This is a genomic window from Pseudomonas sp. 008 (genome assembly GCF_016861935.1).
Lineage (GTDB): Bacteria > Pseudomonadota > Gammaproteobacteria > Pseudomonadales > Pseudomonadaceae > Aquipseudomonas.
This window is the reverse complement of sequence record NZ_BOMA01000003.1, coordinates 400,953-457,810: the sequence shown is the minus strand read 5'-3', so window position 1 is coordinate 457,810 and position 56,858 is coordinate 400,953. Positions and strand designations below refer to the sequence as shown.

The 56,858-nt window shown below is 61.1% G+C and carries 48 protein-coding genes and 3 pseudogenes (1 of these 51 only partly in view); 31 read left to right on the top strand and 20 right to left on the bottom strand.

Translation table 11 applies throughout. From position 1 onward, the window contains the following. Window positions 1–52: 52 nt before the first annotated feature. Genes JUI81_RS09340 through JUI81_RS09330 form a run of 3 tightly spaced genes read right to left on the bottom strand, consistent with a single transcriptional unit; the run spans window position 53 to window position 4,601 of the window. Entirely contained in the window at window positions 53–1,447 is a 1,395-nt protein-coding gene (locus tag JUI81_RS09340) for an efflux transporter outer membrane subunit (protein ID WP_019579942.1), read from the bottom strand. 7 nt (window positions 1,448–1,454) lie between these two features. Continuing rightward, window positions 1,455–3,428 (bottom strand): MacB family efflux pump subunit, encoded by a 1,974-nt coding sequence (locus tag JUI81_RS09335; RefSeq protein ID WP_204124144.1) that lies wholly within the window; start codon window positions 3,426–3,428, stop codon window positions 1,455–1,457. After that, the gene (locus tag JUI81_RS09330) at window positions 3,429–4,601 is read right to left on the bottom strand and encodes an efflux RND transporter periplasmic adaptor subunit (protein WP_028941184.1); all 1,173 of its coding nucleotides are present in this window, start codon (window positions 4,599–4,601) and stop codon (window positions 3,429–3,431) included. Window positions 4,602–4,926: 325 nt separating this feature from the next. Here JUI81_RS09330 and JUI81_RS09325 point away from each other — a divergent pair, with 325 nt between their 5' ends. The 6 genes from JUI81_RS09325 to JUI81_RS09300 all read left to right on the top strand — a co-directional run bounded on the left by JUI81_RS09325 (window position 4,927) and on the right by JUI81_RS09300 (window position 14,646). Next, window positions 4,927–5,409: a sigma-70 family RNA polymerase sigma factor gene (locus JUI81_RS09325; protein WP_019579945.1), complete on the top strand. Its 483-nt coding sequence runs from the start codon at window positions 4,927–4,929 to the stop codon at window positions 5,407–5,409. Between the two features lie 131 nt (window positions 5,410–5,540). Next, a complete protein-coding gene (locus tag JUI81_RS09320) occupies window positions 5,541–6,878 on the top strand; it encodes a lysine N(6)-hydroxylase/L-ornithine N(5)-oxygenase family protein (RefSeq protein WP_019579946.1) in 1,338 nt (445 codons plus the stop codon). A gap of 539 nt (window positions 6,879–7,417) precedes the next feature. Further along, complete coding sequence (gene mgtA / locus JUI81_RS09315; RefSeq protein WP_204124143.1) at window positions 7,418–10,135, top strand: magnesium-translocating P-type ATPase; 2,718 nt, start codon at window positions 7,418–7,420, stop codon at window positions 10,133–10,135. A 141-nt stretch (window positions 10,136–10,276) separates the two neighbouring features. Continuing rightward, the gene (locus JUI81_RS09310; protein ID WP_019579948.1) at window positions 10,277–10,684 is read left to right on the top strand and encodes a hypothetical protein; all 408 of its coding nucleotides are present in this window, start codon (window positions 10,277–10,279) and stop codon (window positions 10,682–10,684) included. Between the two features lie 98 nt (window positions 10,685–10,782). Then, complete coding sequence (locus JUI81_RS09305) at window positions 10,783–11,403, top strand: response regulator transcription factor (protein ID WP_019579949.1); 621 nt, start codon at window positions 10,783–10,785, stop codon at window positions 11,401–11,403. Next, complete coding sequence (locus JUI81_RS09300; protein ID WP_204124142.1) at window positions 11,404–14,646, top strand: transporter substrate-binding domain-containing protein; 3,243 nt, start codon at window positions 11,404–11,406, stop codon at window positions 14,644–14,646. Between the two features lie 3 nt (window positions 14,647–14,649). On the opposite strand, the gene dkgB is transcribed toward JUI81_RS09300, so the two are convergent. Further along, entirely contained in the window at window positions 14,650–15,453 is an 804-nt protein-coding gene (dkgB, locus tag JUI81_RS09295) for a 2,5-didehydrogluconate reductase DkgB (RefSeq protein WP_111454134.1), read from the bottom strand. 243 nt (window positions 15,454–15,696) lie between these two features. Between dkgB and JUI81_RS09290 the strand changes: the two genes are divergently transcribed. From JUI81_RS09290 to JUI81_RS09280, 3 genes are all read left to right on the top strand, one after another. Beyond that, window positions 15,697–16,563: a pirin family protein gene (locus tag JUI81_RS09290; protein WP_086945093.1), complete on the top strand. Its 867-nt coding sequence runs from the start codon at window positions 15,697–15,699 to the stop codon at window positions 16,561–16,563. Between the two features lie 136 nt (window positions 16,564–16,699). Then, window positions 16,700–18,148: a mechanosensitive ion channel family protein gene (locus tag JUI81_RS09285; RefSeq protein ID WP_028941187.1), complete on the top strand. Its 1,449-nt coding sequence runs from the start codon at window positions 16,700–16,702 to the stop codon at window positions 18,146–18,148. A 159-nt stretch (window positions 18,149–18,307) separates the two neighbouring features. Beyond that, the gene (locus JUI81_RS09280; protein WP_019579954.1) at window positions 18,308–18,748 is read left to right on the top strand and encodes a carboxymuconolactone decarboxylase family protein; all 441 of its coding nucleotides are present in this window, start codon (window positions 18,308–18,310) and stop codon (window positions 18,746–18,748) included. A 21-nt stretch (window positions 18,749–18,769) separates the two neighbouring features. Here the strand turns inward: JUI81_RS09280 and JUI81_RS09275 are convergent, their stop codons facing one another. Both JUI81_RS09275 and JUI81_RS09270 read right to left on the bottom strand, forming a co-directional pair. After that, window positions 18,770–20,362 (bottom strand): DHA2 family efflux MFS transporter permease subunit, encoded by a 1,593-nt coding sequence (locus JUI81_RS09275; protein ID WP_028941188.1) that lies wholly within the window; start codon window positions 20,360–20,362, stop codon window positions 18,770–18,772. Continuing rightward, window positions 20,359–21,486 (bottom strand): HlyD family secretion protein, encoded by a 1,128-nt coding sequence (locus JUI81_RS09270; protein ID WP_204124141.1) that lies wholly within the window; start codon window positions 21,484–21,486, stop codon window positions 20,359–20,361. The genes JUI81_RS09275 and JUI81_RS09270 overlap by 4 nt, the downstream gene beginning before the upstream one ends. A 171-nt stretch (window positions 21,487–21,657) precedes the next feature. On the opposite strand from JUI81_RS09270, the gene JUI81_RS09265 reads away from it, so the two are divergent. The 3 genes from JUI81_RS09265 to JUI81_RS09255 all read left to right on the top strand — a co-directional run bounded on the left by JUI81_RS09265 (window position 21,658) and on the right by JUI81_RS09255 (window position 25,712). Continuing rightward, a complete protein-coding gene (locus tag JUI81_RS09265; protein ID WP_019579957.1) occupies window positions 21,658–22,158 on the top strand; it encodes a sigma-70 family RNA polymerase sigma factor in 501 nt (166 codons plus the stop codon). 58 nt (window positions 22,159–22,216) lie between these two features. After that, window positions 22,217–23,191 carry a FecR family protein gene (locus JUI81_RS09260; protein ID WP_026331768.1) on the top strand — a complete coding sequence of 325 codons (975 nt, stop codon included), beginning with the start codon at window positions 22,217–22,219 and terminating at the stop codon, window positions 23,189–23,191. A 97-nt stretch (window positions 23,192–23,288) separates the two neighbouring features. After that, window positions 23,289–25,712, top strand: a complete 2,424-nt coding sequence (locus tag JUI81_RS09255) for a TonB-dependent receptor (protein WP_204124140.1) — start codon at window positions 23,289–23,291, stop codon at window positions 25,710–25,712. A gap of 41 nt (window positions 25,713–25,753) precedes the next feature. Here the strand turns inward: JUI81_RS09255 and JUI81_RS09250 are convergent, their stop codons facing one another. Further along, window positions 25,754–26,905 (bottom strand): MFS transporter, encoded by a 1,152-nt coding sequence (locus tag JUI81_RS09250; RefSeq protein WP_096479848.1) that lies wholly within the window; start codon window positions 26,903–26,905, stop codon window positions 25,754–25,756. Window positions 26,906–27,073: 168 nt separating this feature from the next. Here JUI81_RS09250 and JUI81_RS09245 point away from each other — a divergent pair, with 168 nt between their 5' ends. Beyond that, window positions 27,074–28,066 carry a diaminopimelate epimerase gene (locus tag JUI81_RS09245; protein ID WP_019579961.1) on the top strand — a complete coding sequence of 331 codons (993 nt, stop codon included), beginning with the start codon at window positions 27,074–27,076 and terminating at the stop codon, window positions 28,064–28,066. A 57-nt stretch (window positions 28,067–28,123) separates the two neighbouring features. Here the strand turns inward: JUI81_RS09245 and codA are convergent, their stop codons facing one another. From codA to JUI81_RS09220, 5 genes are all read right to left on the bottom strand, one after another. After that, the gene (gene codA, locus JUI81_RS09240) at window positions 28,124–29,368 is read right to left on the bottom strand and encodes a cytosine deaminase (RefSeq protein ID WP_204124139.1); all 1,245 of its coding nucleotides are present in this window, start codon (window positions 29,366–29,368) and stop codon (window positions 28,124–28,126) included. Between the two features lie 13 nt (window positions 29,369–29,381). Further along, window positions 29,382–30,653: a cytosine permease gene (gene codB / locus JUI81_RS09235; RefSeq protein WP_019579963.1), complete on the bottom strand. Its 1,272-nt coding sequence runs from the start codon at window positions 30,651–30,653 to the stop codon at window positions 29,382–29,384. 310 nt (window positions 30,654–30,963) lie between these two features. Beyond that, window positions 30,964–31,794, bottom strand: coding sequence for an alpha/beta fold hydrolase (locus JUI81_RS09230; protein WP_096479850.1), 831 nt, complete (start codon window positions 31,792–31,794; stop codon window positions 30,964–30,966). 163 nt (window positions 31,795–31,957) lie between these two features. Continuing rightward, window positions 31,958–32,314 (bottom strand): 6-carboxytetrahydropterin synthase QueD, encoded by a 357-nt coding sequence (queD, locus tag JUI81_RS09225; protein WP_007933061.1) that lies wholly within the window; start codon window positions 32,312–32,314, stop codon window positions 31,958–31,960. 85 nt (window positions 32,315–32,399) lie between these two features. Then, entirely contained in the window at window positions 32,400–33,479 is a 1,080-nt protein-coding gene (locus JUI81_RS09220) for a patatin-like phospholipase family protein (RefSeq protein WP_204124138.1), read from the bottom strand. A 275-nt stretch (window positions 33,480–33,754) separates the two neighbouring features. Here JUI81_RS09220 and JUI81_RS09215 point away from each other — a divergent pair, with 275 nt between their 5' ends. From JUI81_RS09215 to JUI81_RS09200, 4 genes are read left to right on the top strand one after another with little or no spacing between them, the layout of a single operon-like run. Then, complete coding sequence (locus tag JUI81_RS09215) at window positions 33,755–34,063, top strand: PepSY domain-containing protein (protein WP_096479852.1); 309 nt, start codon at window positions 33,755–33,757, stop codon at window positions 34,061–34,063. Then, window positions 34,063–34,368 carry a PepSY domain-containing protein gene (locus JUI81_RS09210; protein WP_018925373.1) on the top strand — a complete coding sequence of 102 codons (306 nt, stop codon included), beginning with the start codon at window positions 34,063–34,065 and terminating at the stop codon, window positions 34,366–34,368. Before JUI81_RS09215 ends, JUI81_RS09210 begins: the two co-directional genes overlap by 1 nt. Window positions 34,369–34,371: 3 nt before the next feature. Further along, complete coding sequence (locus JUI81_RS09205; protein WP_018925374.1) at window positions 34,372–35,040, top strand: response regulator transcription factor; 669 nt, start codon at window positions 34,372–34,374, stop codon at window positions 35,038–35,040. After that, complete coding sequence (locus JUI81_RS09200) at window positions 35,037–36,350, top strand: sensor histidine kinase (RefSeq protein WP_019579967.1); 1,314 nt, start codon at window positions 35,037–35,039, stop codon at window positions 36,348–36,350. The genes JUI81_RS09205 and JUI81_RS09200 overlap by 4 nt, the downstream gene beginning before the upstream one ends. Window positions 36,351–36,415: 65 nt before the next feature. On the opposite strand, the pseudogene JUI81_RS32195 reads toward JUI81_RS09200, so the two are convergent. Together JUI81_RS32195 and JUI81_RS32190 are read right to left on the bottom strand one after the other, a co-directional pair. Continuing rightward, window positions 36,416–37,006, bottom strand: a pseudogene (locus JUI81_RS32195) (methyl-accepting chemotaxis protein); the annotation flags it as partial. 267 nt (window positions 37,007–37,273) lie between these two features. Beyond that, window positions 37,274–38,344: pseudogene (locus tag JUI81_RS32190) on the bottom strand (HAMP domain-containing protein); the annotation flags it as partial. A gap of 597 nt (window positions 38,345–38,941) precedes the next feature. On the opposite strand from JUI81_RS32190, the gene JUI81_RS09190 reads away from it, so the two are divergent. The 4 genes and pseudogenes from JUI81_RS09190 to JUI81_RS09180 all read left to right on the top strand — a co-directional run bounded on the left by JUI81_RS09190 (window position 38,942) and on the right by JUI81_RS09180 (window position 42,399). Continuing rightward, window positions 38,942–40,258, top strand: coding sequence for a Na+/H+ antiporter family protein (locus tag JUI81_RS09190; RefSeq protein WP_167331173.1), 1,317 nt, complete (start codon window positions 38,942–38,944; stop codon window positions 40,256–40,258). 91 nt (window positions 40,259–40,349) lie between these two features. Further along, a pseudogene (locus JUI81_RS32185) lies at window positions 40,350–41,174 on the top strand (cache domain-containing protein); the annotation flags it as partial. 36 nt (window positions 41,175–41,210) lie between these two features. Further along, a complete protein-coding gene (locus JUI81_RS32180; protein WP_370695268.1) occupies window positions 41,211–42,032 on the top strand; it encodes a methyl-accepting chemotaxis protein in 822 nt (273 codons plus the stop codon). Between the two features lie 208 nt (window positions 42,033–42,240). Continuing rightward, window positions 42,241–42,399, top strand: a complete 159-nt coding sequence (locus tag JUI81_RS09180) for a metallothionein (RefSeq protein ID WP_018925378.1) — start codon at window positions 42,241–42,243, stop codon at window positions 42,397–42,399. 71 nt (window positions 42,400–42,470) lie between these two features. Here JUI81_RS09180 and JUI81_RS09175 read toward each other — a convergent pair whose 3' ends face one another. Continuing rightward, the gene (locus tag JUI81_RS09175) at window positions 42,471–42,698 is read right to left on the bottom strand and encodes a DUF6555 family protein (protein WP_018925379.1); all 228 of its coding nucleotides are present in this window, start codon (window positions 42,696–42,698) and stop codon (window positions 42,471–42,473) included. 145 nt (window positions 42,699–42,843) lie between these two features. Between JUI81_RS09175 and JUI81_RS09170 the strand changes: the two genes are divergently transcribed. The 3 genes from JUI81_RS09170 to JUI81_RS09160 all read left to right on the top strand — a co-directional run bounded on the left by JUI81_RS09170 (window position 42,844) and on the right by JUI81_RS09160 (window position 44,889). After that, a complete protein-coding gene (locus JUI81_RS09170; protein WP_204124137.1) occupies window positions 42,844–43,632 on the top strand; it encodes a helix-turn-helix domain-containing protein in 789 nt (262 codons plus the stop codon). 97 nt (window positions 43,633–43,729) lie between these two features. After that, on the top strand, window positions 43,730–43,903 hold the full coding sequence (locus tag JUI81_RS09165) for a DUF1427 family protein (protein ID WP_007933035.1): 174 nt from the start codon (window positions 43,730–43,732) through the stop codon (window positions 43,901–43,903). 29 nt (window positions 43,904–43,932) lie between these two features. Next, on the top strand, window positions 43,933–44,889 hold the full coding sequence (locus tag JUI81_RS09160; RefSeq protein ID WP_028941198.1) for a zinc-binding alcohol dehydrogenase family protein: 957 nt from the start codon (window positions 43,933–43,935) through the stop codon (window positions 44,887–44,889). 69 nt (window positions 44,890–44,958) lie between these two features. Here the strand turns inward: JUI81_RS09160 and JUI81_RS09155 are convergent, their stop codons facing one another. Together JUI81_RS09155 and JUI81_RS09150 are read right to left on the bottom strand one after the other, a co-directional pair. Continuing rightward, window positions 44,959–45,993 (bottom strand): purine nucleoside permease, encoded by a 1,035-nt coding sequence (locus JUI81_RS09155; protein ID WP_204124136.1) that lies wholly within the window; start codon window positions 45,991–45,993, stop codon window positions 44,959–44,961. Between the two features lie 24 nt (window positions 45,994–46,017). Continuing rightward, window positions 46,018–46,974, bottom strand: coding sequence for a nucleoside-specific channel-forming protein Tsx (locus JUI81_RS09150; protein WP_204124135.1), 957 nt, complete (start codon window positions 46,972–46,974; stop codon window positions 46,018–46,020). A 308-nt stretch (window positions 46,975–47,282) separates the two neighbouring features. On the opposite strand from JUI81_RS09150, the gene selD reads away from it, so the two are divergent. Together selD and mnmH are read left to right on the top strand one after the other, a co-directional pair. Next, the gene (selD, locus tag JUI81_RS09145; RefSeq protein ID WP_204124134.1) at window positions 47,283–48,317 is read left to right on the top strand and encodes a selenide, water dikinase SelD; all 1,035 of its coding nucleotides are present in this window, start codon (window positions 47,283–47,285) and stop codon (window positions 48,315–48,317) included. After that, the gene (gene mnmH, locus JUI81_RS09140; RefSeq protein WP_204124133.1) at window positions 48,317–49,420 is read left to right on the top strand and encodes a tRNA 2-selenouridine(34) synthase MnmH; all 1,104 of its coding nucleotides are present in this window, start codon (window positions 48,317–48,319) and stop codon (window positions 49,418–49,420) included. The genes selD and mnmH overlap by 1 nt, the downstream gene beginning before the upstream one ends. Window positions 49,421–49,483: 63 nt before the next feature. Here mnmH and JUI81_RS09135 read toward each other — a convergent pair whose 3' ends face one another. Next, the gene (locus tag JUI81_RS09135; protein WP_204124132.1) at window positions 49,484–50,158 is read right to left on the bottom strand and encodes a histidine phosphatase family protein; all 675 of its coding nucleotides are present in this window, start codon (window positions 50,156–50,158) and stop codon (window positions 49,484–49,486) included. Window positions 50,159–50,466: 308 nt separating this feature from the next. Between JUI81_RS09135 and JUI81_RS09130 the strand changes: the two genes are divergently transcribed. The 3 genes from JUI81_RS09130 (at window position 50,467) to hemB (ending at window position 53,165) form a co-directional block, all read left to right on the top strand. After that, window positions 50,467–51,174 (top strand): glutathione binding-like protein, encoded by a 708-nt coding sequence (locus JUI81_RS09130; protein WP_018925387.1) that lies wholly within the window; start codon window positions 50,467–50,469, stop codon window positions 51,172–51,174. A gap of 23 nt (window positions 51,175–51,197) precedes the next feature. Next, window positions 51,198–52,040, top strand: coding sequence for a PhzF family phenazine biosynthesis protein (locus JUI81_RS09125; protein ID WP_096479862.1), 843 nt, complete (start codon window positions 51,198–51,200; stop codon window positions 52,038–52,040). Between the two features lie 150 nt (window positions 52,041–52,190). Continuing rightward, window positions 52,191–53,165 carry a porphobilinogen synthase gene (gene hemB / locus JUI81_RS09120; protein ID WP_019579978.1) on the top strand — a complete coding sequence of 325 codons (975 nt, stop codon included), beginning with the start codon at window positions 52,191–52,193 and terminating at the stop codon, window positions 53,163–53,165. A 15-nt stretch (window positions 53,166–53,180) separates the two neighbouring features. Here hemB and JUI81_RS09115 read toward each other — a convergent pair whose 3' ends face one another. Next, complete coding sequence (locus tag JUI81_RS09115; protein WP_028941204.1) at window positions 53,181–54,710, bottom strand: FAD-dependent monooxygenase; 1,530 nt, start codon at window positions 54,708–54,710, stop codon at window positions 53,181–53,183. Window positions 54,711–54,870: 160 nt separating this feature from the next. Between JUI81_RS09115 and JUI81_RS09110 the strand changes: the two genes are divergently transcribed. Together JUI81_RS09110 and JUI81_RS09105 are read left to right on the top strand one after the other, a co-directional pair. After that, window positions 54,871–55,965, top strand: coding sequence for a DUF1615 domain-containing protein (locus JUI81_RS09110; RefSeq protein WP_204124131.1), 1,095 nt, complete (start codon window positions 54,871–54,873; stop codon window positions 55,963–55,965). Window positions 55,966–56,046: 81 nt separating this feature from the next. Beyond that, window positions 56,047–56,667, top strand: coding sequence for a glutathione S-transferase N-terminal domain-containing protein (locus tag JUI81_RS09105; protein WP_019579981.1), 621 nt, complete (start codon window positions 56,047–56,049; stop codon window positions 56,665–56,667). 175 nt (window positions 56,668–56,842) lie between these two features. On the opposite strand, the gene JUI81_RS09100 is transcribed toward JUI81_RS09105, so the two are convergent. Next, a protein-coding gene (locus tag JUI81_RS09100; protein ID WP_007939416.1) for a CBS domain-containing protein crosses the window boundary here: on the bottom strand, window positions 56,843–56,858 show its 3' end. It continues 425 nt past the right edge of the window; only the last 16 of its 441 coding nucleotides appear in the window; the start codon falls outside the window, past its right edge — the gene reads right to left on this strand; it ends in the stop codon at window positions 56,843–56,845.

Genomic DNA, 56,858 nt, shown 5'->3' with positions numbered 1-56,858 from the left:
GCAAGGGAGCAAGCTCCCTCGCCACACAGTTTTTGGTGACGGATAACCTCGATCAAAGCACCTGCCACCCCCCACCCAACGCCTTGTACAACGCAATGCTCGCCTGCAACCGCGACAACCGCAGTTGCACATTCGAGTCCTGCGCCGCATACAGCGTGCGCTGCGTTTCCAGCACCGTCAGCCAATCCTCGGCGCCAGCCTGATAGCGGCTTTGCGCAATGTTGAACGCGGCCTGGGCCTGGTTCAGTTCTTCGCGTTGCCACTGCCGCTGTTCATCCAGGCCGCGAATGCTGTTGAGGGCTTTTTCGACGTCGGCAAACGCATTGATGATCGCGCCTCGGTAGGCTTCCAGCAGTTCTTGTTGGCGGGCCGTGGCCTTGTCGCGCTCGGCACCGAGGCGGCCGTTGTTGAAGATCGGTGCGACCAGCCCGGCGGTGAGGTTGTAGAACGGGCTGCGCAGAATGTCGCTGGCCGTGTTGGCGCCCGAGCCGATGTCGGCGCTGAGGGTCACGGCGGGCAACATGGCTGCGCGCGCGACCGTGACGTTGGCCTGGGCGGCGGCCAGTTGCGCTTCGGCGCGGGCGATGTCCGGGCGGCGGCTGAGCAGTTCGCTGGGCACCCCGGAGTCGATTGAAGGCCATTGCAGTTGCTCGAAGGATTCGTGGCTGGGCGGAAGTTGCTGAACCGGTCGGCCCAGCAGGGCGGCGAGGCTGATCCGGGCGTCCTCGGCTTGCTGGCGAATCAGCGGCAATTGCCGTTGTTGCGCCGCCACCAGGCTTTTTTGTTGGGCCAGTTCCAGCGCGGTGGCCGAGCCTGAGTCGAAACGGGTCTGCACCAGTTTCAAAACGTTCTGTGCATTGGCCAGGTTCAGCTCGGCAATGCGACTTTGTTCATCCAGCGACAAGGCTTGCGCGTAGCTGTTGGCCACGCCGCTGAGCAAGGTCAATTCAACCGTGGCCTGATCGAACTCGCTGGCGCGCAGCCCGAATTGCGCACTGTCCCGGGACGCGCGTTTGCCGCCCCAGAAGTCGATCTCGTAACTGGCGCTGAGGTTGGCGTCAAAGTAGTCCACGGCCTTGTTGCTGCTGTCGGCATCGAGTTGACTATAGCCGTTGCCGCGCAGCAATTTCTGGCGGTTGGCGTTCATGCCGGCCTTGATCTCCGGCAGCTGCGAGCCGCCGGCAATCACTGTGTCGGCCCGGGCCTGATGCACCCGAGCGATGGCGGCGGCCAGGTCATAACTGCCGACGCGGGCCTGTTCGATCAAGCGATCAAGCTGCGGGCTGCCGAACTGCGTCCACCATTGCCGGTTTGTCCGGGAAGCATTTTCATCGTGTGGCGATTGCCAGGCCGGCGGTGGTTGAATGCCGCTGTCCGGGCGCGCAGCCGGGTGGCTGCACGCGCCGAGTATCAGGCAAAGGGTCAACAGGCTCAGTTGCGGTTTCATAGATCGATCATTCACTGGTAAGGGCCGTGACCGGGTCGAGCCGGGCAGCTTTGCGGGCCGGCATGAAGCCGAAGACAACGCCGGTGATCAGTGCGCAGGCGAAGGCGCCGATGACCGCCGCCAGGGAGAAGGCCACCGCCACTTTGCTGAGCACCAATACGCCACCGACGATTAGCGCCAGGGCGATGCCGGCAATCCCGCCGACCACCGAGAGCATCAGCGCTTCGGTGAGGAACTGGCGCAAAATGTCGCGCTGACGGGCGCCGGTGGCCATGCGGATTCCGATCTCGCGGGTCCGTTCGCGCACGGTCATGAGCATGATGTTCATCACGCCGATGCCGCCCACCAGCAGCGAGATCGCCGCAATCGAACCGAGCATCAGCGACAGCGTATTTTGCGTGCGCGCCTCGGCCTGAATCATCGCGGCATTGTTGGTCAGTTCGAAATCGTGTTTGCCGTCGTGCAGGCGCAGCATCAACTGCTCGATGGCCTTTTCGGTCTCTTTGACCTTGCGCGCATCGGCTGCGGCAATGGCCACGTATTCGGGGTTGTGGGTGCCGAACAGCCGGACACTGGCCGCCGAGTAGGGCACGGCAATCCGGTTGTCACTGTCGGAGTCGCCGGAACTGGCGCCTTTTTCAGCGAGCACACCGACGACCTGAAAGGGCACGTTTTCGATCAAGATATATTGGCCGATGGGGTTGGCGACATCCTTGAGCAACTTGCTGCGCACCTTGTGGCCGATCACCGCGACCGCTGCGGCGTTGCGCTCATCGGCCTCGGTGAAGTAACTGCCCTCGACCACCGGCCAGTTGAAGATCGCCGGAAAGTTGGTGTCATTGCCGCCGACGTAGCTCAGGTGATCGAGATTGCCGAAGCGCACCCCGGCTTCGGCGCCGTTGACCGGCATGATTCGCATGACTTGCGGCAAACTGGCCAGCGCCGCGACGTCATCCAGGGTCACGATGCCGGGCGGCGTGCGCGGGTTGGGAGCGGAGCCACTGAGGTAAATGATGTTCGAGCCGAACGCGCCCATCTGCGCCATGACCTGACGCTTGCTGCCTTCGCCGACCGCCAGCATCACCACCACCGAGGCGACGCCGATGATGATCCCCAACAGCGTCAGGGCGGTGCGGAAGCGGTTGATCCACATCACCCGCCAGGCTGCGTGTACGGCATCCACCAATTCACCTTTCCAGGCTCCGGTGGCCTCGCTGCCTTCGCTCAGCCGCTTGCGCAAATCCACCGCTTGCAACGCACCGGGATTGGCCGAGGCCTGCACGGCGGGGTTGTCGCGGGCGCTGTCGCTGATGATCAGGCCATCACGGATTTCGATCACGCGTTTGGCCCGCGCCGCCACGTCGCGGTCGTGGGTGATGAGGATCACCACATGGCCCTGGCTCGCCAGTTCGTCGAGCAGTGTCATGACCTCGGCGCCGCTGTGGCTGTCGAGGGCGCCGGTGGGTTCGTCGGCGAGGATGATGTGGCCGCCATTCATTAATGCGCGGGCGATGGACACCCGTTGCTGCTGGCCGCCGGAGAGCTGGTGCGGACGGTTGCCGGTGCGCTCGGCCAAGCCCAGACGGTCGAGCAGGGCGGCGGCGCGGGCGTGGCGTTCGGCCGCTGGGGTGCCGGCGTAGATCGCCGGCATCTCGACGTTTTCCTGGGCCGAACCGGACGGAATCAGGTGGTAACCCTGAAACACGAAACCGAAGGCCTCGCGACGTAGCCAGGCCAGTTCATCGCTGTCGAGTGCCGCGACATTTTCGCCGGCGAACAGATACTCGCCGGACGTTGGTCGGTCGAGGCAGCCGAGGATGTTCATCAGCGTCGATTTGCCGGAGCCGGAAGCGCCGACGATCGCTACGAACTCCCCGGCGTGGATCGACAGGTCGATGCCGCGCAACACATGAACTTCAGGCGCGTCGCCGCCACCGTAGGATTTACGAATGTCCTGCAGGTCGATCAGAGGCGTTTGCATTCAACCTCCGCTGCCGTCGGCGGGGCCGATCAACAGGTGATCGCCTTCGGCCAGTCCGTCAAGGATCTGCACCTTCAAACGATCGCTGATGCCGGTGCGCACAGACCGTTGTTCGATCTCACCGTTTTGAGCGACCACCCGAGCCGTTTGACTGTCGGTCTGCGGGCCGCCCTGCAAGGCGGCGACCGGAGCGGTAAGGACGTTTTTTGCCTGATTGGAAACGAAGAACACTTGGGCGGTCATTTCCGCCATCAGCGCGTTGTCGGCGTTGTCGACGTCCAGCAGCACCGTGTACAGCACCACGCGGGCCGTCCCGCTTTTACTGGAACTGGCCGGACTGCCGCCGCCCTGGCTGGTCTGATCCAGCGGTTTGGGCGGTATCGGCAAAATCTGCCGCACCGTGCTGCTCCAGCGCCGGTTACCGCCGCTGAGCGTGGTGAACCAGGCGCTCATGCCGGGTTTGACGTGGCCGATGTCAGCCTCCGAGACCTCGGCCCAGACCGTCATCGGCGACAGTTTGGCGATGCGCAGGATCAGCGGCGTTTGTTGCTGGGCGTTGAGGGTCTGGCCTTCGCGAGCATCGAGGGCCACGACCGTTCCGCTCATCGGCGCGTAAATGCGCGTATAGCCGAGTTCGGCCTGATCGCTGCGCAGGTTGGCCTGGGCCTGGCGGATCTGCGCCTCGAACATGTCGATGCGCGCCTGGGTGGTGCGCAGTTCGGCTTGGGCCGTTTGCACGTCTTCGTCCCGTGTCGCGCCGCCGGCGGCGAGGTGCTGTTGACGCTGATATTTCTGCCGGGCCAGGTCGTGTTGTGCCCGTTGCTCCTGCAGCTGCGCCTTGAGGTTGTCGATGGAAAAACGCCCGGCGTCGAGTTTGGCCTGTTGGGTGGAAGGGTCGATTTCCACCAGCAACTGGCCTTCCTTGACCACGTCACCGACTTCCACATGGATCTTGTGGATCTGCCCGGAGGCCTGGGCGCCGACATCGACATACCGTCTCGGTTGCAGGGTTCCCAATGCCGTGACGCTGCTTTCAATGTCGCCGCGCGCGACCTGGACCGTGGCGAAGCGGTCACGACCCGCTGGCAAAACCTGCCAGGCCGCGATGGCGATAACGGGGATCAGACAAAGGGCAACAAGCAGGGCGCGTCGGGTGTGACGGGGACGTTTCATGCAGGGTTCCGGCCAATAGGATTCGGCCCGTCATTCAACTTGCGCGCAAAATCTGGCGGCAGCTGAACGCTGTCGGAGGACCGACAGCCACGGGGAGCTGTCCTGTAAACGAGGGAAGGGGCGGGGAATTTAAGCGTTGAGGCTTTGAGTGACAGACAGGTATAGAACAGCACTATTTAGCAGGCAAATGGAAACAGCACTTTAAATCTATATGAGAATTACTATAAATTACACACTCGAAATCGCCATCATCGTGCCATTGCCTATTTGGGCGGTAGCGGATCTGGTTCAAGGATAGAAACCGCACCCCGTGCGGCCGGGAGTCATGTTGGAAAACTACTATCGCGAGCTGGTGTGTTTCCTGAACGCCAAGCTAGGCAACCGCCAGGTGGCCGAAGATGTGGTGCATGACGCGTATCTGCGGGTACTGGAGCGTTCCAGCGACACGCCGATCGAACAACCCCGGGCGTTCCTTTATCGCACCGCGCTCAACCTGGTGATCGACGACCACCGACGCAATGCCCTGCGTCAGGTCGAGTCGCTGGACGTGCTCGACAGCGAAGAACGCTACTTCATCCCTTCGCCCCACAACAGCCTCGATCACGGTCAGCGCCTGGACATGCTCCAGCGCGCACTGGCGGAATTGCCACGGCTGTGTCGCGAGAGCTTCCTGCTGCGCAAGATCGAAGGCCTGTCACACCCGCAAATCGCCGAGCACCTGGGTATTTCCAAAGCGCTGGTGGAAAAGCACATCGTCAATGCCATGAAGCATTGCCGGGTGCGCATGCGCCAGTGGGATGTCGCTTAAATCAGGCCTCGTTAAATTTTTTTTCATTGTCCTCGTTCCTATTCAACAGACGATCTGCCGCCGCCAAAGGCCGGTCAGGTCACCCAGGCTTTATCCCCGCAGCTGCGGGGTTTATCCAGAGGACACTGGAAATGACACAGGCAATTGCATCGCCCATCGTTCACGACCTGATCGGCGTTGGTTTCGGCCCTTCGAATCTGGCCCTGGCCATCGCCCTGCAAGAGCGCGGGCCGAGCCAGGGCGAGCTGGATGTGCTGTTTCTCGACAAGCAGGCGGACTACCGCTGGCACGGCAACACCCTGGTCACCCAGAGCGAACTGCAGATATCGTTTCTCAAGGACCTGGTGACGCTGCGCAACCCGACCAGCCCGTATTCCTTCGTCAATTACCTCAAGCACCACGGTCGTCTGGTGGACTTCATCAACCTCGGCACCTTCTATCCGTGTCGCATGGAGTACAACGACTACCTGCGCTGGGTCGCCGGGCAATTTACCGGGCAGAGCCGCTACGGCGAGGAAGTGCTGACCATCGAGCCGGTGCTGCATAACCAGCAGGTCGAGGCGCTGCGGGTGATCTCGCGTGATACTCAGGGTTTGCAGCATGTGCGCACCACCCGTTCGGTGGTGGTCAGCGCCGGCGGTACACCGCGCATTCCCGAAGCGTTCAAGGCATTGAAGGATGACGGTCGGGTGTTCCACCATTCCCAGTATCTGGAGCGCATGGCTACACAACCGTGTGTGAACAACCAACCGATGAGCATCGCAATCATCGGCGGCGGGCAGAGCGCGGCGGAGGCCTTCATCGACCTCAACGACAGCTTCCCGTCGGTGCAGGTGGACATGATCCTGCGCGGTTCGGCCCTCAAACCGGCCGATGACAGCCCCTTCGTCAACGAAGTGTTCTCGCCGGAATTCACCGACCTGGTGTTCCAGCAGGCCAGCAGCGAACGCGAGCGTCTGGTCAATGAGTACCACAACACCAACTATTCGGTGGTGGACATCGACCTGATCGAGCGCATCTACGGAATCTTCTACCGGCAGAAAGTCTCGGGCATTGCGCGGCATGCGTTCCGTACCCTGACCACCGTCGAAAAAGCCATCGCCACCGAACGCGGTATTGAACTGACTGTGCGCAATAATGCCACCGGAGAAGTCTCGGTTCGTCGTTACGACGCGGTGGTGCTGGCCACGGGTTACGAGCGTCAGATGCACCGCAAACTGTTGGCGCCGCTGGAGCAATACCTCGGCGATTTTGAGGTCGATCGCAACTACAGGCTGATCACCGACGAGCGCTGCAAGGCCGGGATCTACATGCAGGGCTTCTGCCAGGCCAGCCACGGTTTGAGCGACACCTTGCTGTCGATCCTGCCGATCCGCGCCGATGAAATCGCCGGCTCGTTGTATGACCATGGCAAATCCCGCGGGCATGGCCGCTCGGTGAGGGACTTGTTGTTGGCCACTGCCAGCTAAGATTTTGTGGCGAGGGGGCTTGCCCCCGTTCGGCTGCGAAGCAGCCGTAAATCCAGCATCGCGGTCTGTCTGACAAATTGCGATTGCAGGTTTGGGGGCGCTTCGCACCCCAACGGGGCGGTGCGGCGTTCCGACAAGCCCCCTCGCCACAGGTTTGCGATCAACCTGAACCCTTCCTGAAGAACCCCGCGATTCCCCCCGCAACACCCCTGCGCAGCGTTTACTCTCTAGATATCGCGGCGTAAGCTTCGCGCGTTTTCATCAATTAGCGGAGACCCACAGTGGGTACTTGTTCGAGTGACAGTTGTCGGCCGGTCTCGGTAACCGGCATTTTCCCGGCAAGATAACGCGCAGCCTTTTTGTGCCGTTGTCTCGCCGTAAAGCGAGCAGCGGCATCCCGATCGTGGCCGGTTTTGGCCCGACTCCCGACGTCCTCTCATCGACGCTGAACAGCGTGTGATGTTCGACCCCGTGTCGTCATCGCAGCGCCTCGACACGCCTGCTCGACGGTTTCCCGGCTGACCCTGGGGGGCACTGCCATGAACCTGACCTGGCTGAAAGAATTCTTCGCCGGATTCCTGCGTAACCGTCACATCGCCCGGCACTTCCGTCGACTGGCGCTGCTGGAAAGCTTCACCGACACCACGGTCAGCCGTGAGGTCCCGCCGACGCTCGCGCAAACCCTGGTCGCCGCTGCCAACAGCGACACCGGCCAATTGCTGGATAACCTCGGCAGCCACCCTGACGGCCTGACTGAACCCGAGGCCGATGCGCTGCGCGAACAATACGGCCTCAATGAAGTCGAGCACGAGCAACCGCTGCCGTGGTGGACGCACCTGTGGCACTGCTACAAAAACCCGTTCAACCTGCTGCTGACCTTGCTGGCGGTGATCTCCTGGCTGACCGAAGACATGAAAGCCGCCATCGTGATTTTCTCGATGGTGGTGCTCTCGACCTTGCTGCGTTTCTGGCAGGAAACCAAATCCAACCAGGCCGCCGACGCGCTCAAGGCGATGGTCAGCAACACCGCCACGGTGATGCGTCGGGAGGTGGCGAACAACGGTGCGCGACGCCTCGAATTGCCGATCAAGCAACTGGTGCCGGGTGACCTGATCGTGCTCTCGGCCGGTGACATGATTCCTGCCGATTGCCGGGTGCTCAACGCCAAGGACCTGTTCGTCAGCCAGGCCGCGATGACCGGTGAATCGATGCCGGTGGAAAAATTCCCTCGTCAGCAGGACAACCACACCCACAACCCGCTGGACCTCGACAACATCCTGTTCATGGGCACCAACGTGGTGTCCGGCACGGCCATGGCGCTGATTCTCACCACTGGCAACAACACCTATTTCGGCGCACTGGCGCAGCGGGTCGGTGCCACCGATCGTGCGCCGACTTCGTTTCAGACCGGGGTCAACAAAGTCAGCTGGTTGCTGATCCGCTTCATGTTCGTCATGGCGCCGCTGGTGTTGTTCATCAACGGTTTCACCAAGGGTGACTGGACCGAAGCGTTGCTGTTCGCGCTGTCGATCGCCGTGGGTCTGACCCCGGAAATGTTGCCGATGATTGTTACCTCGACCCTGGCAAAGGGCGCGGTGTTCCTGTCGCGCAAAAAAGTCATCGTCAAACGCCTCGACGCGATCCAGAACTTCGGCGCCATGGACGTGCTCTGCACCGACAAGACCGGCACGCTGACCCAGGACAAAATCTTCCTCGCGCGCAACGTCGATGTCTGGGGTAACGATTCCGATGACGTGCTGGAAATGGCCTACCTCAACAGCTACTACCAGACCGGCTTGAAAAACCTGCTGGACGTGGCCGTGCTGGAGCACGTGGAAATCCATCGTGAACTGAAAGTCGGCACGGCGTTTCGCAAGGTCGACGAGATTCCATTCGACTTCACCCGGCGGCGCATGTCGGTGGTGGTGGCCGAGCGTGATCAGCCGCATCTGCTGATCTGCAAAGGCGCGGTGGAAGAAGTGCTGGCGGTGTGCACCCGGGTGCGCCACGGCGATGCCGACGAGGCGCTGAGCGATGAATTGCTGGCGCGGATTCGCCAGGTCACCGCCGCCTTCAATGCCGAAGGCCTGCGGGTAGTGGCGGTGGCGGCGCGGCCGATGATCGAGGGGCGCGACACTTACAGCCTGGCCGATGAACAGGCGCTGACGCTGATCGGTTATGTGGCTTTCCTCGATCCACCGAAAGAAAGCACCGCGCCGGCGCTCAAAGCCCTGGCCGCACACGGTGTGGCGGTGAAAGTGCTGACTGGCGACAACGAACTGGTGACCGCGAAAATCTGCCGCGAAGTCGGGCTGGAGCAGCAAGGCCTGCTGATGGGCAACGACATCGAACGCATGAGCGACGCCGAGCTGGCGGTGGCGGTGGAGACCACCAACGTCTTCGCCAAACTCACGCCGTCGCACAAGGAACGCATCGTCCGCCTGCTCAAGGGCAACGGTCACGTGGTCGGCTTCATGGGCGACGGCATCAACGATGCGCCAGCCCTGCGCACTGCCGACATCGGCATTTCGGTGGACAGCGCGGTGGACATCGCCAAGGAAGCGGCGGACATCATTCTTCTGGAAAAAAGCCTGATGGTGCTGGAGGAGGGCGTGCTGGAAGGGCGGCGGACCTTCGCCAACATGCTCAAGTACATCAAAATGACCGCCAGCTCGAACTTCGGCAACGTGTTCTCGGTGTTGGTGGCCAGTGCGTTCATTCCGTTCCTGCCCATGCTGCCGATGCACCTGCTGGTGCAGAACCTGCTCTACGACATTTCGCAGATCGCCATCCCGTTCGATAACGTCGATGAAGACATGCTGAAACAGCCCCAACGCTGGCAGCCAGCGGACGTCGGACGCTTCATGCTGTTTTTCGGCCCGATCAGTTCGATCTTCGACATCAGCACTTTTGCCTTGATGTGGTATGTGTTCGATGCCAACACCCCGGACCACCAGACCCTGTTCCAGTCTGGCTGGTTCGTGGTCGGGCTGCTGACCCAGACGCTGATCGTGCACATGATCCGCACGCCGAAGCTCCCGTTCCTGCAAAGCCGCGCCGCCATGCCACTGCTGGTGATGACCGGCATCATCATGGCCGTGGGAATTTTCCTGCCGATGGGGCCGCTGGCGCATTACTTCAAACTGCAGGCGCTGCCGTCGCTGTATTTTGTGTTCCTGCCGGTGATTCTGCTGGCGTACATGGCACTGACCCAGGCGGTGAAAGGTTTCTATATTCGGCGGTTTGGCTGGCAGTAATGCTGCCAGATGCAGGAGCTGGCGAAGGCTGCGATCTTTTGATCTTTAAGCACGTATCTTTAGGAAAAATCCTACAGAAAGCACGACAGGTCTTCCGTAGCCTTGCTCCCCCACGAATCTGTCACCTTCAAGGGACCTGTTTTGCCAAATAAAGCCTTGCGCATCCTGATCGCCGACGAGCAGCATTTTCACCGGCTGAAAACCGAGCGGTTGTTCAACCAGCTCGGTTATTACCGAGTGGCACCGGTGCAAAGCCTTGCCGAGATGCTGAACCTGGTCGAGTACGGTTGCGAGCCGTTTGATCTGGTGGTCATCAATGCCTCATTGGCGGATGGGGCGTTGGACCTGCCTGGGTTCTTCCTCGATAACGGCCAGGTTCATCATGCCTTGATCTACGACGGCCACGCGCAGCTGCCGGATCTTGCGTCCGTTCAACGGCTGATGGCGCTGATCGATCTGCATGGGTGTGAAGCTGAACAATCCCTGGATCACCAGCCATTCGTTGATGCTGGGCTACCGCTCGTCGAAACTATCATTTCTGACAGGTAGTTTCTTCCTTCTACCTATGCAAAAGTTTTCGCACAGCCGCTGCGTCTGCTCCGGGGTTTTCCGGGGACAAACGTTGAGTTTGTGCATAAGGAATTACCATGAAAAAAGTGCTGATTGTGGACGATCATCCGGTGATACGCGCCGCAGTCAGACTTGTACTTGAGGGGGAAGGTTTCAAACTCATCTTTGAGGCGTCCAGTGTTCGCGAGGCATTGTCGATACTTCGTGAGCATGAAATCGATCTGATGGTACTGGATCTGAGTCTGTCCGATGGCGATGGCTTGACCCTGATGGAGCGAATCGCAGCCAGTGATCGGTCATGTCGGGTAGTGGTTTTCACCGCCTCGGATCCATCGTTATTTCAACAGCGTTGCATGCACGCCGGGGCCATGGCGTATGTCGCCAAGACCACCGACTTGAGTCAACTGCAAAAAGCCGTGCATGCGGTCAAGGCCGGTTACACCTTTTTCAAGCAGCTGTCTTCGGGTCCGCAGGACCTTGGGCAACGCAGCGAAAAACAGAGGATCGACGAGCTCTCCACCCGCGAACTGGCGGTCCTGCGGTATTTGGCCCAAGGCATGACCAACAAGGCAATCGCCGAGCGTATGAATTTGAGTGTAAAGACCACCAGCACCTACACCAGCCGCCTGGTCGAAAAACTCGGAGTGAAGTCGAAGGTGTTCCTGCCGGAATTCGTCACGCGCAATGGTCTGTTCTGAGTGAACCCGACCGTGCGCACTTTACTGTTAGCGTGTGCACTGTGCCTTGTACAACTCATTCAAACAGCGCTGGCCGACGAACCGCAGCCGTTGCATTTGCTGGGGCGCTCCACGGTGCAGGGCTATCAGGTAAAACTGGACGAAACGGACTGGCAATGGCTACGCGATAAACGGACCCTGCGCCTGGGGGTGACGGGCCCCGACTACCCGCCATTCGAGGTGACACGTCACAGCGATGAGTTGGAGGGCATCACGGCCGATTACGCCGAACTGTTGGGGCAACTGCTGCACGTCAGGATCGAGGTGCTGCGTTATGCCACCCGTGAAGCCGCCATGGATGCCCTCAAGCGCCATGAACTGGATCTGCTCGGGACATCGAACAACTTCGAGGCGGCCGATCCGTCGCTGACCAGATCCCGGGCCTATGCCGAAGATCAGCCGATGCTGGCCACTCGGCTGGACGAGCGGATGCCTGTCGATCTTGCCGGCAAATGTATTGCCATGGTTGAAGACTATTTGCAGGCGCAGGCTGTTGAAGATTTTTATCCCGACGCACGTTTGCAGCGTTACCCCTCGACCCTCGACGCGCTCGGGGCGGTGGCGTTCGGTCAGTGCGATGTGTACCTGGGTGACTTCATCAGCGCCAATTACCTGATCAACAACAACTACCTCAATAACGTTCAGCTGGCGGGGCCTTCCGGTCTGGATGCCAATCCGTTCGGCTTCGCTTTGGCGGCGGACAACCCGCGTCTCAAAGGCATCGTCGACAAGGCGCTGGCAGCGATTCCCATGGAGCAGCGCTTGGCCATTGAGGTGCGCTGGAGTGCCGGCAGGGCCAGTACGGCGGGTCAACAGCAGGTGCGTTTGAGCGTCAGCGAGCAACGCTGGCTGGATCGGCATCCGACGGTCACCGTCGGTGCGATCGACAACTTTGCCCCGCTGACATTCTATGATGCCCAAGGTCGGCTGAGCGGGTTGACGGCACAGTTGCTGACGCTGATCAGCCAGCGCAGCGGTTTGACCTTTGAGGTGCAACGCGGCCACTCGCTGGACCGGCAAATCGAGCAACTTCAGGGCGGCGAGATCGACCTGCTGCCGGTAGTCACGCCCAGTACCGAGCGTGAAGACGCGTTGCTCTTTACCCGCGCTTACCTTAGTAACCCTTTCGTGCTGGTCAGTAAAACGAAAGTGGACAGCCCCAGGACGCTGGACGATCTGGCCGGTAAGCGCCTGGCCATTTATCGCGGTCATCCGTTGTTCGGCTTCATCCAGGCCCGGGCGCCGCAGGTGCGCCTGGTCGAGGTGCAAAGTCCGGCGGAGGGAATGGAATGGGTGATCGGGGGGCGGGCTGACGCGACGCTCAGTTCATTGATCGTCGCCCGTTACCTGATCGCCCGGCAGTATCACGAGCAGCTGCGTGTCAGCAGCACCGTGGGCGATCAGCCCGCCCGCATCGCCCTGGCCACTGCCCGTGGCGCGCTGGAGTTGCACTCGATTCTGAACAAGGCATTGCTGAGCATCTCGCCCCAGGAGATGGACGATCTGGTGGCGCGCTGGAGCCATGATGTGGTGGTGGATGACAGCTATTGGCTGCGTCATCGCCAAGGCATTGTTCAAGCGTTTACCGTGGCTGGCGCCTTGCTGTTGCTCGCCCTGGTCTGGATTGCCTGGCAGCGCCGGCAGATCCGCCAGCGCCAGCAATGGTTGCAGCAATTGCAGGACGCCAAGGACGTGGCGGACGACGCCAATCGCGCCAAAACCACCTTTCTGGCGACCATGAGTCATGAGATCCGCACGCCGATGAACGCGCTGATCGGCATGCTCGAACTGGCCCTGATGCGCGCAGATGAAGGCGTCATCGACCGTTCTGCGATTGAGGTGGCGTCCAGTGCCGGCCAACAATTGCTGGCGCTGATTGGCGACATTCTGGATATCGCGCGGATCGAGTCAGGGCATTTATCCCTGACCCCTGAGCGCGCCAATCTGCGGGGGCTGGTGGCATCGGTGTGTCGGGTTTTCGAGGGCCTTGCACGGCAGAAATCGCTCGTGTGGCGAATCGATCTGGACGAACACAGCGACTGCGATGTGTTGATCGACCCCATCCGTTTCAAGCAGGTGCTGTCCAATCTGCTGAGCAACGCCATCAAGTTCACCCGTGAGGGTGAAGTGAGCCTGACGCTACGAGTGGCGCCCGTCATGTCGGGGCATCTGGCGGTCAGCGTGCAAATTGAAGACACCGGCATAGGCATCAGCACCGTCGACCGACAACGGTTGTTCAGCCCGTTCATCCAGGCCGATAACGGCCGACAGTCAGCCCGAAGCGGCTCTGGCCTGGGTTTGGTGATCAGCCGCACGCTGTGCGAAATGATGGGCGGGCGGTTGCAACTCGACAGCGTCCTCGGACAGGGCACGCGAGTGGACATTGACCTTGAGCTGACCGCCTTGTCACCGTTGCCTTCCAGTGGCGGGGTGGATAGCGGGTTGCAGGCGCCGACACGGCCACTGACTATTCTGGTGGTCGATGATCACCCGGCCAACCGCTTGTTGCTTTCGCGACAACTGAGCCACCTGGGGCATCAGGTTCTGGAGGTCGAGGATGGCGCGCGGGGGGTTGAGCTGTGGCGTGAGCATGACTTCGATCTGGTCGTTACCGACTGCAATATGCCAATGCTCAGTGGTTATGAACTGGCGGGAGCCATACGCGATGAAGAGCGCGCCAAGGGATTGCCGCCGACGCTGATTCTGGGGTTTACCGCCAATGCGCAGCCCGAGGAGAAGGCCCGCTGCCTGGAGGCAGGCATGGACGACTGCCTGTTCAAACCGATCCTGCTGGCGGATTTGCACGCTTGGCTGGCGTCCAGGTTTTTGAACCAGGCGCCAGAACCTGACGCAGAACCCTCAACGCCGGAGATGGACCTCAGTGGCCTGGAACAATACGTCGGTGCGGACCGCACGTTGATTGATAGTCTGGTGCGCGAGCTGACGGTGACCAACCGGGTGGATCGGGATGATCTGCTCCAGGCGCACGCCAATGGCAATCACCGTGTGCTGCGCGACCTGGCGCACCGCATCAAGGGCGGTGCGCGCATGGTCCGGGCGGTGCGTTTGATCGAGCATTGCGAGCAACTGGAGCGTGTCATCGATGTGGGGGATTCGGCGCTGCTCGACGATGCCGTCGATCAATTGCAGCACGCGATGTCATCGCTGGATGAACGCTTGAGCCAAGATTTAAGTCAGGGCTGAAACTCAATCCCACTGCGGCGCAATGCCTTTGGGGCTGGTCAGCCGCTGGCCGCGATCCAGGCCCGCGATCAGCGCCATGTCGGCGTCGCTCAGGGTCAGGGTGCAGGCGTGCAAATTGCTTTGCAGGTTGGTGCGTTTGGTGGAAGAGGGGATCACCGCGTACCCCAGTTGCATGGCCCAGGCCAGGGTGACTTGGGCCGGTGTCGCCTGCAGGCGATCGGCGATCTGCTGGATGAGCGGATCTTTCAGCACTTCGCCATAGGCCAGGGTCATATAAGAGGTGATCTGGATGCCCTGGCTTTGCGCAAATTCGACGACCTTGCGGTTTTGCAGGTACGGGTGCAGTTCGATCTGGTTGGTGGCGATGTTCTCGGCGCCGACCGCAGCAATGGCTTGCTTCATCAGGTCGACCGTGAAGTTGGACACGCCGATCCGACGGGTCAGGCCCAGTCGTTTGGCCTCGAGCAGCGCCCCCATGAACTCTTCGACCGGCACCTGATCTTCCGGTGACGGCCAGTGGATCAGGGTCAGGTCCAGATAGTCGGTTTGCAGCTTATCCAGGCTTTCTTTGAGGCTGTCGATCAACCGGTCTTTGGCAAAGTTGGCGACCCAGATTTTGCTGGTGATGAACAACTCTTCACGGGCAATGCCGCTGGCGGCGATGGCCTGGCCGACTTCGGCTTCGTTTTCGTAGATTTGCGCGGTGTCGATGACCCGGTAGCCCAGTTCAAGACCGGTGCTCACCGAATCGATGACCACTTGGCCTTGCAGGCGAAACGTACCAAGACCGAATGCGGGGATAGACATCAAAGACTCCAGGGGTTGCAGTGGGAATGGGCGGGAGTATCCCCGGCTGCACCCTTGAGAAAAACCGCTGGTTTGGCAAAGCACTGTTTACCGCAAGTCATGAATGGGTTGTTGGAAGATCAAAAAATCTTCCTCCATCGTTCTCCAGATAGAACGATGAGGCTGATTTTTGCAGTCTAGTGCGCCAAAGGTCATGGTTTTAAGCTTTATCCATCGCGTCACACAACAGATTCAGAGGCCAAGATGAAAAACATCATCGGTATCTACACCAGTCCACGACCTCATTGGGTCGGCGACGGTTTTCCGGTTCGCACGTTGTTTTCCTACGACAACCTGGGCAAACACATCAGCCCGTTCCTGCTGCTGGATCACGCAGGTCCCGCCGAATTCACTCCGACCACCGAGCGTCGTGGCGTGGGTCAGCATCCGCACCGCGGGTTCGAGACCGTGACGATCGTCTACAAGGGCGAACTGGAGCACCGTGACTCCACCGGCAGCGGCGGCAAGATCGGCCCCGGCGATGTGCAATGGATGACCGCGGCCTCGGGGATCATTCATGAGGAGTTTCACTCCGAAGGTTTCGCCAAAACCGGCGGCACCCTGGAAATGGTGCAGCTGTGGGTCAACTTGCCGGCCAGGGACAAGATGGCCGAGCCCGGTTACCAGACGATTCTCGACGGAGATATCGCGCGTATCCCGCTGAAAGACAATGCCGGCAGCCTGCGCTTGATCGCCGGTGAGTTCGACGGCCACAAAGGCCCGGCGCGGACCTTCACGCCGATCGACGTGTGGGATGTGCGCTTGAACGCCGGCAAGTTGCTGACCCTGGATCTGCATGAAGGACGCAACACCGCACTGGTGGTGCTGCGCGGTACGGTTCAGGTCAATGGTCAGGAACTGGTGCGTGACGGGCAGTTGGCGTTGTTCGAACGCAACGGTGATCAGCTCAGCCTCGAAGCCGACAACGATGCAGTCGTGCTGCTGCTCAGCGGCGAGCCGATCGACGAGCCCATCGTCGGCCACGGCCCGTTTGTAATGAACACCGAGCAGGAAATCCATCAGGCCTTCAGCGACTTCCAGTCGGGCCGGTTCGGCCGGATGAGCGGTTGAACACGACGCAGTAGTGGGTTGCTCTGCAACCTGGTATCTCCCACATTGGTTTTGTGGCGTTTTGCAGATCGCAGGCTTCGCCAGCTCCTACAATCTGTGAGATCTTCATGCCATTGGCCTTTGTTGGAGTTGCTTGATGCTGTCACTGCTCACCAATCACCCGTTGCTTAGCGCGCTGATCCTGATCCTGATCGATCTGGTGTTGTGGCGTTTGATCACGGCCAGTAGCAGCAACTGGAAACTGGCCGCGCGAGTGGTGATTTTCGCGTTGTTCAGCGTGCTGCTGTTCAACGAAGGCTTGAACCCCATGGCGCCGGCGCCCTGGGCCGACAATGTGCCGTTGCACCTGGCGGCAACCGGTTTGCAGATTGGCTGGTGGCTATACGCAGCGCGCACCCTGACGGTATTGCTCGGCGCGGTGATGATGCAACGGGTCGGGCACACCGGGCGCTTGTTGCAGGACTTGCTCGGCGCGGTGATTTTCCTGATCGCGGTCATTGCTGCCCTGGCGTACGTGCTCGAATTGCCGGTCAAGGGCGTGCTGGCGACATCCGGCGCGTTGGCGATCGTCGTCGGCCTGGCCTTGCAAAGTACCCTCAGCGACGTGTTTTCCGGGATCGTCCTGAACACCACCAAACCCTATCAACTGGGGGACTGGATCTCCATCGATGGCACCGAAGGTCGGGTCACCGACATCGATTGGCGCGCCACACGCCTGCAAACCTCCCAAGGCAGCATGGCGGTGATCCCCAACTCCCTGGCGGCCAAGGCCAAGATCATCAATTTCAGCCGGCCCAGCGATATTTTCGGCGTCTCGATCAGTTTGCAAGTGAGCCCCCACGCGCGTCCGCAAACGGTGATCGATGCCCTGGAGCGGGCCATGCAGGGGTGCCGCTTTCTGTTGGACAAACCGGCACCGTGCGTGGCGTTGAAAAGCTCCGGCAGCACCGGCGTGGAATATGAAATCAGCGGCTTCGTGGTCTCCATGGATCAGAAACGCATGGTGCGCAATCTGCTGTTCGACCTGGCGTTCCGGCACTTGCAGGCGTCCGGCGTCATCCTGTTGTCGAACGTCGAGCCCAACGCTCCTGCTGCCTTGTCACGGCAGCGGGCGTTGCTGGACAGCTCGAACATCTTCTCGACCCTGCGTCAGGAAGAGAAAGAAACCTTCAGCCAGAACATGAAGCTGCAAACCTTCCGCGCCGGAGAAATGATCCTGCCAGCGGGGGAGGTCAGCGATCATTTGTTCATCATTGAATCCGGCGTCGTGTCGGTGGAGCTGAGCCGCGGCGGGGTCAAGATCGAAAGCGGGCGCATGGGGCCGGGAGAGGTGATCGGCGAGGGCGGGATTTTGTCCGATATGGCGATGCCGGCGGATTTTAAAGCCAAGACGAACTGCAGCTTGTACCGGATCGAAAGGGAATACCTCCAACCGTGCCTGGATGCGCGGCATGACATCGGTGAAGCGATGAAGACGTTGCTGGATTTCCGCTTGAACAAGGCTCAGACGCTGATTCAGGAAACACCCAAGGTGGTGGAGAAAAAAGGGTTTTTGCAGTGGTTGCGCAATCGTAGTCACTCATAGGTTGGTTGCCTGTTCCGGCGCCTTCGCGAGCAGGCGTCGGCACCCTCTCTGAAATTCTTCTGGTCTATTGGCATCCTCAACTTCCCAATAATTGGCTATTTGTTCAACCTCAGGTCCGCATTAACGTAGCGCCAACACCCATTGTGATTGGAGCTCGCCATGCAAACCCGTATCGATTTCTACACTGCCTCCCCAGACGCCTTCAAAGCCATGATGGCCCTGGAAACCGCTGTCTCGAAACTGCCCCTGGAAAAGTCGCTGATCGAACTGGTCAAGCTGCGCGCCTCGCAGATCAACGGCTGCGCCTTCTGCATTGACATGCACACTGCCGATGCCATGAAGGATGGGGAAACGCCACGCCGGCTGTTCGCCGTGACCGCCTGGCGCGAGGCACCGTTTTTCACCAATCGCGAGCGCGCCGCACTGGCCTGGACCGAGTCCATGACCCAAGTGAGCCTGACCCACGCGCCGGACGAAGACTATGCGCTGCTCAGCGCCGAGTTCAGCCCCAAGGAAATGGTCGACCTGACTGTGGCGATTTCCACCATCAACAGCTGGAACCGCCTGGCCGTGGGCTTCCGCAAGATGCCTCAGGCCTGACTTTTTGAAGTGCCGCCGGGCTCAATGAGCATCGGCACTCGGCGCGGCCGGTGGTTGCACCTTGCGCATCAGGGGCACCATCGCCGTGGCGAGAATGAAGCAGACCATGATCATCAGGAACGCGTCGCCGTAGGTTTGCGTCTGCGCTTCGCGGTACGTCAGCAACCACAGCTGACGCAGGCTGGCGGTGACGCCGATGTCACCGCTCTGGCCGAGGGCGGCGAAGTTATGGCCGACCTGGGACAGCCACTGATTGAGTGCCTCGTTGGTGCTGTTGAGGTTCTCCGCCAACCGGGTGAAGTGCAGGTTGGTGCGGTCATTGAGAATCGTCGCGCACGCAGCGATCCCCATCGCGCCGCCAAGGTTACGCATCAGGTTAAATAACCCCGAAGCATGTTTAAGCCGCGCTGGCGCTAATCCGCCAAGGGTCAGGGTCACCGCTGGCGGCACCGCCAGTTGTTGCGCGATCCCGCGCAAGGCTTGCGGCAGCATCAATTCTCTAGCCCCCCAGTCATGGGTGATCGGGCTGAAATCCCACATCGACAGGGCGAACAGCCCAAGGCCGGTCATCATGATCCAGCGCAGGTCGATGCGATTGGCCAGAAAGGCGTACAGCGGAATCGCCATAATCTGGAACACCCCGGTGGAAAACACCGCCAGGCCAATGTCCAGCGCGCTGTAGCCACGCACCCGGCCGAGAAACAGCGGCGTCAGGTAAATCGTCGCGAACAGGCCGATCCCGGTGACGAACGAAAAGAAGCAGCCGAGGGCGAAGTTGCGGTCCTTCAAGGCGCGCAGATCGACGATCGGATTGGCCACGTACAAGGTTCGACCGATGAAGGCCAATCCGGCCAGGCCGCTGATCCACGCAGTGGTCAGAATCGTGCTGTCGCTGAACCAGTTCCAGCGCGGGCCTTCTTCGAGGGTGTATTCCAGGCAACCGAGAAACACCGCCATGAACAGCATGCTCAGGTAGTCGGCGCCTTTGAGCAGCGACAATTCCGGCTGGTCGATTTTCACCAGCATCGGCACTGCCACCGCGACGAAAATCCCCGGCACCAGGTTGATGTAGAACAGCCAGTGCCAGGACGAAATGTCAGTGATCCAGCCACCGATGACCGGCCCCAGCGTCGGCGCCAGCGAGGCCACTGCGCCGATGGTTGCGGCGGCGATCACCCGTTGCTTGCCGGTGAAGAAAAAGAAGGCGGTGGTGAACACCAGCGGAATCATCGAGCCACCGAGAAACCCTTGCAGGGCGCGGAAGGCGATCATGCTCTGGATGTTCCAGGCCACGCCGCAGAGCAGGCTGGCCAGGGTGAAGCCAATCGCCGAGGCGCAGAACAACCAACGGGTCGAGAACACCCGGGACAACCAGCCCGACAGCGGAATCACGATGATTTCGGCGATCAGGTAACTGGTCTGTACCCAGGCAGTTTCGTCGGTGCCGGCCGAGAGCCCGCCACCGATGTCACGCAGCGACGCCGAGACGATCTGGATATCCAGCAGCGCAATGAACATGCCGATGCACATCGTGGCGAAGGCGAACACCTTGGTCGCCGTCGCCATGTTGGCGGCGTTGAACGGTTGCGCGGGGGCGGCGAGGGCACGGCTCATGGCGCGCTGGCCACGGTTGGGGTTTGCGCTTCAGGCTCGGCGCGGGTGTCCACTTCGGCCGTCACCGACAGGCCTGGACGCAGATGACCGAGCACGCCATCCGCCGGGTCGAGCAGGATCCGCACCGGCACCCGCTGGACGATTTTGGTGAAGTTACCAGTGGCGTTTTCCGGTGGCAGCACGCTGAACTGCGAACCGCTGGCCGGCGCCAGGCTGTCCAGATGCCCGTGGAATTCACGCCCCTTGAGCACGTCGGCATGCACGATCACACGTTGGCCCGGCGTCATCCGCGCTAGCTGATCTTCCTTGAAATTGGCATCGACCCACAGCCCGCTGGCCGGCACCACCGACAACAGTTGCGAACCGGCCTGGGCATAAGCGCCGACCCGCGCCCGGCGATTGCCGATCACGCCATCGACGGGGGCTTTCAACTCGGTATAGCCGACGTTCAACTGCGCCAGATCACGCTCGGCCCGCGCCTGTACCAATGCGGCACGGGCTTGTTGTTTCTGGGTTTCGATCACGTTCAACTGGCGTTGCGCGGCCAGCAATTCGGCCTGGGCCCGGGCACTCTGCGCCTGGGCCGTCTTGAAGGTGGCGTCGGCCCGTTGTGCGCTTTCCACCGAGACGGCATTGCTGCCCACCAGGCGTTTGTAGCGGGCATTGTCGTCCCGCGAGCGTGCGGTTTCGGCGCCCGCGGCATCGATACCGGCGCGGGCCTGGCCGATCACCGCGTGTTGCAGTTGTTCGGTGGCGTCGAGGTTGGCGAGCAACGCTTCTTCAGCGGCCACCGCGCCTTCAGCCTTGGCCAGGTTGGCGCGATAGTCACGGGCGTCGATCCGGATCAGCACATCGCCGGCCTTGACCCTCTGGTTGTCGGTCACCAGCACTTCTTCGATATAGCCAGCAACCTTCGGGCCGATCACCGTGACGTCGCCACCAATGTAGGCATCGTCGGTTTCTTCAATGAAGCGTCCGGCGGTCCACCAATGGGTTGCGTACAGCCCGATGAACACCAGGGCCGCGATAGCCGCCGTCAGCAGCACCAGCCGTTTCAGCAGGGGAGGCTTGGGTGGGGTCACTGCGACAGCAAGGTCGGGTTCAAGGCTGGGCATGCTGGTCATGGAGAAATACCTGTGGAAAACGAGGCTTTATTATGGATGTAATATGACGTAGGTAATATTCAGTGGCAATGGGTTTTTGCTACCGGTCGTCTGGTGCTCCCAAGTGGAATCCATTGCTTCCAGTTAATAGGAGGCATTACTATTCGCACCTCATCCCTACAGCACGCCGCAATGACCCCCAAGCTGCCCCGCAGACCCGGCTTTTTCGAGCATTACGAAGAGTTGATCGGCACCTGGACCCGTCGCCTGAGAAATCGTCAGCAGGCCGAGGACCTGGCCCATGACACCTTCGTGCGGGTGCTCGAGTCCGATTCGGCGGCGGTGCAGCAACCTCGGGCGTATTTGCACCAGACCGCGCGCAACATCGCGGTGGACGGTTATCGGCGTGAGGATCGGCGGGGCGCCATGGAGTCGGAGGCGATCGATCACAGTGTGTCGTCGTCCGGCGACCCGGAGCATTTCATGCACGCGATCCAGTTGGCGGATTCCATTGAACGGGCGCTCACCGAGTTGCCGCTCAACTGCCGCAAGGTGTTCGTCTGGCAGAAGATCGAAGGCCTGACCCAGGCCGAAATCGCCGAGCGCCTGGGGCTGTCCAGGAACATGGTGGAAAAGTATATGATCCGCACCCTGCGGCATCTGCGTGATCGTCTGGACGGGTCACAACCATGATGTTGCGTCGTCCCGAACAGATCGCCGGCTTCTCATCCCCAGCCAGGCAGGATTTTCCATGATGGATACTCGTGATTGTGCGTGCGGGCAAACAACGGTTCGCGACGACGCGGCGCGGTGGTTTGTGCGTTTGCAGGAACCTGCCGTCAGTGCCGAAGAGCAGAGCCGCTTCGAGATCTGGCTGGACGAACACCCTCAGCATCGCAACGAATATCAGATACTCCAGAACCTGTGGGTGGCGGTCGATCGATTGCCGGCCAAGCGTCTGCACGCACTGTGTGAAACTCCGGTGGCGCGCAGTAAACGTCGTCCGCTTGTGCGTTACGCAGTGGCCGCCAGTGTGTTGGCGGTGGCGCTCGGCCTGGGGCTATTCAGTGGCTTGAACTCTCCGGCGACCTACACGGCTGAATATTCCACAGCCCTTGGCGAACGTCGTCATGTGGCGTTGCCGGACGGTTCGGTGATTGATCTGAACAGCCGCAGCCGGGTACAGGTGCGCTATGAAAAGGACCGTCGCGGCATCGAGTTGACGCAAGGCGAGGCGATGTTCAGCGTCGAGCACGACAGCAGTCGACCGTTTGTGGTCGAGGCGGGCCGCGGCAAGGTCACGGTCACCGGCACCCGGTTCGATGTGCGCCGCGACAGCGCCGAAACAAGGGTCGCGGTGGAGCAGGGCACGGTCAGGGTTCAAGGGGGCGGCGATGATTTCGTCAGCCTCACCGCCGGCTTCGGCACTCGCATCAATGCCCAGGGCAAGGTGGCCGCCGCCTATGCGGTCAACCCTGCGGAACTGACCGCATGGCGCAGCGGCAAACTGGTGTTCAACAACGCCAGCCTCAGCGAAGTGGCCGAAGAAGTGTCGCGTTATCGGGAGAAACCGCTGACAGTCGGCAGCACCAACGTGGGCAACCTGCGCCTGACCAGCGTGTTCAAATCCGACAACACCGATGCGCTGCTCAAGGCCTTGCCGAGCATTCTGCCGGTGGCCATCCGCACCCTTGATGACGGCAGCCAGGAAATAATTTCCCGATAGATTCAGGTTTTTTTCGAGTTCTTCGTCTTCTTGTCCAACTGCAACTGGTTTGCATTAACAGACGCACACTCTTGCGATCCACAGGACAACGTTCGACGTGAAGAAAACCACCGCTAAAAATAACAAGTCATCCTGGCTGCCCCTCGCGCTCGCCCTGTCGGTCAGCTCGGCGCTGCCTCAGGCATTCGCCGCCGATGCCATTCATATTCAGGCGCAGCCATTAGGCCAGGCCTTGAGTCAGTTGGGCCAGCAAACCTCGCTGCAGGTTTTTTTCAGCCCGGAACTGGTGGCCGGCAAACAGGCTCCGGCAGTGGACGGCAACCTCTCGCCGGAACAGGCCTTGCGCCAATTGCTGCAAGGCAGCGGTCTGCAATACCAGATCGATGAAGGTTCGGTCACGCTGATGCCGGCACCGACTTCCGCCTCAAATGGCCCGCTGGAACTGGGTGTGACCGACATCAAGGTGGTCGGCGACTGGCTCGGTGACGCCGATGCGACCGTGGTGCAAAACCATCCGGGCGCGCGCACGGTGATCCGCCGTGAAGCAATGGTCGAGCAGGGCGCCATGAACGTCGGCGACGTATTGAAGCGCGTGCCCGGCGTGCAAGTGCAGGACGCCAACGGCACCGGCGGCAGCGACATTTCCCTGAACGTCGGCGTGCGCGGCCTGACCTCGCGCCTGTCGCCACGCTCCACCGTGCTGATCGACGGCGTGCCGGCCGCCTTCGCACCTTATGGCCAACCGCAACTGTCCATGGCGCCGATTTCCTCCGGCAACCTCGACAGCATTGATGTGGTGCGCGGCGCCGGTTCCGTGCGTTACGGGCCGCAGAACGTCGGTGGCGTGATCAACTTCGTCACCCGCGCGATCCCGGAGAAAGCCACCGGTGAAATCGGCACCACCCTGGAAACCACCCAGCGCGGTGGCTGGAAACACATCGACACCGCGTTTCTCGGCGGCACCGCCGATAACGGCATGGGCGTGGCTCTGTTGTATTCCGGGGTGAACGGAAACGGTTATCGCAAAAGCAACAACGGCAATGACATCGACGACGTGATCCTCAAGACTCACTGGGCGCCCACCGATCAGGACGATTTCAGCCTCAACTTCCATTACTACGATGCCAGCGCCGACATGCCCGGCGGCCTGACGCAGAAGCAGTACGACGCCGATCCGTTCCAGTCCGACCGCGACCATGACAACTTCAGCGGCCGCCGCAAGGACGTGTCGTTCAAGTGGGCGCGGCAGATCGACGACCGGACCCAGGCCGAAGTGCTGACCTACTATTCCGACAGCTTCCGTGGCAGCACCATCGCCGCGCGCGACCAGAAAACCCTCAGTTCTTATCCACGCACGTACTACACCTTCGGTATCGAACCGCGGGTATCCCATGTGTTCGACCTGGGCCCGACCACGCAGGAAGCCAGCGTCGGTTATCGCTACCTGAAAGAAGGCATGCACGAAGAGTCGAGCCGTCTGGCGCTGGTGAACAATCAGCCGGTGGTCAGCAAAACTTCCGATGGTCACGTGTTCCAGGACCGCACCGGGGGCACCGAAGCCCACGCCGTTTACCTCGATGACAAGATCGACGTCGGCAACTGGACCGTGACCCCCGGCATCCGTTTTGAAAGCATCAGCACCGAATGGCACGACAGACCGGTGCTCGACACCGCCGGCAAACCCGTGCAGGAAAAACGCCGCAGCATCGACAGCAACGAGCCGCTGCCGGCCCTGAGCGTGATGTATCACCTGTCCGAGGCCTGGAAGCTGTTCGCCAACTACGAAACCTCGTTCGGCAGCCTGCAATATTTCCAGCTCGGCCAGGGTGGTTCGGGCGACAACACCGCCAATGGCTTGAGCCCGGAAAAGGCCAAGACCTACGAGATCGGTACGCGCTACAACGATGACGTGTGGGGTGGGGAAGTGACGCTGTTCTACATCGACTTCGATGACGAACTGCAATACATCAGTAACGACGTGGGTTGGACCAACCTCGGCGCGACCAAGCACCAGGGCCTTGAAGCGTCGGTGCATTACGACCTGTCGGCGCTCAACCCGATGCTCGACGGCCTGACCGCCAACGCCGGTTTCACCTACACCCGCGCCACATATGAAGGAGAGATCCCGGGCTTCAAGGGCCGTGATCTGCCGTTCTACTCGCGTCAGGTGGCCACCGCCGGGCTGCGTTACGACATCAACCGCTGGACCTACAACCTCGATGCCTTTGCCCAGTCCAGGCAGCGTTCACCGGGGACCGGTGTAAATGCCGATGGCAGCTTCAGCGGCAACTACATCACCGAAGGTTCCGCAGACGGCCAGTACGGTGACATTCCGGGTTACGTGACCTGGAACGTGCGCGGTGGTTATGACTTCGGCTCGCAGTTGTCGAACCTGAAAGTCGGCGCCGGGGTGAAAAACATCTTCGACAAGCAGTATTTCACCCGTTCCAGCGACAACAACTCGGGGATGTACGTCGGCGCGCCACGCACGTTCTTTGTGCAGGCCAGCGTCGGGTTCTGATCGACTGAGTTAACTTCATCGCGGGCTTGCCCGCGATGCTTTTAAACCTTCAATACCCTGCCGCCAATCGCCACCGCCACCAGCAACATCGCCATCAACCCAAAGGCAAAACTCAAACTGCTGCCATGGGCGATAAAGCCGATCACCGCCGGCCCGGCGAGAATCCCCGCATAGCCCAATGTGGTAATGGCCGGCACGGCAATGCTTTCGGGCATGACGGTCTGTTTGCCGACTGCGGTATAGAGCACCGGCACAATGTTCGAGCAGCCAGCCCCCAGCAACGCATAACCCACCAGCGCCGCTTCCCACGCCGGTGCGAACGTCGCCAGCGCCAGGCCCGTCGCGGCCGTCAGCCCACCGAACACAATCACTCGCGTATAACCAAGACGCCGGACAATCTTGTCTCCGGTCAAACGCCCGAGCGTCATGGTCAGCGCAAATGCTGCATAACCCAGACCGGCATATGCGGTGTCGATCCCGCGCTCCTGCGTCAGGAACACCGCGCTCCAGTCGAGTGCCGCGCCTTCGGCCAGAAACACGATGAAGCACATCCCGCCAATAAACAGCACGATGCCATGGGGCACGGCAAACGCCGGGCCGGAGCTTTCACTGCCGTAAGGCAACAGGTGCGGCGCGGCTTTAAGCAATGCCAGCACCAGAATCACGATCACCACCAGCATCGCCCCCAGCGGCGAAAAGCCCAAACCGAGCAGGGCGCTGACACCCGCCGCGCCGACGATGCCGCCGAGGCTGAACAGCCCATGAAACCCCGACATCATGGTCTTGCCGCTGGCCCGCTCGACGATCACCGCTTGCAGGTTCACCGTCGAATCCACCGTACCCAGGCCCGCGCCGAACATGAACAACGCCGCGATCAACGCCGGAATCGAAGACACCGTCGCCAACAGCGGCAGCGCCGCGCAGATCAACAAGGTGCCGCCGCTCAACACCCGCCGGCAGCCGAAACGCGTCGCCAGAATCCCGGCCATGGGCATCGCCAGAATCGAACCCACGCCCAGGCACAACAGCAACAGCCCGAGGGTGCCTTCATCCAGCCCGGCCCGCGCCTTGGCATAAGGCACCAGCGGCGCCCAGGCCGCGATGCCGAAACCGGCGATGAAGAAGGCGATGCGCGTGGACATCTGTTCCAGGCGTCCGGGGACGAAGGCGGCTTGGGTGTTGAGGCTGGTCATATCGATCCTTGGCAAAAAACGTCGCGTCCCCAAAGGACAGTGAACAACCGCAAAGGGTTCGATCACCACGTTCGGGTGGGGACAGCAGTCAGGCAGGGTGACATCCTTGCACAGCCAGCCGTTGTTTCGCGATATTGTCGACAGATCAATTGTTCATTGGGGGGCACCATGACGCGGATGTACGATGCTCGAGGCAATATCTACGCGGTGGTGGCGCCTGACGCCCTGCGCGGTAGCGGTATCGACCTGCCTGAACAGGCCAGCCAGGCGGCGCAAACCCGCGAGGCCTGGGCGTTGTCTGCCATCGAGGCATTCTGCGGCTGGGCTCCCGGGACACAACCGCCCGGCAGCAAGGCGCATCGTTGCGATGGCTTGCTGGTGGGGCCGTTTCAATCTTCGCCGCCGTTTGACCTGCTGATCGTCAACACCGACGGCAGCCTGGCCGAGCGCAGTGGCAATGGCCTGACGATTTTTTCCCAGGCCCTGAGCGAACAAGGGCTGATGCCGAAGGAAGAGGCCTGCCTGCTCAGGGTTCATCACGACAAGAATGATGCGGTTTCGCCGGTGGCGACTTCGGTGAAACCCGCCGAAATCGATGGTGTGCAAGGGTTCTGGCTGGACTTGGGGCAGCCTTCGTTCGGGCCCGATGCGGTGGGTGCGCAAGGGGTCGAAGCCGTGGTGTTGAACGGGCGTGATGTCAGCCATGTGCGGCCATTGTCGACGCTCGACCCTGGCTGGAACCGCAGCCAGTTCGTGCGCATCGGTAATCCCCATTGTGTGACGTTAGTGACAGGCGCCGATGCGTTGCCGAGCAACGCGCAAATGCGTGAGCCGGAGTTGTCTGGAGGGTTGACCCGCATCGCTTACGCCACGCCGACCGGGGCAGGGCAGCCGTGTGCGGCAGGCGTGAACCTGCAATGGGCGATGCTTGAGTCCGAAGGGCGAATCGTTGCGCGGGTGTTCGAGCGTGGCGAAGGGCCGACCGAGTCGTCGGGCACCAGCGCCAGTGCGGTGGCGTGCGCGGCGTGGCGAGTGGGGTGGGTGGCGGCCGGGGCAGTGAAAGTGGTCATGCCCGGCGGCACGGCGCCGATTCTGCTGGAAGAACGGGAGGGCGAATTGAGTCGGGTCAGGTTGTTTGGGACGGCGCGGTTGATGGGGTGATTTTGAGACCGTCATCGCGAGCCTGCTCGCGATGACGCCCGAACGGTCAGCGAAGATTCAGAGCCGATCCGCCCACTCAACCACCGGCATCTGCCGCTTCATCAACACCTTGCCCCCGCGAATCGAATACAGCGGCAGACCCTGGCTGCGGATCACTTCGTAATCGCTGTCCGCCGACAGAATCAGCAGATTCGCCGGCCGGCCCCGTTCCAGACCATAGCGATCACCCAGGTTCATCGCCTTGGCACTGTTGTCCGTGACCAGGTCCAGCGCACTCTGCAAATTGCGATAACCGAGCATGTGGCAGATGTGCAAACCGGCCTCGAGCACCCGCAGGATGTTGCCATTGCCCAGCGGATACCACGGGTCGACGATCGAGTCCTGACCGAAACACACGTTCATCCCCGCTTCGAGCAACTCATTCACGCGAGTCACGCCACGGCGTTTCGGGAAGTTGTCGAAGCGGCCTTGCAGGTGAATGCTTTCGGTGGGGCAAGAAACAAAACTGATCCCCGAGTGCCCGAGCAAGCGAAACAGTTTCGCGCAGTAAGCGTTGTCGTAGGAGCCCATCGCCGTGGTGTGGCTGGCGGTGACGCGCGCCCCCATGTCGCGGCTGCGGGCCTCTTCGGCCAGCACTTCAAGGAAGCGTGAGTGCGGGTCGTCGGTTTCGTCGCAATGCACGTCCACCAGACAGCCCGTGCGTTCGGCCAGGTCCATCAGGAACTTCACCGAGCTCACGCCCTGGTCCCGGGTGTATTCGAAATGCGGAATGCCCCCGACCACATCGGCGCCCAGGCGGATCGCTTCTTCCATCAACTCCCGGCCATTGCGGTACGACTCGATGCCTTCCTGGGGGAACGCGACGATTTGCAGGTCGATCAGGTGGCGGCTTTCCTCGCGGACTTCGAGCATCGCCTTGAGCGCGATCAGTTCCGGGTCGGTGACATCGACGTGGGTGCGCACGTGCTGAATGCCGTGGGCGGCGAGGGTCTGGATGGTTTTTTTGGCGCGGGTCTTGGTGTCTTCCTGAGTGATGGTGGCCTTGCGCTCGCCCCAGCACTCGATGCCTTCGAACAGCGTACCGCTCATGTTCCAGCGCGGTTCGCCGGCCGTCAGGGTGGCGTCGAGGTGAATGTGCGGTTCGACGAAGGGCGGCACCACCAGATTACCGCCGGCATCCAGATCGTCAGGTCCCAGTGACGGGGCTTCGGTTTGCCGGGCGATGCTGTGAATCAGGCCGTTTTCCAGGTGCAACTCATGCAGGCCTTCTTGGTTGCGCAGGCGGGCGTTGATGATGTGCATCAGGCGAGTCCTTTTAGAGATCTTGTAGTGGCGCTTCGGCGGTACGGGCACCCAGTACGCCGGTCAATAACACATACGTTAGCGCGGCAGTGGCAATCCCTACCAGCGGCGCGATCCACGGGGAGCTGAATGCCGCGACGGTGCCGACCGCATAAGCGCTCAGGCCAGGCCAGTTGAACGCCGGCAACCGGGCATCGGCCAGGCGTGGATATTGCCCACGGTAACGGAAGAAAAAGTCCGCCATGATCACCCCGCCAATCGGCGGAATCACCGTGCCCAGCAGAATCAGGTAAGGCACCAGCATGTCGTACATACCCAGCAGCGCCAGCAGCGTGCCGATCACCGCGCCGGCCAGGGTCACGGTTTTGCGCCGGCCGGTGCGCAACAGATTGCAGCCGGCGACGGCGAAGTTGTAGATCGTGTTGTCCTGAGTGCTCCAGATGTTGAGCAGCAACATCGCCATCGCGGCCATGGCGAAACCTTGCAGCAACAGCACTTCGACCACGTCCGGTTGCTGATAGACGATCGCGCCGTAGGCACCGATCAACACCATCAGGCCGTTGCCGATGAAAAAGCCGATAAGGCTCGCCAGCACCGCGACTCGCGCCGAACGGGAGAAACGTGTCCAGTTGGTCGCCTGGGTCGCGCCACTGACGAAGGTGCCGAACACCAGGGTAATCGCGGTCGACCAGTCCAGTGTTGCTGTCGGCACCACCGCGAGCAAACCCTCGAGCCCGCCGACCTTCACCGTCGCGACCCACATCGACAGCATCAGCAGCAACATCATGGCTGGCACGGCGATGTACGACAGAATCTCCAGCCCGCGATAGCCGATGTACGCCGTGGCGCAAAAGCCCAGGCCGAACAGGACCATCAGCCCCAGAACGGTGCTTTCATTCAGTTCGAAATATTTGCCGAGTACCACGGCGGCAGTCGCGGTGCCCCAGGCGTACCAGCCGATCTGGGTGAAGCCGAGGATCAGGTCGCTGAGCTTGCTGCCCACTTCGCCGAAGCAGAAACGGCCCATCAACACCGAATTGAGGCCGCTTTTGAAGGCGATGTAGCCAAGCCCGGCTGCGTAGATTCCCAACAGCAGGTTGCCGACGATGATCACCGTCAGCATCTCGCCGAAACTGAACGCCACCCCCAGCTTGCCGCCGGCAAACATAGTCGCTGTGAAGAAAGTAAAACCCAGCAGCACCATGGCCGTGGAGGCGAGCCCCTTGCGGGCATGCATCGGGACTTCGCTTAAAGGGTAATCGTTGCCCGGATCGTTCTGCGTCATGTGGCATTCCTTGCTGGATGGAGGACGCGAGGGTGTTGCAGTGCTCGTGCCAATGGCGCGAGGGTGTTGTTCTTTATAGCCGAGTCGGCGGATTTGGCCTGAAGAGGGGCACGAAAGCAGTGCGGCAGTGGTTCAAATTGGAACGCAGCTATCAGGTAGTCACAAAGTCCTGTGGCGAGGGGGCTTGCCCCCGTTTGAGTGCGTAGCGCTCACAAGATCTTTGGTATATCAGAGATTTTGGGGCCGCTTCGCGACCCAACGGGGCGATGCGGCGTTCCGACAAGCCCCCTCGCCACAGGGTCTCCGTCGATCAGGCGTTCTGTGCCAACGGCAGAAACCGCAATATCGCCGCCATGATCGCCTCCGGTGCATCCTCCTGCACCAGATGCCCGGCATTCGCAACAGGATGAAACTGCGACCCGGCAATCATCTGATGCAACGCCCGCCCGCGCTCAATCGGAATCCACTGATCGTCTTCCCCCCAGAGAATCTGCACCGGGCAGCGAATCGTCGGGTACAGCGCTTCGACCTCGCGGGTATAACGCTCATCCATCTGCGCGATCTGCCGATAGAACGCCGCTTGCCCCGAATCACCCAGCCAGGGCTGCACGTAAGGCGCCAGCTCCTGATCGGAAATCTCGCGCTTGATCGCACCACGAATATAGGTCGGCACAATCGCCCGTTGAATGTAATCAGGCAGCCCGCTGAACGCCGCTTCATGCTGACGCACATGTTGCACGAACGGCGAACCCCAGGGCGACAGCGCCACCGGGTCAATCAGCGTCAGGCTGCGGTAATCCTTGCCATTGAGCAGATGCGCGCGCAACACAGTGGCGCCGCCGAAATCGTGAGCCACCACGTCTGGCCGTTCCAGGCCCCAGTGTTCCAGCAATTGCGCCAACAGTTGGTTTTGCACGCCCAGGGACACATCGCCGTCCGGCTGTGCGGACTGCCCGTAACCCAGCAAATCGAAGTAATGCACCCGGTGCGTGGTGATGAAGTGCGGCGCGATCCGGTGCCACACATGAGAAGAGAAGGGCGTGCCGTGCACGAACACCAACGGCGGACCGTCACCACGTACGGCGTAGCGAACGGAGTGCCCGTTGAAACGATAGGTCTGAGCCAGCGGCCAGTCAGTCATGGGTGCGTCCTCTTGGCGTGTGCGAGCCCAAAAGCATAGGCATAAAAAAACAGCCATTGAAGGCTGTTTCTCTATTCACTGACGAAACGCATTTTCCTGGTGGGAGCCCTGTGGCGAGGGGGCAAGCCCCCTCGCCACAGGGATTTGCGTTGCTTTAGGCTGTTTACTCGCCGCGATAGATGCAACCGCTGGTGCAGGTCTCGTGGATGCGGATTGCGCTGAGTTCCGGCAACAATGGCTTCAACTCATTCCAGATCCACTTGGCCAGCACTTCGCTGGTCGGGTTTTCCAGGCCGGGAATGTCGTTGAGGTAGTTGTGGTCGAGGCGCTCGTAGAGCGGCTTGAAGATTTCTTTGATTTCCGAGAAATCGCGGATCCAGCCGGTGTGCGGATCGAGGTCACCGCTCAGGTGAATCGCCACTTTGAACGAATGACCGTGCAGGCGGCCGCACTTGTGGCCGTCCGGTACGTGGGGCAGGCGATGGGCGGATTCGAAGGTAAATTCTTTGAAGATTTCCACAGTGATGTTCAGCTCTTTCAGGTGGCGATCGCCGCGGCGATGTGGGCAGGTGGCGAGTTTACCAGAGCTCCGGGCAAAACACTGACTAAAGGGTCAGCAAGCGCTCGCCGAGGCGACCGTTGGCGGTCAGTTCGAGGAACTCATCGCCCAGACGACGGCTTTCATCCATCGTCGTGCGCCAGTACTTCTGCCGGCTCGGGGCATCGCCCATGAAGCGCTTGAAGTCGTTGCGGTCCGGCAGTTTGCCGTAGGGCAGGCGTGCCAGGTATTCCTTCGACGGTGCCAGCAGCAGAACATCCTGCAAGCGCTCAGGGCAGGCGCGGCGCCATGGCAGCGTCTTGTCGAACCAGCCGGGGATCACCCGGTCGGTGAAATGCGGATACAGCACGATGTCGTTGCCGCTGTAGGGCAGGTCGAGGTGATAGTCCAGCAGACCGCCGTCGCGGAATGTCCCCGCACCTGCACCCGGCAAGTCGCGCACGCCTTGCATGACCATCGGGATCGAACCCGAGGCGAGCAGGGCCTGGCGCAGGTTGCCGGCATTCAGTGAGATGAAGCGCGACGGGAAGTCATTCAGCGCATTGACCGGTGGCGCCTGGCGCGGGTCGTGGATGATCAGCCGCTCGAAGTGCCGCGACAGCCGTGCGCGACCGCGCAGGTTGTCGGCGATCACCGACGACAGGCCCAGCCCCAACCGGCCGCGATGATCGTCCGCCAACAGGCCGTGGCTTTTGACCACCATGATGTTCAGGCGGTAGTGGGCGTTATCCAGAATCGCGGCATCGCGGCCGTCGAGCAGGTCATCGAGCATGCGCCGGGAGCTCTGGCTGATCTGCGCCATGGTCACGCCCTTGGCGAAGTTCTGTTCGGTGTACAGATGGCCGAGGCGGCGGATGCCCTCGGCGGCATCCGGCAGGCAGGCACTGGCGAACCGCCAGGAACCCACCGAGGCGCCGATCAGCGAACGCTCCCGGGGCGCCGCCGGCAACCATTCGCCAAACAGCGCCAGGTCCAGACCCTGAATCCCCAGCGCTTTCGGGCCACCGGCGGCGCCCGGCAACGTGCCCACATCGGCAGCGCTCAAGCCGTTGGCACGGATGCGCGCCAGGGCACGCGGGCCGGCCTTGAGGGTCAGGGAAGGGAACTTGATGTGGATAGCGGTCATACCGGTCTCGATGTCTGGCAAGCAGGGATTATAAGCACCTCTTGGGCTGCGATTGTCCCCGATCAATGCAGGAGCTGCCGAAGGCTGCGATGCTTTGATCTTTGGCTGCGTCATGCACGCAAAAAATCCAAATCAAAAGATCGCAGCCTTCGGCAGCTCCTTGTATCTACGGGTTATGCGTAAGCTATTCCCAATGATGGCAATTCAGTTTCAGTTAAGTTCGAATCGCTAAGGTCGCTCCGTAGGCAACACATAAGAAAATACGGAGCCACCCCATGAAAATCCTGACTGCCCTGTTCACCGCGTCCCTCATCTGCCTGACCGCCAGCCTCGCTCATGCCCGCGACCTGGGCCCCGACGAAACCCTGAGACTGCGCGACGCTGGTACCATTGTGTCTTTCGAGAAGCTCAACGCCACCGCTCTGGCCAAACACCCCGGCTCGACCATCACCGGAACCGAGCTCGAAGAAGAGTACGGCAAGTACAAATACCAGATGGAACTGCGCGACCCGCAAGGCATTGAGTGGGATATGGAATTGGATGCTGTCAGCGGGCAGGTTCTCAAGGATCATCAGGATACGTAATGAAGGTGCTTTCATTTTCAAGCATGGCGCTGGTGCTTCTGGCTTTTTGCTCGGTGGCCGTGGCCCGCGACCTGGATCAGGACGAAGCCCTGCGCCTGCGCCAACAGGGCGTGATCCTGCCGCTGGAGCAGCTCTTGCAGCAAGCGCTGGACCGCTATCCCGGGGCCAAGTTGCTGGAAGCCGAGCTTGAAGAAAAACACGACGTCTATGTTTATGAAGTCGAGCTGCTGACCGCCGAAGGCGTGGTGCGCGAGCTGGACGTCGATGCCACCACCGGCCACGTGCTGAAAGACAAGGAAGATTGATCGATGCGTTTGCTCCTGGTGGAAGACCATGTGCCGCTGGCCGACGAATTGATGGCTGGCCTCAACCGGCAGGGTTACGCCGTGGACTGGCTGGCCGACGGCCGCGATGCGGTGTACCAGGGCAGCAGCGAGCCTTATGACCTGATCATCCTCGACCTCGGCCTGCCGGGTTTGCCGGGGCTTGAGGTGCTGGCGCAGTGGCGGGCCGGTGGCTTGGCCACGCCGGTGCTGATTCTCACCGCGCGTGGTTCCTGGGCCGAGCGGATCGAAGGCCTCAAGGCCGGCGCCGACGATTACCTGAGCAAACCCTTCCACCCGGAAGAACTGCACCTGCGCATTCAGGCATTGTTGCGCCGCTCCCACGGCCAGGCCAATCAGCCGACGCTCAAGGCTGCCGGCCTGCACCTGGATGAAGGTCGTCAGTGCGTGACCCGCGACGGCGCCGACATCCAGCTCACTGCCGCGGAATTTCGCCTGCTGCGCTATTTCATGCTGCACCCCGAACAGATCCTTTCCAAAAGCCACCTCGCCGAACACCTCTACGACGGTGAAACCGAGCGCGACTCCAACGTGCTAGAAGTCCACGTCAACCACCTGCGCCGCAAGCTCGGCCGCAGCGTGATCGAAACCCGTCGCGGTCAGGGTTACCTGTTCGGCGGGCAAGCCCAGTGAGGTCGATCCAGCGTCGCTTGAGCCTGGGCCTGATCAGCGTGATGGTGATCGTCGGCCTGGTGCTGGCGCAAACCAGCCTGTGGCTGTTCGAAATGGGTTTGCAGCGCTACCTCGAAGCCGGGTTGCGCAACGACAGTGAAAACCTGCTGGTGGCGCTGGTGCGCGGCCCACAGGGGTTGCAGCTGGATGAGCGACATCTGTCGCCGGCCTATCAGCGCCCGTTTTCCGGGCACTATTTTCGTATCGACTTTGCCGACAGCCATTGGCGCTCCCGTTCGTTATGGGATCAGGACCTGCCGCGGCTCGAACACCCGGGCCTGAACAGCAACCTGCAACTGGGGCCGGAAGGGCAGCAGTTGCTGGTGCTGCGTTCGGACTACCGGCGGCTGGGCCAGGCGATTTCCATCAGCGTCGCCCAGGACTACACGCCGGTGCGCGAGAGTTTCTGTCGCATGCAACAAGTCGGTCTCGGGTTGGGGCTGGCGGGGCTGTTGCTGATTTTGCTGTTGCAGCGGATCACCGTGCGCCGCGCCTTGCGCCCGCTGGAAAAGGCCCGCGAGCAAATCGCCCAGTTGCAGCAGGGCCAGCGTTCGCAACTCGACGAAGCCGTGCCGGTGGAGCTGGAACCGCTGGTGGCGCAGATCAACCATTTGCTGGCCCACACCGAAGATAGCCTCAAGCGCTCGCGCAATGCCTTGGGCAACTTGGGGCATGCGTTGAAAACTCCGTTGGCGGTGTTGTTGAGCCTGGCTTCCAGCGAGAAGCTCGATGCGCACCCGCAGCTGCGCAAGGTGATTCAAGCGCAACTGGAGCAGGTCCAGCAGCGACTCAATCGCGAACTCAACCGCGCCCGGTTGTCCGGCGATGCGCTGCCGGGGGCGTTGTTTGATTGCGATGCCGAGCTGCCGGGGTTACTGGCCACGCTGAGCATGATTCACGGTGAACACCTCGACCTGAGCTACCGCGCACCGGCCGGTTTGCAACTGCCGTGGGATCGCGAAGATCTACTGGAGTTGCTGGGCAACCTGCTGGATAACGCCTGCAAATGGGCGGATGCGGAGGTTCGGTTAAGCGTGGTTGAAACGGCTGAAAGTTTTCAGTTGAGCGTGGAAGACGATGGGCCGGGGATTCCCGAAGACCAGCGCGATCAGGTGTTCAGCCGCGGTACACGGCTTGATGAACAGACCGATGGGCATGGATTGGGATTGGGCATCGTGCGCGACATCGTCGACACGTGGGGCGGGGTGTTGAGGCTGGAGGAAAGCGAGTGGGGCGGGTTGAAAGTGATGATCGAACTGCCCAAACGCTGACCCCGCACTGAAGGGTGCAGGTTACCTGTGGCTAGGGAGCAAGCTCCCTCGCCACAGGTGTCAGGTCACACGCGAAACTGGTCCATCAAGCTCTGCTGCTGATTCGCCAGGCTGTTAAGCGACTGACTCACCCGCGCCGACTCATTGGCTTGCCCCGACAGCGATTCGGTCACGTCCCGAATGGTCGCCACGTTGTTATTGATTTCCTCGGCCACCGCGCTTTGCTCTTCCGCCGCACTGGCAATCTGCAGGTTCATGTCGCTGATCACCGTCACCGCATCACCAATCTGCCGCAACGCCGTCACCGCCTGACCCACCTGCTCGACACTGCCCTGAGCCTGTCGATGGCTGTTGTTCATTGAGTTCACCACGTCCTGAGTACCGCCCTGCAACAGTTCGATCACCTGGCGGGTTTCCTCCACGGATTCCTGAGTGCGTCGCGCCAGGTTGCGCACTTCATCGGCGACCACGGCGAAACCGCGTCCGGCTTCACCGGCCCGGGCGGCTTCGATGGCGGCATTCAGCGCCAAGAGGTTGGTCTGCTCGGCAATGGCGCGAATCACCTCCAGCACCGAACCGATTTTCTCGCTGTTCGCCGCCAGGCCTTCGACCTGCACCATGGCTGCGCTCATGTCGGCGGCGAGGTGGTCGATGCTGGTGGTGGTGCGGTCGATCACGGTCAAGCCCTGACGGGTGGCCTGATCGGCATCGCGTGCTGCTTGTGCCGCCTGCGCGGCGCTACGGGCGACGTCCTGGGCGGTGGCGCTCATTTCATGGGAGGCGGTGGCCACTTGGTCGACCTGGCGGTATTGCTGTTCCATGCCGGCGCTGGTCTGGGTGGCGATGGCGGACGATTGGTCCGCCGTGCTACGGGCGTCCTGCACCGAGCGTTTCACTTGGGCGATGATCGGCTGCAACTTGTCGAGGAAACGGTTGAACCAACCGGCCAACTGGCCCAGTTCGTCCTTTTTGTCGTAAGCCAGACGCCGGGTCAGGTCGCCTTCGCCGCTGGCAATGTCTTCCAGCATGCGGGCCACGCCGAGGATCGGTTTGGTCACACTGCGGGCCATCAGCCACACCAGTAACAAACCGACGAGCGCCGCCAGTACACCCAGGCACAGTTCAACCAGGGTGCCGGCGGCGTTGCTGTCGTCGAGTTGTTTTTTCAACGCTTCGGCGGGGCCGACCAGCACCTTCTCCGGCACGTCAAGCAACACGCCCCAGGATTTGCCACCGGGAATCGGCTGGAACGGCGAGAGCACTTTCAGTTGCTGGTTGCTGTGCAGGCTCTCGGTCTTGCTGCTGGCAGTGAGCCGGCGCAGCAGTTCGGCGCCGTTAGTGGTGTCCACGGCGTCGAGGCGCTGGCTGAGCTTGCTGGCGTCCGGGCTGTAGCCGGCCAGCAAACCGACCGGGCTGACGATGCTGACGCTGGTCTGGCCGTCATAGAGTTTCTTGCTGGCGCTCTGGCTGATCGCTTGCAGGCTGTTGAGATTGATGTCCACCGACAGCGAGGCGATGACTTTGCCGTTGACCATCAGCGGGAACACGATGCTGGTCATCAGCACGTTCTGGCCGTCGATCACATAGAAGTAGGGTTCGATCACGCAAGGCTTGAGCGTAGTGCGCGGGCAGGTGAACCAGGCGTTGGCCGGTTCGCCGCTGGGGCCGGTGCTGGTGTCGGCCATGTCGCTTTCCGGCAGGGCCATGGAGGTCACTTTGCCGGGCGTCGGTTGCGACCAGTACAGGGCGAAACGGCCCTTGTCGTTACTGCCCAACTCCGCCTGGCCGGCGAACAGATTGTCCTTGCCGTCCAGCGCATTGGCCTCGAACACCAGCGACAGGCCAAGCAGGTCCGGGTTGGCCTGCAGGGCCGACTTGACCTGCCGGGTCAGGTCTTCACGCAGGTCGAAGGCATCGAGAAAGCGCTTCTCGGCCTGATCGCGCAAAAACAGCACCTGCCGCGAAAAGCCATGGCCATATTGATAGGCGTCCATGAACTGCTGACGAATTCCCAGCGCCTGCACTTCACCCTGGGATTCGATGCGCGCCTGGGCGGCCTCGGTGAGCATTTCCATGCTCGAGGCCTTCACCAGCGCCGAGCTGTGCTCCATGCGATACAGCGAAAGCCCTACCAGCAGGGTCACGATGCCCGCCAGGCAGAGCCCGGCCAACAGGGTGATTTTCCATTGAATGGAAAGGTGTCTGAGCGACATGGGAACGTCCTTTTATTCGATAAATATCTGAGACTTTGCACTGTAGCGGCCGTGATTCGGCTTTCTTTATGTCGCAGGCTGAATAACCAATCCCGACCACTGCAACCTCAGTGGCGAGAGGGCCTGTGGCGAGGGGGCTTGCCCCCGTTCGGCTGCGAAGCAGTCGCGAATCCAGGCAACCAAGTGTGTCTGTAGGAATATAGGGGGCCGCTTCGCGACCCAACGGGGGCAAGCCCCCTCGCCACAGAGCCCCCTTTGACAAGGCGGCAGCGGTCCGGCACAGTGCGCGCCCTCTAATAAAACCCTCTCTTCAATCCGCTGGCGGCGCTTATGCGCACTGCCGGCTGGACTCTTTCCGCTTGCCTTGAGGTAACGATGATTAATGCAGTAATTGCCGCGGTCGGCATCATGCTGATACTCAGCCTGTCCCGCGTGCATGTGGTGATCGCGCTGATTGTGGGCGCGCTGGTCGGTGGCTTGACCGGTGGTCTGGGGATCGATGCGACCCTCAAAGCCTTCAACAGCGGCCTCGGCGGCGGGGCGACGGTGGCGTTGTCCTACGCCTTGCTCGGCGCGTTCGCCGTGGCCATTGCCAAGTCCGGCTTGGCCCATGCCCTGGCGGACAAAGCCCTGGCCATGGTCGATCGTCAGCACGCCAACGGTGGCGGCAATGTCAAATGGCTGCTGATCGGCCTGCTATGGGTGGTGGCCATCGCCTCGCAGAACATTTTGCCGATTCATATCGCCTTTATCCCGTTGCTGGTGCCGCCTCTTTTATATGTGCTGACCAAACTGCAACTGGACCGGCGGTTGATCGCCTGCGTGATGACCTTCGGGCTGATCACGCCGTACATGTTCCTGCCGGTGGGCTTCGGCAACATCTTCCTCAATGAAATCCTGTTGGCCAACGTCGCCCGTAGCGGCGTGGACATCAGCGGTATCAATGTCACCCATGCGATGGGCATTCCGGCGCTGGGCATGGTGTTTGGCCTCGCGGCAGCCTTCATCAGCTACCGCAAGAAGCGCGTTTACGACCTGGAGAAGATCGAGCAAGTCGAACAGGTCGCGGTGCAGTACAACCCCTTGAGCCTGATGGTCGCCGGTCTGGCGATTGTCGTGGCGTTCATTATTCAGCTGTTGCTGGACTCGATGATTATCGGGGCGCTGGTGGGCTTCCTGATTTTTTCGGCGTCGGGCATCGTCAAGTGGCGTGAAACCGACGACCTGTTCACCGAAGGCATGAAGATGATGGCGATGATCGGCTTCATCATGATCGCCGCGTCCGGGTTTGCCGAAGTGATGAAAGCCACCGGTCATGTGCAGACACTGGTGGAGTCCTCGGCCTCGTGGATCGACCACAGCAAAGGCATCGGGGCGCTGTTGATGCTGCTGGTGGGCCTGTTGGTGACCATGGGCATCGGCTCGTCGTTTTCCACCGTACCGATTCTGGCGGCGATTTTCGTGCCGTTGTGCGTGCAACTGGGCTTCAGCCCGATCGCCATCGTGTGCATCGTCGGCACTGCCGGCGCGCTGGGCGATGCCGGTTCACCGGCGTCGGACTCGACCCTGGGCCCGACCTCCGGTCTGAACATCGACGGCCAGCATCATCACATCTGGGACACCGTGGTCCCGACCTTCCTGCACTACAACCTGCCGTTGCTGGCGTTCGGTTGGGTGGCGGCGATGGTTCTGTAACCACTTTACCTTGTAGGACCGCGTTCAACTTTTGATCTGGCGTGCCGTTATAGCCTTTAACCACGCCAATAAAATCAAAAGAGTGAACGTCATGCGCATGAGCCTGAAGGCCAAAGTCCTGTCCCTTGCCGTCCTCCCGGTGTTGCTCTTTGCGCTGGTCATCAGCCTGACCACGCTGTTCATCCTGCAGGAACAGGCCCGCAAGGAAGTCGAGGAAACCCGTCAGCGCCTGCTCAGCGACGCCAAAGCGACCCTGCAAAGCTACGTTACCGTGGCCATGACCACGATCAAGCCGCTCTACGACGCGGCCGCCCCCGGAGATGACGCGGCGCGGGCGCAGGTGATCAAGTTGCTGTCGAGCATCACCTACGGCAAGGACGGCTACTTCTTCGGCTACGACTCCAACACCGTGCGCCTGTTCAAGGCCAACAGCCCCGAAGGCGTGGGCCAGAGCTTCAAGGACAACCGCGACCCGAACGGCGTCTACGTTAACCGCGACCTGGTGAAAGTCGCCAAGGACGGGACCCACTACCTGCAATACAGCTCGCCGCTGCCCGGCAACAGCCAAGTGCTGGTGCCCAAGCTCGGCTACACCGAATACCTGCCGAAGTGGGACATGGCGGTCGGCACCTCGGTCAACCTCGACGGCATCGAAGCGCAAGTGGCGCTGGTTGAGATCAAGGTCCAGGAACGCATGCAAGGCGTGGTGCTGAGCATTGTCGGGATTGCCGTGGTGGTGCTGCTGGTGATCGCTGCGGCCGGGATGCTGCTGGCCAATACCATTCTGCGTCCGCTGAACCTGATGAAAGCCAACCTCGACGACATCGCGGCGGGCGAGGGCGACCTGACCCGGCGCCTGACCATCACCAGCCAGGATGAACTCGGCGAACTGGCCGGCTCGTTCAACCGTTTCGTCGACAAGATCCACGGCCTGGTGCGGCAGATCACCGAAATGACCTCGCAACTGACCGGGCTGGTGAATCAGGTCTCCGATCAGGCCCAACGCTCGGATCAGGCCATGGAGCGCCAGCGTCACGAGACCGATCAGGTGGCCACGGCGATCAACCAAATGTCGGCGGCGGCCCAGGAAGTGGCCAAGAGCGCGCAAAACGCCGCGGTCGCTGCCCAGCAGACCGACGAAGAAGGCCAGGCCGCCAAGCGCGTGGTGGCCGGCAGCATCGTGAAAATTCATGCGTTGGTGAACGACATTCGCAGCAGCGGCGTGTCCCTCGACAGCCTGCAGAAAGACGTGTCGTCGATTGTCAGCGTGCTCGGGGTGATCCGTTCGATTGCTGAGCAGACCAACCTGCTGGCGCTCAACGCCGCCATTGAAGCGGCCCGCGCCGGTGAGGCCGGACGTGGTTTTGCGGTGGTTGCCGACGAAGTGCGGGCGTTGGCCAGTCGCACGCAAATCAGCACCCAGGAAATCCAGGGCATGATCGACCGCTTGCAGGCCGGCACCCAATCGGCGGTCGAGTCCATGCGCCGCTCCAGCGAAGCCGGCGACGGCACATCGGCCCAGGCCAACGAGGCCGGGGCGTCGCTGGACGCCATGGCCCAGTTGATCGGCACCATCAACTCGATGAACGCGCAGATTGCCAGCGCCGCCGAAGAGCAAACCGCCGTGGCCGAAGAGATCAACCGCAGCGTGCACCAGATCGCCGTGGCGGTGGACAGCGTCGCCGACGAGACCCAGCGCGGCGCGCAAACCTCGCGCAGCCTGGCCGATCTCGGTCAGCGCCTGGGGCAATTGGTTGGGCAATTCCGTATTTGAGTGATGTCGCTGAGAGAGTTTTGCGATCCGTAGCAGCTGCCTCGCGGGCTCGGCAGCTGCTACGGAGGAGTCACATCGCGACTACCCTCAATAGTAAGCAAACTCCGTCCAGGCATCTGTTTGAACCGGTTTCTGCAACGGGCGGTCATTTGCTTCAGGTGCCGCGCACCCGCGGCACCCGGACGACCCTAACCATGGAGTCAGACTCATGAACGACGGTACCTGCGACTGCCCGAAATGTTCCTGCAAACTGGGTGATCACCCCATCGTGCGTCACGGCAAGCACTATTGCTGTGAAGCCTGCGCCCACCATCACCAACACGGCGAAGAATGCTCCACCAAAGGCTGCAAGTGCGCTAAGCCCTGACCGCTCACCCAAAAAAGTGGAGCCGCTGCGGCTCCACTTTCAGTTTGAATATTCACCCTCCCTTTCAAAGCTCAACTCGTCGGCCGCCAGGTCACATTCTCGACGCCGAATTTTTCCGCCACTGGTTTGCTGGTCTTTTGCACCCGCTCACGGCCAAAACGCGGGATCCGGCCTATGCCGGCGTCGCAACTTGCCCAGTGCCAGGCTTCTGCGTTGTCCATTTTGTCCTGGCGGATGATGAAAGACTTGGGCTTGCCATGAAGTGTGTATTCAATGACGAAAAGTTTTGCGTTGTTCATAAAACCTGTATTCCTCCCTGTTGTAATAGAAGGATCGCCAGGCGCGTGAAAAATTCAGTCGGATTGTCAGTCGGTTACAGCGACTGGCGACACGTCGCACGCCTCGCTACCATGGAGCCTTTCCGCCCCTCAATGATCCTAGCCTATGGCCAAGGCCGCACCCCCTGATTTAAGCGATACCGATGTGCCGGTGCAACCGCTGGCACGTACTTACCCGCGTGGGTTGTATATCGAGCCTCACGAACATGTGTGGGGCCAGTTGCTGTACGCGATGAGCGGCGTGATGTGGGTCGAGACACCCCATGAAGCACTGGTGGTGCCGCCGCAACGGGCGGTCTGGCTGCCGCCGGGTGTGCCGCACGGGATTCGCGTGGTCTCTGACTTGCAGATGCGCAACATCTACCTGCGGCCGTCATTGGCGGCGACACTGGACGACAGTGTGCAAGTGATTGAAGTCGGCGGCTTGCTGCGCGAACTGATCGTCGGGCTGGTGGAGCAGGGCGACGACGGTGCCCCGGATTACTACGACGCGCTGGTCGGCCTGGCCTTGCTGGAGCTCAAGCGCGCCCGACGTTCATTGCTGAAAATACCGCTGCCGGACGATTCCGACCGGCGACTGATGAACCTGTGTCAGGCGGTCATGGCCTCACCGTCGCTGGACATTCCCTTCGAGCAGCACGCCGAAAATGCTGGTGCCAGCGTGCGTACCCTGGCGCGCTTGTTCAAGGACGGTTTGGGCATGGGCTTCGCCGAATGGCGGCGGCAGGTGCAACTGGCGACTGCGGCGGCCGAATTGATTCAGGGCGTACCGGTCAGCGCGATTGCCCGGGAGCTGGGTTATTCGCCGAGCAGCTTCAGCGACATGTTCCGCCGGGAACTGGGCGTCGCGCCTTCGCAGTTTTGCGTGAGCCAGCAGCGGGGCGGCACTGCGTAAAAAAGCACTTTGGCCGACATTCAGAAGTACTTGGCCGACGTCCGTGGCGACCTCTCTCTAGACTCTGCGCATACCCCCTTATGCCACGGAGTCTGTCATGAACTACCTTATCTCGTTGGGTATCGGTCTGGGCGTCGGCCTGCTCTATGGCGCGCTGGATTTTCGTTCCCCCGCACCACCGGCCATCGCGCTGGTGGGTCTGCTGGGCATGCTCGCCGGTGAGCAGTTGTGGCCCTTGGGCCGGCAACTGGTGGCGGGCTGGATCTCCTGAAACCTCTTATCCATTTGGTGGAAATGCCCATGAAAGCACTGCAATTCGACAAAACCGGCGACCTCTCGGCCCTGCGCTACGTTGAGGTGCCCACCCCCGTTCCCGGCGCTGACGAAGTGCTGGTCCAGATCAAGGCGGCGGGACTCAATCCCAGCGATGTGAAAAACGTACTGGGGCGCTTTCCCTACACCACGTTGCCGCGGATTCCCGGGCGTGATTTCGCCGGTATCGTCGTCGAAGGCCCGCAGGCGCTGATCGGCCAGGAAGTCTGGGGCACCGGCCGGGAGCTGGGCTTCTTTGCCGACGGTTCCCACGCGCAATTCGTCAAACTGCCGGCCAATGGCGTGGCGCTGAAGCCGACGCATCTGAGCTTTGCCCAGGCCGCCAGCCTCGGTGTGCCGTACACCACGGCGTGGGATGCGCTGGAACGCAGTCTTGTCACGACCGGAACGCGGTTGTTGGTGATCGGCGGCGGGGCGGTGGGCAGCGCAGCATTGGCGCTGGCCAAAGTCCGGGGCGCCCAGGTGCTGGCGGCGGCGCGGCGGCCAGAGCAGGTCAAGGATTTGCAGGCTCAGGGTTATCAGACGCTGCAACTGGATAAGCCTGAGGACCTGGGCGCACAGGTCAGCGCCGTGTATGCCGGCGGTGCCGACGTGATCTTCGACACCACCGGTTTCTGGCTACCGGCCTCGGTCCCGGCGCTGGCCGCGTTCGGCCGCATCGCAATCATCGCCGCGCCGGCGGATGGGCATGTGCAATTGCCGGCCCTGGCGCTGTATCGCAAGGGCGGTTCGGTGGTGGGGATCAATTCATTGCTGTACGGGGTTCAGGCGTGTGCGGCGATGCTCGAACAGTTCGGAAGCTTTTTCGATCAGGGCCTGTTGCCGTTGCCGGAAGGGCTAGTTGAATCGCCGTTGGCCGAGGGGCTGGAACGGTATGCCGAGGTGAATCAGGGCAGCGGTGACAAGGTGATTTTGTTGCCTTGAAATGGATGCAATTAGAAATACACCCCGGATCAAATGTGGGAGCGGGCAAGCCCGCTCCCACATATCAGATCAGGCTTCAGGCACACCTTTCTCCCAAACCGACCAATTCTTCAGAATCTCCTGCACCAACGGATTCCCCGTGCGGTACAGATTCTCCAGTGCCGGCACAAACCCGCCCTGATCGGCGTATTTGAGCAGGTTATCCACTTCGCTCTGGCCCGGCGCCGGCCGGTCGAAGTCGGAACCGGCGCGTACCACCGCCAAACGGCGGACATCCACCAGACCTTCGCGACTGGCCCGCAGCAGTGCCTCGTAGGTGGAGTTGTCTTCCTGCTGAGTGGTGCAGTAGACACCTTCGTTGTTGGTCAGCAATTTTGTCCAGACTTCCGCCCGCTCACTCAAGCGCGTCCCGGAAAACCAGGTATTGCCCGCCAGCGTGTCGCACTGGGTCACCACCGGCGGCTGATTGGCCGGGGCCGACGGATACTTCAAGCGCCACGCCGCCGACTCCTTGCTCTCGCTCAGTTCGACTTTGTGGCTCAGGGCGAAGGCTTTGGCCTGCAACTTCGGATTGAGTTCGAAGACTTCGGTTTTGTAATCCAGCGGCGGTTTTTCGTTCGGGCCTTTGGTGTTGATGCCCAGGTAACCGGTCGGCCAGTCTTTCGGCGCGTCCCGGGAGTCCAGTTCCCACTGGGTGCCAAACTCCACCAGGTAGTGCGCCCACGCGGTGGTGCCGATGGTCCCGTGTTTCGGGCTGATGCCGGCAATCCCGGCGATCAGGAAGTAACTTTTGCGCAGGTCGAATTTCGGCGACAGCGCCAGGGCCAGGGTCGAGGCCGCCGCATTGGTCTGGCCCATGCCGGTGACCATCAGGCACACCTGTTCGGTGTTGCAGCGAATGTTCGGGTACTCGGCGGACAGGCCCGGTACTCGTACTTCCTGCTTGAGTTCCAGGCGATCAATCCAGTTCTGCGCCTCGGGAGCGAACATGGTGATCAGCATCACTTTCGGCTGGATCGGCGCTTCTACCGCCCAGGCAGAGGAAGAGAGCAGGGTGCTTACCGCAAAACCGACAGACAGGGAAAGACGCGTCATTGCTTTCATAAAACCTCCTGATTCAAATGAGCCTTAAAACTGATAGCCAACACCGGCGTAGTAACCCCAGCCGTTGGAACGGGCGCGGAAGTCGCCATCGCCGAAATTCAACTCACTGCCGTCCTCCCAGTTGCCGCCGTTGTGGAAGTAACGGCCGACCAGGGTGAAACGCAAGTGGGTGAAGGCGTAGAGCAACACGTTGGTGGCCACGGTGGCATTGGCGGTGCGGGCCGGGTTGTCCTTGTGCAGGTCGGAGCCGAAGTCGAAGTTGGTGAAACCGATGTAGGTCAGCGAAGCGCCGTTGCTGAAACTGCTGATGGGCACGATGTATTTGAGCTGGGCGCGGTAGCCGTCCCACGAATACTCGTTGCTGGCGCCGTAGTTTTCCCACTGGTAGCGACCGTAGAAGTTGGCCGACAGATTGACCCGCGAATGGGTGTCGATGTCGGTGCCGAGGCCGCTGTACAGCGTGTTGGCGCGGTTGGCGCGGTTGCTGCCGTGGTCGTAGATCCAGTCGAACGCCACGTACCATTCCTTGAACGGCCCGACGGCCAGGCTGCGGCCGGCGAGGTAGTCGATGGAAATCCGCGGTTCGTGCTCCATGAACACTGGCGAGCCGTGGTCCCATATGCCTTTGTCATGGCTGTTGCCGATGTCGAAGATCTTCGGAATGTCGATGTAGCCGTACAACTCGAACGGCCCCTTGCGGCCGAAGTACTCGTATTCCAAGTAGATGTCGTCGGCCGGTTGCGGGCCGAAACTGATGTCCTTGCTGCCGATGACGGTCAGGTCCTGATTGAACCAGTCCGACAGGTACGCGCCTTTTTTTGGTGGGTTGGCTTCAGGGCTGAGGGCTTCGCCCTGGGCGGATTCTTCGGTGGCGGCCGGTTGGGCCAACGCGGAGCTGCTGAGTAGTCCTGTAACGCTGGCCAACAGCAAGGAAACAGCAAACGTGCGTGAGCAAGTCACGCGACTGGAGGTGCACTGCATTAAAAGTCCCTTTTCGTGCGGATCGAAGGCCCGGTGGTGCGGGCTGGTTCGGATTAAGTGGCGAACAGGCCGGTATCGGCGACTCGCAAACGTTTGCACAAGCCATACCAATTTTCTTAATACGCTGAAAAACCGGAGGAATTGGCGGTTTTGCTGTCCTTTCGGTCAAGGATTTCGCGGGGCGGGGGAAAAGAAGGGGAGTCGGACGCACCAAAGTGAGTTTCGCTGCACAAAGATCGTTCTTGCGCGGCTCCTGCCAAATGGGGTTGCTGTAGAATCCTGGGCATTGACTTCACAAGGTGCATTCCATGAGCGAGCCGATTCGTCTGACCCAATACAGCCACGGCGCAGGTTGCGGCTGCAAGATTTCGCCCCAGGTACTGGAGGTGATTCTGGCCGGCAGTGGCGCGCAGAACCTGGACCCGAAACTCTGGGTCGGCAACGCCTCGCGCGATGATGCGGCGGTGTATGCCATCGACGAAGAGCGCGGCGTGGTATCGACCACCGACTTCTTTATGCCGATTGTCGACGATCCATTCGATTTCGGCCGCATCGCCGCTACCAACGCCATCAGCGACATTTATGCCATGGGCGGTGATCCGTTGATGGCGATTGCGATCCTCGGCTGGCCGGTCAATGTGCTGGCGCCGGAGATTGCCCGGGAAGTGATTCGCGGCGGGCGGTCGGTCTGCGATGAAGCGGGAATCCCCTTGGCCGGCGGCCATTCCATCGACGCACCTGAGCCGATCTTCGGTCTGGCCGTGACCGGACTGGTGGAAAAGCGCCACATGAAGCGCAACGACACCGCCACCGCCGGATGCCTGCTCTATCTCACCAAGCCCTTGGGCATCGGCATCCTCACCACCGCCGAGAAGAAGGGCAAGTTGCGCAATGCCGACATCGGCCTGGCCCGCGACTGGATGTGCACCCTGAACAAACCCGGCAGCCGTTTCGGCAAGCTCGATGGCGTGACCGCAATGACTGACGTCACCGGTTTCGGCCTGCTCGGGCATCTGGTGGAAATGGCCGACGGCAGCAATGTGACCGCCCGCATCGCCTATGACCGTGTGCCGCGCCTGCCGGGCGTCGAGTATTACCTCGATCAGGGCTGCGTGCCCGGCGGCACGCTGCGCAATTTCGACAGCTACGCCAGCAAGGTCGGCCGGCTCCAGGAGTTGCACAAACGCGTGCTCTGCGACCCGCAGACCAGCGGCGGTTTGCTGATTGCAGTCACGCCCGAAGGCAACGCAGCGTTCCTGGCGGTGGCGGCCGAACTCGATCTGGCCCTTGAGCCCATCGGCGAACTGGTTGAGCGACAGACCCACGCGGTTGAGGTGGTTTGATGTCCAGAGACTTCACCGATTACCGCGACATCTTCCTCAACGACCGGCCGATGATGGATGTGCGCGCGCCGATCGAATTCCTCAAAGGCTCATTCCCCGGCGTGGTCAACCTGCCGCTGATGAATGACCACGAGCGGCAACGGGTCGGCACTTGCTACAAACAACAAGGTCAGCAAGCGGCCATCACGCTGGGGCATCAGTTGGTGGCCGGCGCGATCAAGGCCGAGCGCATCCAGGCCTGGGCCGATTTTGCCCGGGCGCATCCGGATGGTTATTTGTATTGTTTTCGCGGCGGGCTGCGTTCACAGATCACCCAGCAGTGGCTCAAGGACGAAGCGGGCATTGACTATCCGCGGGTCGGTGGTGGCTACAAGGCCATGCGCACCTTCTTGCTCGACACGCTCGACCAGGCCGTTTCCCAATGCGATTTCGTTTTGCTGGGCGGCATGACCGGCACCGGCAAGACCGAGGTGCTCGAACAATTGAGCAACGCGCTGGACCTTGAAGGTCACGCCCATCATCGCGGCTCCAGCTTCGGCAAACGCGCCACCGGCCAACCCTCCAACATCGACTTTGAAAACCGCCTGGCCGTGGACGTGCTGAAAAAACGCGCCAGCGGTATCGAGCAGTTTGTGCTCGAAGACGAGAGCCGCGCGATCGGCAGTTGCGCGCTGCCGTTGCCGCTTTATCAGGGCATGCAGCAGTTTCCGATGGTCTGGCTGGAAGACAGCCTGGAAGGGCGCGTTGAGCGGATCCTGCGCGATTACGTGGTGGATTTATGCGCCGAGTTCACCGAGGTGTACGGCGATGAAGGCTTCACGCTGTTTTCCGAGCGGATGTTGGCGAGCCTGAACAATGTCCAGAAACGCCTGGGCGGCGAACGTCATCGGCGGATGCTGACCTTGATGGAAGACGCGCTGGCGGAACAGGCCAATAGCGGCGCGGTGGACTTGCACCGGGGCTGGATCGAAGGGTTATTGCGCGAGTATTACGACCCGATGTATGTGTTTCAGCGGGAGAAAAAGGGCGCGCGGATCGAGTTTGTCGGGGAACGGAGCGCCGTTCTCGAATATCTGCGGGAGCGGGGTAAACGGCGGGGGTAATGTTGTTTTTGCTGGCCTCATCGCGGGCTTGCTCACGATGGGGGCTGGCAGGTGCCCGACCGCTTACGTCGGACAAGTCTCCTGACCGTTATTGAGCCCTTGCTTGTAGCTGTGGCTCTGCAGGCTGGCCTTGCCGTTGTGCCAGGTCAGCGTAAGCACGTACAGCGAGTCATAGTCGCTGGATGCCCAGTCATCGGTAATGCGCTGTTCTGAGCCGACGGCTTCCCCCGCGACCTTGTTGATCAGCTCGGGCAGGTAGCCATGGGACCAGGCGGTATAGATGATCGAGTTGTGATACTTGTCGCGAAGCAGTTCATCGGCCAGGTCGCTGGTGTCGTTGGCCGAAAATTCGATGTTCACCGGTAAGCCGAGCTTGATCGCGCTGGGGCTGATGGTCATCAGGGGGCGGATGTAACTGTAGGAATTATCCAGTTCGCCTTCCTCGACATTGCGCGTCGGGTTGGCGGCAAACACGTAATTGGCCTTGCCGAATTTTTCCGGCAGCAAGGTGGCCAGGTCGATGGCGCGATTCAGTCCCCGACAATTGAGCTGACCCAGGCCGCCGGCCGGTTTTTCGGCGTGACGCAAAAACACCAGTGTCTGTGTACCGTCCACCGGTTGGGCGCGGCTTTCACTGGACTCCAGCGACAAAAACAACGCGCTGGCCGCCAACAGAGCGGGCAGGAAGATAAAGGCGCGATGTTTGAAGCGGTTGGTGAGTTTCAAAGGGTTCATCATCGAATTGGTGATCTTCAGCGCATTCGGTTAAGGCTGACAAACCTTGACACCTCAAGCTCCGAGCATAGGGTGTTTTCCATGTCGTTGACCCAGTCTATTTCTAACAGGGGCAATGCTCAGAGTCCGCTGAAGCCCTTTTGGTTCGATTCGAGCTTCGATCCGAGCGAGGTGCCCAGCACTTTAGCGGCAACCTTGTATGGATTGTGGGAAAGGTTATCGACAGGATGTTGCGGATTTATGGACACAGTACACATCTTAGCCCCGTCCCCCTTATGATCTTCACTCCGATTTTCCCGTGGAAGCTCCCGATGACCGATTTGTCCGCATTCCCCATCACTCGAAAATGGCCAGCCCAGTACCCGGAGTGGATTCAGCTCTATTCCTTGCCAACGCCCAATGGCGTCAAGGTTTCGATCATGCTCGAAGAGATCGGGCTGCCCTACGAGCCGCATCGCGTGGGCTTCGACACCCAGGATCAGCTGTCCCCTGAGTTTCTGTCGCTGAACCCCAACAACAAGATCCCGGCGATCCTCGACCCCCACGGCCCGGGCGACCAACCGCTGGCGCTGTTCGAGTCCGGGGCGATTCTGATTTACCTCGCCGACAAGAGCGGGCAACTGCTGGCCCAGGAGTCGGCAGCGCGTTACGAGACCCTTCAGTGGCTGATGTTTCAGATGGGCGGTATCGGGCCGATGTTCGGCCAGCTCGGTTTTTTCAACAAATTCGCCGGCAAGGACTACGAAGACAAGCGTCCGCGTGATCGCTACGTCGACGAAAGCAAGCGCTTGCTCAAGGTCCTCGATGGCCGCTTGCAAGGGCGCGACTGGATCATGGGCGAGCGCTACACCATTGCCGACATCGCGACTTTTCCGTGGGTGCGTAACCTGATCGGCTTCTACGAGGCCGGCGACCTGGTCGGCATCCAGGATTTCCCCAACGTCACCCGCGTGCTGGAGCGTTTCCTGGCAAGACCGGCGGTAATTCGCGGGCTGGAAATCCCTAAGCAATCCCTTTGAATCCCTCATCACCAAGGCAGGCAATGAGCGCGTTCGATTTCAAGCAAGTAGATGTTTTCAGCCCCGTCGCGCTCAAGGGCAACCCGTTGGCGGTTGTGTTCGGCGCAGACAAGCTCAGCGATGAACGCATGGCGGCGTTCGCGAACTGGACCAACCTCAGCGAAACCACGTTCGTGCTCGAACCTCGAGACCCCCGGGCCGACTATCGAGTACGTATCTTCACCACCCTGCAAGAGTTGCCGTTCGCCGGTCATCCGACGCTGGGCACGTGCCATGCCTGGCTCGAGGCTGGCGGGGTGCCCAAGGGTGAGGAGATTATTCAGGAGTGTGGTGTCGGCCTGGTGCGGGTGCGTCGGCAGGGGGCGGAGCTGGCGTTTCTCGCGCCACCGCTGCTCAGGTCCGGCCCGGTGGACGCCGGGCTGGTCGAGCGCGTACGGCAGGGGCTCGGGTTGGCGCCGGAGGCGATTGTGCGCACGCAATGGGTCGACAACGGTGCCGGTTGGCTGGCGGTGATGGTCGAGGACCGCCAGCAGATTCTGGACTTGCAGCCGGATCATGCACAGATGCTCGGCCTCGCCGTCGGTGTCATCGCGCCATGGCACCCCGAGAATGATGGTGCTGACGCGCAGTTCGAAGTACGTGCATTCATTTCCGGCGACGGCATGCCGGAAGACCCGGCCACCGGCAGCCTGAACGCCGGGATCGCTCAATGGTTGCTCAGCGAAGGGCTGGCTCCGGCGTCTTATGTCGTCAGTCAGGGCCTGACCATGGGCCGCGCCGGGCGGATTCGGGTGGAGCAGGTGGGGGATGAGATCTGGATTGGTGGTTCTGTAGTGACGTGTATTACCGGAACGCTGACGATCTAACCTGTGAGAGCAGGCGGTATTCGATGCGGGCGATTGTTGCCGCTGCGGTAACGTTGTCTTGAGCGAACGAGGTTTGTGTCCCGCACCTTGCAGGGCATAAGCTTCGCCCCCTACGAATTTCGTCTCATCCGCCGTTTTTCAGGAAGGTCCATGTCCAGTCAGTTCCCAGAAGCACGTCCACGCCGTCTGCGCCGCAATGCGAGCCTGCGCAGCCTGTTCCAGGAAACCGAGTTCAGCTTGAATGACCTGGTGCTGCCGATTTTCGTCGAGGAAGAAATCGACGATTTCGTGCCGATCAAGAGCATGCCCGGGGTGATGCGCATTCCCGAGTCGAAACTGGCCGGCGAGATCGAGCGTTACGCCCGGGCCGGGATCAAGTCGGTGATGACGTTCGGCGTGTCTCATCATCTGGACAGCAACGGCAGCGACACCTGGAACGATAACGGCCTGGTGTCGCGGATGTCGCGCATCGCCAAGGACGCTGTGCCGGAAATGATCGTGATGTCCGACACCTGTTTTTGCGAGTACACCGACCACGGCCATTGTGGCGTGTTGCATCAGCACGAAGTCGACAACGACCAGACCCTGATCAACCTTGGCAAACAAGCCGTGGCCGCCGCCCGGGCCGGTGCCGATGTGATCGCGCCGTCGGCGGCGATGGACGGGCAGGTCCAGGCGATTCGCCGGGCGCTCGATGCGGCGGGGTTCAGCCAGACCGCAATCATGGCCTACTCGACCAAATTCGCCTCGGCGCTCTATGGTCCATTCCGTGAGGCCGGTGGCAGTGCGCTGAAAGGCGACCGCAAAAGCTATCAGATGAACCCGATGAATCGCCGCGAAGCGGTGCGTGAGTCATTGCTGGACGAACAGGAAGGCGCCGACGCACTGATGGTCAAGCCGGCCGGCGCGTACCTGGACATCATCCGCGACATCCGCGAAGCCTCGCGTCTGCCGTTGTCGGCGTATCAGGTGAGCGGTGAATACGCGATGATCAAATTCGCCGCCCAGGCTGGGGCGATCGATGAAGATCGCGTCGTGCGTGAGAGTCTGGGGGCGATCAAAAGGGCGGGGGCGGATTTGATCTTCACCTACTTCGCAATGGACCTGGCCCTGGCCGGGATCTAACAAATCAAAAGATCTTCAGGTGATATAAGGCCGTATCCCATGATCGCGGAAATACCGTTCGATCACCTTCGGATCGGCGCTGTAATCGGCGATCGCCACATAGGTATCCGGGCGCAGCAGGTAAAACCCGTTGCGCGCCAGTCCCACGGTTTCAAACACCGGTCGCCAGTCGAACACCTGCAACGGCAGGTGATGCGCGCTGCACCAGGCGATCATCTCGTCGCTGGTTTCGCCATACACATGCACCTGCCAGGTCAGGTATTTCAGCGATTCGAAGTTGTCCCCTTCATCGTCGTGGGCCCAGGGCAGGCGATCACCGCCGTGAATATGGCCGGTAACGCCCTCACTCAATGGCATGCCACGATAGTTGAGGGTGGTCTGTGACACCGTGCGAAACAGGAACTCCCGGACCGCCTCGAACGAGATCATTTTCGGGATCAAAAAGGGCGCCACGCGCATGCGCATTACGTCGGCAATTGGCCCATCGGCCGTGACGAAATTGAACACCCGATCAGTGGTAGCCACCAGGCGCTGGGCAAAGGCGATGCGTTCGGTTTCATAACTGTCGAGCAGTTTGGCCGTGGCGCTGCCACTTAACACCGCCGCGAGCTTCCAGGCCAGATTGATCGCGTCGCCAATCCCGGTGTTCATGCCTTGGCCACCCGCCGGGCTGTGGACATGGGCGGCGTCACCCAACAGAAACGCGCGTCCGGTACGAAAGTGATCCGCTACCCGGTGATGCACGCGGTAGGTCGAGAACCAGTTCACCTGATCGATCTGCACCTTTAAATTCTCGATGGCCCGTCTGCTGACGTCTGCAAACTGGAGGGTTTCGGCGCGCTCGGCGCGTTCGTCGCGAACCGTGCCGATCAGTCGGGCGCGACCTTCGCTGGACAGAGGAAAAATGGCGAGAAAGTCGGCTTCGTCGAGGTCCACATGCAATTCACCGTTGAACGTCGGGCCGCGGGCCTGCACATCCGCCACGTAAAAAATCTGCTGGTAGGTGCCCCCCGGAAAATCGGTGTCCAGGGATTTGCGCACGATCGAGCGGGCGCCGTCACAGCCTGCGAGGTAACAGGCCTGACAGGTTTGCTGCTGTCCATCAGGTAAGCGCAGTGTCGCGGTGATGCCATCGCCGGTTTCCTCGAAACTTTGCAATTCGGTGTTGCGCTCCACCGTAATGCCAAAGGTCTCCAGGCGTTCAATCAGCAGTTGTTCATGCTCGTCTTGCGGATAGATTTCCAGGAACGCATAGGGCGTCAAACCCTCGCCGATGGCGCTCAGCGGCAGGTGCGCGACCGGTTCGCCCTTGACCCAGAAATTCGCGGCGCAAACTTTATGGCCGTTCTGCACCACGGCGTCGCTGAGGTCGAGCTGGCGATACAGCTCCAGCGTTCGGGCCTGTACTGCCAACGCGCGTGAGGTAGTACCGGGGGTCGAGGTCTTGTCGATAATCCGCACCCCAATCCCCAGCTTGCTCAGCCACAGTGCCAGGACCAGCCCGGTCGGGCCGGCGCCGATGATCAGCACGTCGCTACGGTTCATGAGCCTGTCCTCCTCGGTGTGTGGATCAAGTATGGTTCAACCGGGGGGCACTCGCAGGCTCGACAGCGGCTACGGAACAGGGAGAGGGCGGGATAGTCATAGCCTGCGCCATGCCATTGATCGTATGGTTAACCCGGCTCAACGGATTTGATGGAGCACCATGCAAGCCAATCGATTGATCATGAGCGTGGCCGCGCTGTTGGTACTGGCCGGTTGCGGCACTCAGCGCCCTCAGGAACCGCCGGCCCGCAAGCCTGCCGAGGTCAAGGCCGAGATCGTCAGCCTGCTGCCGGCCAAAACGGTCGACCGCCAGGGCTGGGCCACGGACATCTACGCGGCGTTTGCCGCGCAAAAAATTGCGCCGACCACGCAAAACCTGTGTTCGGTACTCGCGGTCGCTGAGCAGGAATCGACGTTTCAGGCTGATCCGCCGGTGCCGGGCCTGGGCAAGATCGCCCGGGATGAAATCGACCGCCGCGCCGATAAGGCCCACATTCCCAGCTTGCTGGTCAGCGGTGCCTTGCAGGTGCGTTCACCCAACGGCAAAAGCTACAGCGACCGACTGAATGCCGCGCGCAGCGAAAAAGAGCTCAGCGCGATTTTCGATGACTTCATCGGCATGGTGCCCATGGGCCGGACCTTGTTCGGCGGCTTCAACCCGGTACACACCGGCGGGCCGATGCAGGTCAGCATCGACTTTGCCGAGCAGCAGGCGCGGGATTATCCCTACCCGGTGAACGGCTCGATTCGTCACGAAGTGTTCACCCGTCGCGGTGGCCTGTATTTCGGTATTGCCCACTTGCTCGGTTATCCGGTGAGCTATAAGCAGCCGCTGTATCGCTTCGCCGATTTCAACGCCGGTTGGTACGCCAGCCGCAATGCGGCGTTTCAGAACGCGGTCAGTCGTGCGACGGGTATCCCGCTGGCGCTGGATGGCGACCTGGTGCGCTACGACTCGATCATGCCCGGCACCACGGAACTGGCGGTGCGCACCCTCGGCAAGCAATTGGACATGCGCAACCCGACCATTCGGGATCAATTGGAGGAGGGTAAAAGTCTTCAGTTTGAGGACACCAGGCTCTATCAGCGCGTCTTCGCTTTGGCCGAACAGGCCGAAGGCCGGCCATTACCCCGGGCGGTGTTGCCGGGGATCGTGCTGCAAAGCCCGAAAATCACCCGCAAACTCACCACAGCGTGGTTTGCCAAGCGAGTCGATGAGCGTTATCAGAGCTGTATGAGGCGTGCGGGAGGGTAACCGGGCAAGCTCGCTCCCACAGGGTTCGCGCGCAGTCTTTGGCATCTGCTACAAAGAGAGAGTCGCAGAGGAGATTTAGTCATGTACCAGCTCTATGGGTATCAGAATTCGGGTGCGGCCGCCATCGAAGCCGCGCTGGAACTGTGCGAGGTTCCTTATCGCTTCATCGACGTATCATCGTCCCCGGAGGCGGTGCATGCGCTGGAGAAGCTCAACCCGCTCAAGCAGGTTCCCACTCTGCAACTGCCCGATGGCGGCGTTCTTGCCGAGAGTGCGGCCATCCTGATTCACCTGGGCCTCACGTTCCCGGAGTCGAACCTGTTGCCGGAAAATCCGATCAAGCGCGATCAGGTGATTCATGGCCTGGTGTACATCGTCAGCAATTGTTACAGCGCCATCGGTATCATCGATTACCCCGAGCGCTGGCTGGACGAGGCGGACGAGTTGTCCCGGCAAAACCTCATGGCCGGTGCCCGCCAACGCCTGCATTGGCATTGGGAGGTGTTTGCCGATCAGTTCGCCGGCAAGTTGTACCTGGACGATGGAAAACCGGGCGCGCTGGATATTCTGGCAGCGGTGGTAACGCGGTGGGCGGGTACCCGGGAACACTTGCGCATTGCGCGGCCGGGATTCTTCGCCTGGCTCGAACGCTTCGACCGCCACCCTGCATTGGCACCGGTCTTCTCGCGGCATTGGCCATAGGAACACCACCAAACACATGTTGTGGGGGGCGGGCTTATCTGTGGCGAGGGAGCTCTTGTGGCGAGGGGGCTTGCCCCCGTTGGGTCGCGAAGCGGCCCCAAAAGCTTTGCGACTGCTTCGCAGCCGAACGGGGGCAAGCCCCCTCGCCACAAAAGCCCCCTCGCACAGTGTGCAATCACTCGCCGCGAATG

Excerpts from the sequence above, each read along its gene's own strand:
- JUI81_RS09290 (WP_086945093.1), top strand. The coding sequence starts at position 15,697 with ATGAAAAACATCATCGGTATCTACACCAGTCCACGACCTCATTGGGTC.
- JUI81_RS09280 (WP_019579954.1), top strand. The coding sequence starts at position 18,308 with ATGCAAACCCGTATCGATTTCTACACTGCCTCCCCAGACGCCTTCAAA.
- JUI81_RS09260 (WP_026331768.1), top strand. The coding sequence starts at position 22,217 with ATGATGGATACTCGTGATTGTGCGTGCGGGCAAACAACGGTTCGCGAC.
- JUI81_RS09335 (WP_204124144.1), bottom strand. The coding sequence starts at position 3,428 with ATGCAAACGCCTCTGATCGACCTGCAGGACATTCGTAAATCCTACGGT.
- JUI81_RS09125 (WP_096479862.1), top strand. The coding sequence starts at position 51,198 with ATGAGCGCGTTCGATTTCAAGCAAGTAGATGTTTTCAGCCCCGTCGCG.
- mgtA (WP_204124143.1), top strand. The coding sequence starts at position 7,418 with ATGAACCTGACCTGGCTGAAAGAATTCTTCGCCGGATTCCTGCGTAAC.
- JUI81_RS09105 (WP_019579981.1), top strand. The coding sequence starts at position 56,047 with ATGTACCAGCTCTATGGGTATCAGAATTCGGGTGCGGCCGCCATCGAA.
- JUI81_RS09170 (WP_204124137.1), top strand. The coding sequence starts at position 42,844 with ATGGCCAAGGCCGCACCCCCTGATTTAAGCGATACCGATGTGCCGGTG.
- JUI81_RS32180 (WP_370695268.1), top strand. The coding sequence starts at position 41,211 with ATGACCTCGCAACTGACCGGGCTGGTGAATCAGGTCTCCGATCAGGCC.
- JUI81_RS09130 (WP_018925387.1), top strand. The coding sequence starts at position 50,467 with ATGACCGATTTGTCCGCATTCCCCATCACTCGAAAATGGCCAGCCCAG.
- JUI81_RS09215 (WP_096479852.1), top strand. The coding sequence starts at position 33,755 with ATGAAAATCCTGACTGCCCTGTTCACCGCGTCCCTCATCTGCCTGACC.
- JUI81_RS09250 (WP_096479848.1), bottom strand. The coding sequence starts at position 26,905 with ATGACCAGCCTCAACACCCAAGCCGCCTTCGTCCCCGGACGCCTGGAA.
- codB (WP_019579963.1), bottom strand. The coding sequence starts at position 30,653 with ATGACGCAGAACGATCCGGGCAACGATTACCCTTTAAGCGAAGTCCCG.
- mnmH (WP_204124133.1), top strand. The coding sequence starts at position 48,317 with ATGTCCAGAGACTTCACCGATTACCGCGACATCTTCCTCAACGACCGG.
- JUI81_RS09285 (WP_028941187.1), top strand. The coding sequence starts at position 16,700 with ATGCTGTCACTGCTCACCAATCACCCGTTGCTTAGCGCGCTGATCCTG.
- JUI81_RS09150 (WP_204124135.1), bottom strand. The coding sequence starts at position 46,974 with ATGCAGTGCACCTCCAGTCGCGTGACTTGCTCACGCACGTTTGCTGTT.
- dkgB (WP_111454134.1), bottom strand. The coding sequence starts at position 15,453 with ATGTCTATCCCCGCATTCGGTCTTGGTACGTTTCGCCTGCAAGGCCAA.
- JUI81_RS09270 (WP_204124141.1), bottom strand. The coding sequence starts at position 21,486 with ATGACCAGCATGCCCAGCCTTGAACCCGACCTTGCTGTCGCAGTGACC.
- JUI81_RS09305 (WP_019579949.1), top strand. The coding sequence starts at position 10,783 with ATGAAAAAAGTGCTGATTGTGGACGATCATCCGGTGATACGCGCCGCA.
- JUI81_RS09210 (WP_018925373.1), top strand. The coding sequence starts at position 34,063 with ATGAAGGTGCTTTCATTTTCAAGCATGGCGCTGGTGCTTCTGGCTTTT.
- codA (WP_204124139.1), bottom strand. The coding sequence starts at position 29,368 with ATGCACATCATCAACGCCCGCCTGCGCAACCAAGAAGGCCTGCATGAG.
- JUI81_RS09135 (WP_204124132.1), bottom strand. The coding sequence starts at position 50,158 with ATGATGAACCCTTTGAAACTCACCAACCGCTTCAAACATCGCGCCTTT.
- JUI81_RS09165 (WP_007933035.1), top strand. The coding sequence starts at position 43,730 with ATGAACTACCTTATCTCGTTGGGTATCGGTCTGGGCGTCGGCCTGCTC.
- hemB (WP_019579978.1), top strand. The coding sequence starts at position 52,191 with ATGTCCAGTCAGTTCCCAGAAGCACGTCCACGCCGTCTGCGCCGCAAT.
- JUI81_RS09110 (WP_204124131.1), top strand. The coding sequence starts at position 54,871 with ATGCAAGCCAATCGATTGATCATGAGCGTGGCCGCGCTGTTGGTACTG.
- JUI81_RS09220 (WP_204124138.1), bottom strand. The coding sequence starts at position 33,479 with ATGACCGCTATCCACATCAAGTTCCCTTCCCTGACCCTCAAGGCCGGC.
- JUI81_RS09275 (WP_028941188.1), bottom strand. The coding sequence starts at position 20,362 with ATGAGCCGTGCCCTCGCCGCCCCCGCGCAACCGTTCAACGCCGCCAAC.
- JUI81_RS09155 (WP_204124136.1), bottom strand. The coding sequence starts at position 45,993 with ATGAAAGCAATGACGCGTCTTTCCCTGTCTGTCGGTTTTGCGGTAAGC.
- JUI81_RS09320 (WP_019579946.1), top strand. The coding sequence starts at position 5,541 with ATGACACAGGCAATTGCATCGCCCATCGTTCACGACCTGATCGGCGTT.
- JUI81_RS09115 (WP_028941204.1), bottom strand. The coding sequence starts at position 54,710 with ATGAACCGTAGCGACGTGCTGATCATCGGCGCCGGCCCGACCGGGCTG.
- JUI81_RS09230 (WP_096479850.1), bottom strand. The coding sequence starts at position 31,794 with ATGACTGACTGGCCGCTGGCTCAGACCTATCGTTTCAACGGGCACTCC.
- JUI81_RS09265 (WP_019579957.1), top strand. The coding sequence starts at position 21,658 with ATGACCCCCAAGCTGCCCCGCAGACCCGGCTTTTTCGAGCATTACGAA.
- JUI81_RS09175 (WP_018925379.1), bottom strand. The coding sequence starts at position 42,698 with ATGAACAACGCAAAACTTTTCGTCATTGAATACACACTTCATGGCAAG.
- JUI81_RS09330 (WP_028941184.1), bottom strand. The coding sequence starts at position 4,601 with ATGAAACGTCCCCGTCACACCCGACGCGCCCTGCTTGTTGCCCTTTGT.
- selD (WP_204124134.1), top strand. The coding sequence starts at position 47,283 with ATGAGCGAGCCGATTCGTCTGACCCAATACAGCCACGGCGCAGGTTGC.
- JUI81_RS09160 (WP_028941198.1), top strand. The coding sequence starts at position 43,933 with ATGAAAGCACTGCAATTCGACAAAACCGGCGACCTCTCGGCCCTGCGC.
- JUI81_RS09205 (WP_018925374.1), top strand. The coding sequence starts at position 34,372 with ATGCGTTTGCTCCTGGTGGAAGACCATGTGCCGCTGGCCGACGAATTG.
- JUI81_RS09180 (WP_018925378.1), top strand. The coding sequence starts at position 42,241 with ATGAACGACGGTACCTGCGACTGCCCGAAATGTTCCTGCAAACTGGGT.
- JUI81_RS09245 (WP_019579961.1), top strand. The coding sequence starts at position 27,074 with ATGACGCGGATGTACGATGCTCGAGGCAATATCTACGCGGTGGTGGCG.
- JUI81_RS09325 (WP_019579945.1), top strand. The coding sequence starts at position 4,927 with ATGTTGGAAAACTACTATCGCGAGCTGGTGTGTTTCCTGAACGCCAAG.
- JUI81_RS09340 (WP_019579942.1), bottom strand. The coding sequence starts at position 1,447 with ATGAAACCGCAACTGAGCCTGTTGACCCTTTGCCTGATACTCGGCGCG.